This is a genomic window from Nocardia sp. NPDC050630 (assembly GCF_044457245.1).
Classification (GTDB): domain Bacteria; phylum Actinomycetota; class Actinomycetes; order Mycobacteriales; family Mycobacteriaceae; genus Nocardia.
This window is the reverse complement of record NZ_JBITGN010000030.1, coordinates 7,437-63,845: the sequence shown is the minus strand read 5'-3', so window position 1 is coordinate 63,845 and position 56,409 is coordinate 7,437. Positions and strand designations below refer to the sequence as shown.

General features: G+C 65.6%; 52 protein-coding genes. 24 read left to right on the top strand and 28 right to left on the bottom strand.

Going from position 1 to position 56,409, the window contains the following annotated elements; genetic code table 11:
• Nucleotides 1-307: 307 nt before the first annotated feature.
• Nucleotides 308-853 (top strand): DUF2231 domain-containing protein, encoded by a 546-nt coding sequence (locus ACIBG0_RS38730; RefSeq protein ID WP_397040049.1) that lies wholly within the window; start codon nt 308-310, stop codon nt 851-853.
• A 449-nt stretch (nt 854-1,302) separates the two neighbouring features.
• Entirely contained in the window at nt 1,303-2,199 is an 897-nt protein-coding gene (locus ACIBG0_RS38725; protein ID WP_397040048.1) for a DMT family transporter, read from the top strand.
• A 230-nt stretch (nt 2,200-2,429) separates the two neighbouring features.
• On the opposite strand, the gene ACIBG0_RS38720 is transcribed toward ACIBG0_RS38725, so the two are convergent.
• Complete coding sequence (locus tag ACIBG0_RS38720; protein WP_397040047.1) at nt 2,430-3,272, bottom strand: polysaccharide deacetylase family protein; 843 nt, start codon at nt 3,270-3,272, stop codon at nt 2,430-2,432.
• Between the two features lie 56 nt (nt 3,273-3,328).
• Between ACIBG0_RS38720 and ACIBG0_RS38715 the strand changes: the two genes are divergently transcribed.
• The 3 genes from ACIBG0_RS38715 (at nt 3,329) to ACIBG0_RS38705 (ending at nt 6,012) form a co-directional block, all read left to right on the top strand.
• Nucleotides 3,329-3,697 (top strand): MerR family transcriptional regulator, encoded by a 369-nt coding sequence (locus ACIBG0_RS38715; protein ID WP_397040045.1) that lies wholly within the window; start codon nt 3,329-3,331, stop codon nt 3,695-3,697.
• Between the two features lie 56 nt (nt 3,698-3,753).
• The gene (locus tag ACIBG0_RS38710) at nt 3,754-4,521 is read left to right on the top strand and encodes an SDR family NAD(P)-dependent oxidoreductase (protein ID WP_397040043.1); all 768 of its coding nucleotides are present in this window, start codon (nt 3,754-3,756) and stop codon (nt 4,519-4,521) included.
• Nucleotides 4,522-4,596: 75 nt separating this feature from the next.
• Nucleotides 4,597-6,012 (top strand): hypothetical protein, encoded by a 1,416-nt coding sequence (locus ACIBG0_RS38705; protein WP_397040041.1) that lies wholly within the window; start codon nt 4,597-4,599, stop codon nt 6,010-6,012.
• Here ACIBG0_RS38705 and ACIBG0_RS38700 read toward each other — a convergent pair.
• The gene (locus ACIBG0_RS38700; RefSeq protein WP_397040039.1) at nt 5,987-6,190 is read right to left on the bottom strand and encodes a hypothetical protein; all 204 of its coding nucleotides are present in this window, start codon (nt 6,188-6,190) and stop codon (nt 5,987-5,989) included. The two genes, ACIBG0_RS38705 and ACIBG0_RS38700, sit on opposite strands and share 26 nt — an antisense overlap.
• Between ACIBG0_RS38700 and ACIBG0_RS38695 the strand changes: the two genes are divergently transcribed.
• Nucleotides 6,175-6,651 (top strand): hypothetical protein, encoded by a 477-nt coding sequence (locus ACIBG0_RS38695; protein WP_397040037.1) that lies wholly within the window; start codon nt 6,175-6,177, stop codon nt 6,649-6,651. The genes ACIBG0_RS38700 and ACIBG0_RS38695 overlap by 16 nt on opposite strands.
• Before the next feature lie 583 nt (nt 6,652-7,234).
• Here ACIBG0_RS38695 and ACIBG0_RS38690 read toward each other — a convergent pair.
• Nucleotides 7,235-8,266: a stage II sporulation protein M gene (locus ACIBG0_RS38690; RefSeq protein WP_397040035.1), complete on the bottom strand. Its 1,032-nt coding sequence runs from the start codon at nt 8,264-8,266 to the stop codon at nt 7,235-7,237.
• Nucleotides 8,267-8,307: 41 nt separating this feature from the next.
• Between ACIBG0_RS38690 and ACIBG0_RS38685 the strand changes: the two genes are divergently transcribed.
• Nucleotides 8,308-9,114 (top strand): RDD family protein, encoded by an 807-nt coding sequence (locus ACIBG0_RS38685; RefSeq protein WP_397040034.1) that lies wholly within the window; start codon nt 8,308-8,310, stop codon nt 9,112-9,114.
• A 306-nt stretch (nt 9,115-9,420) separates the two neighbouring features.
• Here ACIBG0_RS38685 and ACIBG0_RS38680 read toward each other — a convergent pair whose 3' ends face one another.
• The 6 genes from ACIBG0_RS38680 to ACIBG0_RS38655 all read right to left on the bottom strand — a co-directional run bounded on the left by ACIBG0_RS38680 (nt 9,421) and on the right by ACIBG0_RS38655 (nt 17,911).
• A complete protein-coding gene (locus tag ACIBG0_RS38680) occupies nt 9,421-10,716 on the bottom strand; it encodes a DUF58 domain-containing protein (protein WP_397040032.1) in 1,296 nt (431 codons plus the stop codon).
• A gap of 3 nt (nt 10,717-10,719) precedes the next feature.
• Nucleotides 10,720-11,703 (bottom strand): AAA family ATPase, encoded by a 984-nt coding sequence (locus ACIBG0_RS38675; RefSeq protein WP_397040031.1) that lies wholly within the window; start codon nt 11,701-11,703, stop codon nt 10,720-10,722.
• Nucleotides 11,700-12,746: a DUF4129 domain-containing protein gene (locus ACIBG0_RS38670; protein WP_397040030.1), complete on the bottom strand. Its 1,047-nt coding sequence runs from the start codon at nt 12,744-12,746 to the stop codon at nt 11,700-11,702. The genes ACIBG0_RS38675 and ACIBG0_RS38670 overlap by 4 nt, the downstream gene beginning before the upstream one ends.
• Nucleotides 12,743-13,564 carry a hypothetical protein gene (locus tag ACIBG0_RS38665; protein ID WP_397040028.1) on the bottom strand — a complete coding sequence of 274 codons (822 nt, stop codon included), beginning with the start codon at nt 13,562-13,564 and terminating at the stop codon, nt 12,743-12,745. Before ACIBG0_RS38665 ends, ACIBG0_RS38670 begins: the two co-directional genes overlap by 4 nt.
• A gap of 526 nt (nt 13,565-14,090) precedes the next feature.
• Nucleotides 14,091-15,656 (bottom strand): adenylate/guanylate cyclase domain-containing protein, encoded by a 1,566-nt coding sequence (locus ACIBG0_RS38660; protein WP_397040026.1) that lies wholly within the window; start codon nt 15,654-15,656, stop codon nt 14,091-14,093.
• A gap of 494 nt (nt 15,657-16,150) precedes the next feature.
• Nucleotides 16,151-17,911 carry a DUF4407 domain-containing protein gene (locus ACIBG0_RS38655; RefSeq protein WP_397040024.1) on the bottom strand — a complete coding sequence of 587 codons (1,761 nt, stop codon included), beginning with the start codon at nt 17,909-17,911 and terminating at the stop codon, nt 16,151-16,153.
• A gap of 285 nt (nt 17,912-18,196) precedes the next feature.
• Between ACIBG0_RS38655 and aroQ the strand changes: the two genes are divergently transcribed.
• The 4 genes from aroQ (at nt 18,197) to ACIBG0_RS38635 (ending at nt 26,915) form a co-directional block, all read left to right on the top strand.
• Nucleotides 18,197-18,751 carry a gamma subclass chorismate mutase AroQ gene (aroQ, locus tag ACIBG0_RS38650; protein ID WP_397040022.1) on the top strand — a complete coding sequence of 185 codons (555 nt, stop codon included), beginning with the start codon at nt 18,197-18,199 and terminating at the stop codon, nt 18,749-18,751.
• 766 nt (nt 18,752-19,517) lie between these two features.
• Nucleotides 19,518-24,170: a glutamate synthase large subunit gene (gene gltB, locus ACIBG0_RS38645; RefSeq protein ID WP_397040020.1), complete on the top strand. Its 4,653-nt coding sequence runs from the start codon at nt 19,518-19,520 to the stop codon at nt 24,168-24,170.
• The gene (locus tag ACIBG0_RS38640; protein WP_397040018.1) at nt 24,163-25,632 is read left to right on the top strand and encodes a glutamate synthase subunit beta; all 1,470 of its coding nucleotides are present in this window, start codon (nt 24,163-24,165) and stop codon (nt 25,630-25,632) included. Before gltB ends, ACIBG0_RS38640 begins: the two co-directional genes overlap by 8 nt.
• A 383-nt stretch (nt 25,633-26,015) precedes the next feature.
• Nucleotides 26,016-26,915: a cutinase family protein gene (locus tag ACIBG0_RS38635; RefSeq protein ID WP_397040016.1), complete on the top strand. Its 900-nt coding sequence runs from the start codon at nt 26,016-26,018 to the stop codon at nt 26,913-26,915.
• Nucleotides 26,916-27,005: 90 nt separating this feature from the next.
• On the opposite strand, the gene ACIBG0_RS38630 is transcribed toward ACIBG0_RS38635, so the two are convergent.
• Together ACIBG0_RS38630 and ACIBG0_RS38625 are read right to left on the bottom strand one after the other, a co-directional pair.
• Complete coding sequence (locus ACIBG0_RS38630; protein WP_397040014.1) at nt 27,006-27,356, bottom strand: hypothetical protein; 351 nt, start codon at nt 27,354-27,356, stop codon at nt 27,006-27,008.
• A gap of 129 nt (nt 27,357-27,485) precedes the next feature.
• Entirely contained in the window at nt 27,486-28,103 is a 618-nt protein-coding gene (locus ACIBG0_RS38625; protein WP_397040058.1) for a histidine phosphatase family protein, read from the bottom strand.
• Between the two features lie 79 nt (nt 28,104-28,182).
• Between ACIBG0_RS38625 and ACIBG0_RS38620 the strand changes: the two genes are divergently transcribed.
• Entirely contained in the window at nt 28,183-28,761 is a 579-nt protein-coding gene (locus ACIBG0_RS38620) for a Uma2 family endonuclease (protein WP_397040012.1), read from the top strand.
• Nucleotides 28,762-28,800: 39 nt separating this feature from the next.
• Here the strand turns inward: ACIBG0_RS38620 and ACIBG0_RS38615 are convergent, their stop codons facing one another.
• Nucleotides 28,801-29,502: a winged helix-turn-helix transcriptional regulator gene (locus tag ACIBG0_RS38615; RefSeq protein WP_397040011.1), complete on the bottom strand. Its 702-nt coding sequence runs from the start codon at nt 29,500-29,502 to the stop codon at nt 28,801-28,803.
• Nucleotides 29,503-29,610: 108 nt separating this feature from the next.
• Here ACIBG0_RS38615 and ACIBG0_RS38610 point away from each other — a divergent pair, with 108 nt between their 5' ends.
• Complete coding sequence (locus ACIBG0_RS38610) at nt 29,611-31,125, top strand: MFS transporter (RefSeq protein ID WP_397040009.1); 1,515 nt, start codon at nt 29,611-29,613, stop codon at nt 31,123-31,125.
• Between the two features lie 56 nt (nt 31,126-31,181).
• Here ACIBG0_RS38610 and ACIBG0_RS38605 read toward each other — a convergent pair whose 3' ends face one another.
• Nucleotides 31,182-31,409 (bottom strand): hypothetical protein, encoded by a 228-nt coding sequence (locus ACIBG0_RS38605; RefSeq protein WP_397040008.1) that lies wholly within the window; start codon nt 31,407-31,409, stop codon nt 31,182-31,184.
• 130 nt (nt 31,410-31,539) lie between these two features.
• Nucleotides 31,540-34,854 (bottom strand): bifunctional lysylphosphatidylglycerol synthetase/lysine--tRNA ligase LysX, encoded by a 3,315-nt coding sequence (gene lysX / locus ACIBG0_RS38600; protein WP_397040056.1) that lies wholly within the window; start codon nt 34,852-34,854, stop codon nt 31,540-31,542.
• 217 nt (nt 34,855-35,071) lie between these two features.
• Here lysX and ACIBG0_RS38595 point away from each other — a divergent pair, with 217 nt between their 5' ends.
• Entirely contained in the window at nt 35,072-35,293 is a 222-nt protein-coding gene (locus ACIBG0_RS38595) for an RNA-binding S4 domain-containing protein (RefSeq protein ID WP_397040006.1), read from the top strand.
• Between the two features lie 4 nt (nt 35,294-35,297).
• Here the strand turns inward: ACIBG0_RS38595 and rraA are convergent, their stop codons facing one another.
• From rraA to ACIBG0_RS38550, 9 genes are all read right to left on the bottom strand, one after another.
• Nucleotides 35,298-35,786: a ribonuclease E activity regulator RraA gene (gene rraA / locus ACIBG0_RS38590; protein WP_397040004.1), complete on the bottom strand. Its 489-nt coding sequence runs from the start codon at nt 35,784-35,786 to the stop codon at nt 35,298-35,300.
• A gap of 117 nt (nt 35,787-35,903) precedes the next feature.
• Nucleotides 35,904-36,269 (bottom strand): DUF5313 family protein, encoded by a 366-nt coding sequence (locus ACIBG0_RS38585; RefSeq protein ID WP_397040002.1) that lies wholly within the window; start codon nt 36,267-36,269, stop codon nt 35,904-35,906.
• Nucleotides 36,270-36,332: 63 nt separating this feature from the next.
• Complete coding sequence (locus ACIBG0_RS38580) at nt 36,333-36,713, bottom strand: DUF5313 family protein (protein WP_397040001.1); 381 nt, start codon at nt 36,711-36,713, stop codon at nt 36,333-36,335.
• 44 nt (nt 36,714-36,757) lie between these two features.
• On the bottom strand, nt 36,758-37,216 hold the full coding sequence (locus tag ACIBG0_RS38575; RefSeq protein ID WP_397039999.1) for an SRPBCC family protein: 459 nt from the start codon (nt 37,214-37,216) through the stop codon (nt 36,758-36,760).
• Nucleotides 37,217-37,263: 47 nt separating this feature from the next.
• Entirely contained in the window at nt 37,264-38,193 is a 930-nt protein-coding gene (locus ACIBG0_RS38570; RefSeq protein ID WP_397040054.1) for a CopD family protein, read from the bottom strand.
• Between the two features lie 22 nt (nt 38,194-38,215).
• A complete protein-coding gene (locus ACIBG0_RS38565; RefSeq protein WP_397039998.1) occupies nt 38,216-38,770 on the bottom strand; it encodes a copper resistance protein CopC in 555 nt (184 codons plus the stop codon).
• Nucleotides 38,767-39,426 carry a YcnI family protein gene (locus ACIBG0_RS38560; RefSeq protein ID WP_397039997.1) on the bottom strand — a complete coding sequence of 220 codons (660 nt, stop codon included), beginning with the start codon at nt 39,424-39,426 and terminating at the stop codon, nt 38,767-38,769. The genes ACIBG0_RS38565 and ACIBG0_RS38560 overlap by 4 nt, the downstream gene beginning before the upstream one ends.
• 41 nt (nt 39,427-39,467) lie before the next feature.
• Complete coding sequence (locus ACIBG0_RS38555; RefSeq protein ID WP_397039995.1) at nt 39,468-40,007, bottom strand: hypothetical protein; 540 nt, start codon at nt 40,005-40,007, stop codon at nt 39,468-39,470.
• A gap of 8 nt (nt 40,008-40,015) precedes the next feature.
• Nucleotides 40,016-40,666 carry a DUF6474 family protein gene (locus ACIBG0_RS38550; protein ID WP_397039994.1) on the bottom strand — a complete coding sequence of 217 codons (651 nt, stop codon included), beginning with the start codon at nt 40,664-40,666 and terminating at the stop codon, nt 40,016-40,018.
• 400 nt (nt 40,667-41,066) lie between these two features.
• Between ACIBG0_RS38550 and ACIBG0_RS38545 the strand changes: the two genes are divergently transcribed.
• The 4 genes from ACIBG0_RS38545 to ACIBG0_RS38530 all read left to right on the top strand — a co-directional run bounded on the left by ACIBG0_RS38545 (nt 41,067) and on the right by ACIBG0_RS38530 (nt 46,270).
• Nucleotides 41,067-42,740, top strand: coding sequence for a TM0106 family RecB-like putative nuclease (locus tag ACIBG0_RS38545; RefSeq protein WP_397040053.1), 1,674 nt, complete (start codon nt 41,067-41,069; stop codon nt 42,738-42,740).
• Between the two features lie 21 nt (nt 42,741-42,761).
• Nucleotides 42,762-44,717 (top strand): molecular chaperone HtpG, encoded by a 1,956-nt coding sequence (htpG, locus tag ACIBG0_RS38540; RefSeq protein WP_397039992.1) that lies wholly within the window; start codon nt 42,762-42,764, stop codon nt 44,715-44,717.
• Nucleotides 44,718-44,877: 160 nt separating this feature from the next.
• Nucleotides 44,878-45,360 carry a GNAT family N-acetyltransferase gene (locus ACIBG0_RS38535; RefSeq protein ID WP_397039991.1) on the top strand — a complete coding sequence of 161 codons (483 nt, stop codon included), beginning with the start codon at nt 44,878-44,880 and terminating at the stop codon, nt 45,358-45,360.
• A 91-nt stretch (nt 45,361-45,451) separates the two neighbouring features.
• Nucleotides 45,452-46,270 (top strand): class I SAM-dependent methyltransferase, encoded by an 819-nt coding sequence (locus ACIBG0_RS38530; protein ID WP_397039989.1) that lies wholly within the window; start codon nt 45,452-45,454, stop codon nt 46,268-46,270.
• 50 nt (nt 46,271-46,320) lie between these two features.
• Here ACIBG0_RS38530 and ACIBG0_RS38525 read toward each other — a convergent pair whose 3' ends face one another.
• The gene (locus ACIBG0_RS38525; RefSeq protein WP_397039987.1) at nt 46,321-47,088 is read right to left on the bottom strand and encodes an SDR family NAD(P)-dependent oxidoreductase; all 768 of its coding nucleotides are present in this window, start codon (nt 47,086-47,088) and stop codon (nt 46,321-46,323) included.
• 217 nt (nt 47,089-47,305) lie between these two features.
• Here ACIBG0_RS38525 and ACIBG0_RS38520 point away from each other — a divergent pair, with 217 nt between their 5' ends.
• Together ACIBG0_RS38520 and ACIBG0_RS38515 are read left to right on the top strand one after the other, a co-directional pair.
• Nucleotides 47,306-48,193: an SDR family NAD(P)-dependent oxidoreductase gene (locus ACIBG0_RS38520; protein ID WP_397039985.1), complete on the top strand. Its 888-nt coding sequence runs from the start codon at nt 47,306-47,308 to the stop codon at nt 48,191-48,193.
• A gap of 35 nt (nt 48,194-48,228) precedes the next feature.
• Nucleotides 48,229-48,900 (top strand): TetR/AcrR family transcriptional regulator, encoded by a 672-nt coding sequence (locus tag ACIBG0_RS38515; RefSeq protein WP_397039983.1) that lies wholly within the window; start codon nt 48,229-48,231, stop codon nt 48,898-48,900.
• 69 nt (nt 48,901-48,969) lie between these two features.
• Here ACIBG0_RS38515 and ACIBG0_RS38510 read toward each other — a convergent pair whose 3' ends face one another.
• From ACIBG0_RS38510 to ACIBG0_RS38500, 3 genes are all read right to left on the bottom strand, one after another.
• Nucleotides 48,970-49,686 carry a TMEM165/GDT1 family protein gene (locus ACIBG0_RS38510; protein WP_397039981.1) on the bottom strand — a complete coding sequence of 239 codons (717 nt, stop codon included), beginning with the start codon at nt 49,684-49,686 and terminating at the stop codon, nt 48,970-48,972.
• Between the two features lie 546 nt (nt 49,687-50,232).
• Nucleotides 50,233-50,760, bottom strand: coding sequence for a peptidase (locus tag ACIBG0_RS38505; RefSeq protein ID WP_397039979.1), 528 nt, complete (start codon nt 50,758-50,760; stop codon nt 50,233-50,235).
• Nucleotides 50,761-50,931: 171 nt separating this feature from the next.
• The gene (locus tag ACIBG0_RS38500; protein WP_040685719.1) at nt 50,932-51,555 is read right to left on the bottom strand and encodes a superoxide dismutase; all 624 of its coding nucleotides are present in this window, start codon (nt 51,553-51,555) and stop codon (nt 50,932-50,934) included.
• A gap of 282 nt (nt 51,556-51,837) precedes the next feature.
• On the opposite strand from ACIBG0_RS38500, the gene msrA reads away from it, so the two are divergent.
• Complete coding sequence (gene msrA, locus ACIBG0_RS38495; protein ID WP_397040051.1) at nt 51,838-52,545, top strand: peptide-methionine (S)-S-oxide reductase MsrA; 708 nt, start codon at nt 51,838-51,840, stop codon at nt 52,543-52,545.
• A gap of 43 nt (nt 52,546-52,588) precedes the next feature.
• Here msrA and ACIBG0_RS38490 read toward each other — a convergent pair whose 3' ends face one another.
• Nucleotides 52,589-53,200 (bottom strand): hypothetical protein, encoded by a 612-nt coding sequence (locus tag ACIBG0_RS38490; protein ID WP_397039977.1) that lies wholly within the window; start codon nt 53,198-53,200, stop codon nt 52,589-52,591.
• Nucleotides 53,201-53,727: 527 nt separating this feature from the next.
• Here ACIBG0_RS38490 and ACIBG0_RS38485 point away from each other — a divergent pair.
• The 3 genes from ACIBG0_RS38485 (at nt 53,728) to ACIBG0_RS38475 (ending at nt 55,986) form a co-directional block, all read left to right on the top strand.
• Entirely contained in the window at nt 53,728-54,099 is a 372-nt protein-coding gene (locus ACIBG0_RS38485; protein ID WP_397039975.1) for a rhodanese-like domain-containing protein, read from the top strand.
• 94 nt (nt 54,100-54,193) lie between these two features.
• Nucleotides 54,194-55,219, top strand: a complete 1,026-nt coding sequence (locus tag ACIBG0_RS38480) for a DUF4328 domain-containing protein (RefSeq protein ID WP_397039973.1) — start codon at nt 54,194-54,196, stop codon at nt 55,217-55,219.
• A complete protein-coding gene (locus ACIBG0_RS38475; RefSeq protein ID WP_397039972.1) occupies nt 55,219-55,986 on the top strand; it encodes a glycerophosphodiester phosphodiesterase in 768 nt (255 codons plus the stop codon). Before ACIBG0_RS38480 ends, ACIBG0_RS38475 begins: the two co-directional genes overlap by 1 nt.
• Nucleotides 55,987-56,409 lie beyond the last annotated feature (423 nt).

Below are 56,409 nucleotides of genomic sequence, written 5' to 3'. Positions count from 1 at the left end.
CAATCCCGGTGAATCCCGATCAATCCCGATGAATCCCCAGGTCGCGTGCCGTGAGTTGGGGCGATATGGCGGTTCAAGTCCCCCTTCGCCCACAAATATGCGGAAAGCCGCAGATCGAGGATTCTTCCTCGGTCTGCGGCTTTTTTATGTCTGTATGTATTTCCTTGTGGAACAGCGGTTTTGACGTATCACTCCGAATCGGCGGACGGTCCTGACCTCGCTGTCGGCGTGTTGGTCGAAACCGAGTGGGTATGCGACCGGTGTGGCCGAGTGGCCCCATTCGGCCGAGTCGCGCAAGGAGGTTGTCGTGACCAGTGATATGCAACATGCCAAGCGCCCGGTCAGCGCGATGCTGGCCGGTCCGTATGGACATCCGTTCCACCCGATCCTGGTCACCGTGCCGATCGGGGCATGGGTGGCGAGCCTGGTATTCGATATCGCGTCGCATGTGGCGGGTGACCCGCAGGCGCTGGCCCGCGGCTCGGCATGGCTGCTCGCGGTCGGTGTGCTCGGCGCACTGGTCGCGGCCGTGATCGGTTTGCTGGATCTGCTCGCCATCCCGACCGGCACCACGGCGTTTCGCACCGGCCTTGTCCACATGAGCCTGAATTTGATAGTGACTGTCGCCTTCGCCATCGACTTCTGGTGGCGCCAGTCCGGTCGCGGACCGGATGGCGCCGTGCCGATCGGCCAGTTGGTGTTGTCGATCATTGCCCTCGCCGTGCTCGGCGTCTCGGGTTTCCTCGGTGGCAAGCTCGCTTATCACTACGGCGTCCGGGTGGCCGACGAAGCCACTCAGGCCGCTGGCTACCGACACTCGGTTCCGACCACCGGCGTCGACTCGCTCGAATAACTGGTCCCAGATCGCAAAGCCGTAAGTTTGCCGGGATCGTCTCGGCGGTGCATTTCCCGAATCCCGGCAGGGTGCGTATGTGGTGTGCCCGGATGCCACGGTACAGCCGTTTTCGCCACTGTCGAAGGCGCGATAGGGCTGGTAGCTGGCACAGCAGTCGTATCAGGCGTACCGGTTGCCCTCGCGATGTACATCGAGCTGGACGGCCGCGTCCACCTCGATTTGCTGGCGCGGCGGAAACGCCGAACCAACGATGTCCGTGGTCCGCTTCGACCGCGGCAGAAAATCGAATGACAGCTCGTTCCGGCGATCTTTAGTATCGGGCGGGTGTACCGAGGGTTCGTAATTACTCCGCCGCCGCGCTCCTGAGCGAGGTGTAGGACCGCGCGTCCCATCCGGTTGTGCACCTCGCTTCCGCGACCCCAACCGTTTCTGTCGCAGGAGCGCGAATGTCCACATCTCTATCCACGGTCAACCGATTCGGGTTGGTCTGTCTTGTCGGCGCCGGGCTGTCGGCGGGGACCGGTGGTTTGGTCGGCACCCTGCTGCATCGTGCGACCGGTCTTTCGCCGGTGTCCGTCGCCGCCTGTCGGCTCGCCGTCGGCGGGCTGTTGCTGATCGCTCTGCTGACCGTGACGCGACGGCCGTTGCCGCGAAATACCTCGGCTTGGCGCAGGATCGGTGCGGTCGCGGTTCTGGTCGCGATCATTCAGGCGAGCTACTTCGGTGCGGTCGCGGCCTCGTCGGTGAGCCTTGCGACGCTGATCACCCTCGGTATGTCACCGGTGGTCGTTTCGCTGGTGGAATATCTGACCGGCAGGCGGGTTCTGGATCGTCGGCATGCGGCGACGATCGGAATCGCGGTGTTCGGGGTGATCCTGTTGGTCGGCGCGCCCGCCGATTACGCGGCAGCGGGTGCGATATTCGCCGGTGCGGCAATGGCATTGGTCTCCGCTGGCGCCTTCGCGACGGTCACCTTGATAAGTGCTCGTCCGGTGCCGGGCCTCGACGCGATCACCACAACAGGTTTCGCCGTCACCGGCGGCGCCGTGCTGCTGACGCCACTCGCCGCGATATCCGGACTCACCTTCGACCCGACCGCACACAGCGTCGCCCTGGTAATCGTGTTCGGCCTGATCTCCACCGCAATGGCATACACGCTGTACTTCCGCGGTCTGGCCGACGTCGGTCCGGGCACAGCCGCGGTGCTCGCCCTCCTCGAACCCCTGACCGGTGCGATATTGGCCGCCGCAATCCTCGGCGAACGGTTGTCACCGGCCGGCCTGCTGGGCGCGGTACTACTGACCGCCGCACTCGTCCACACCGGCGTTCAGCCGGTGCGATAGGTGACCCCATGGCCGCTAGTTCGATGTCGACGAGATGATTCCGGCGCAGCATCATGTGCGACATAGTCGGTGGTCTCGCGCCGGGCCCTGAGTTCGATGCGCTGTAGGCAAGGACGGTGGCGAGTTGACGCCAACGGCGGTGACGATGGCGGAACATCAGAGGGACGAAGATGCGGGTTGCGGCGCCGTGCAGGCCGGACTCGATTTCGAGTTCGTCGGTGTCGCTGGCTTCACACAGCCATGGCATCGGCGATCTCGTCACTGGTGGCGAGCCATACGCCCGGATGGTTCGCCACATAATCCAGGGCCTGCTCCAGATATTTGATGCGGAAGGCCTGGCCGATGACGAAGGGGTGCAGCGCAAGGGCCATGACGCGGCCGGACTCTTCGTAGAGCCGGTCCAGCTGGTCCTTGACGATCTGCACGAAATCCGCACCGCGCAAACCGGTTCCGAGGAACAGGCTGTTGTCATTGAGTTCGACCGAATATGGAACGCTGAGCAGCCCTGGCACATTGAGCCGATACGGCTGATCGTCATTGGTCCAGTCCAGGACGTAATCGAGGCCGAGTTCGGCGAGCAGTTGCGGGGTGTGGAAGGTCTCGGTGAGCGCGGGGCCCATCCAGCCGCGCGGGCGGCGGCCGGTCGCGCGCTCGATGGTTTCGACGATATCGGTGAGGTAGGCGCGCTCGTCGTCGATGGACATATCGGCCTGGAAGATCGAGTTGTTCTTGCCATGCGCCAACCAGGTCCAGTTGCGCTGCCGACCGGCGGCGATGATCTGCGGATTATGGTGTGCGACATCGGAGTTGAGCAGCGCGCTGGCGCGGATGTCGTACTTGTCCAGCGCCTGCATCACCCGCCAGATGCCGACCCGCGGACCGTAATCGCGCCAGCCGTAGTTCAGCGGATCCGGGGTGAGGGTGGCCGTGCCGGGAAAGATGCTGGTCGAGGGCCGGTCCACCTGGTAGTGCTCGATATTCAGCCCGACATAGAACGCGACCCGAGCATCGTTGGGCCAGCGAATCGGTGCGCGGTCGACGATCGGGCTGTAGTCGAAGAGTGCGTTGTCCATGCCGCCTATGCTTTAACCATCACATACATGTGAAGGTCAAATGCGAGGTGGGAAATATGCGGATCGGAGAACTGTCGGAGCGCACCGGCACCTCGCGGCGGCTGCTGCGCTACTACGAGGAGCAGGGCCTCATCGTCGCCGACCGCTGCGCCAATGGCTATCGCACCTACGACGACCGCTTCGTGGACCGAGTTCTGCAGATCCGCGGCCTACTCGACGCTGGCCTGCCGACTCGGATCATCAAACAGATCCTGCCCTGTCTGGACAAGCCGCGCACCATCTACTTCCCGGACGCGACCCCCGAAATGCTGGCCACCCTGGAACGCGAACGTGACCGCATGTCCGACCGCATCCGCTGCCTGTCCCGCAATCGCGACGCCATCGCCGAATACCTCGAGGCGGTCCGTGGGAAAGCCGCCTCATGACACCGGTTCCGCCAGAACCTGTTGACTCCTAATGAGAACCTGTTCTAATTTTTGGCATGCGTAGATTTGACGGCCGCCGCGTATTGGTCACCGGAGCAGGATCGGGTATAGGGCAGGGGATCGCCCTGCGGCTGCTCGATGAGGGGGCGACGCTGGTTGCCGCCGATATCGATGCGGCGGGTCTGGAGAGCACCTCGGCGAAGGCGGGTGACGCCGCTGAGCGGCTGCGCACCGTGCAGGTGAATATCGCCGATATCGAGTCGGTGCGCACCGCTACGGGCGAGGCGGTCGAATTCCTCGGCGGCCTGGATGTGCTGGTGAACGCGGCGGGCATTCTGCGGCCAGCGCGCACCGAGGAGATGCCGCTCGAGGTGTGGAATCAGGTGATCGGGGTCAATCTGACCGGGACCTTCCTGATGACCCAGAGTGCGTTGCCCGCGCTGTTGGAGTCCGGCCACGGTGTCGTGGTGAACCTCTCCTCGACCGCCGCCTTCAGTGCTGCGCCTTATCTGGCGTCGTATGCGGCGTCGAAGGGCGGGGTGAACGCCTTCACGCACGCGATCGCGCTGGAATACGCCAAGCAGGGATTGCGTGCGGTGAATATCGTGCCCGCGGGCATCACCAGCGGTATCACCACCAAGTCCATCCTCGATCAGCCGGAGGGCTTCGATCCGAAGCTGTTCTCCCGCATGACCGGTTGGCTCAACGGCGGTGCGCTGGGCACTCCAGAGGATATCGCCGGTGTGGTCGCCATGGTCGCCTCCGATGACGGCCGCTATATGACCGGCACCGAGATCCGCGTAGACGGCGGCGCCCTGATGTAGTCAGGTGGACGAAGACCTGTCCCTATCGCCTCGGATCGGATTCGATCGAAGGCCGTCAACCCGAAAGCTGACCTGATGCGATCACCGCTGGCACTTCTTGCCGCCACCGTCCTGGCGCTCGCACCGATCGGTACCGCCGAGGCAGCCGGGTCGTGGGGGCCGCTGGCACCACCCAATCCGTATCTCGGGCCGCTCGGTACCGCGACCATGCACGGCGATGCCGGATCGTCGGATGCGACGCCGCTGGCCGGGCCTGGTAGCAGCGGGATTTCGGTGACCGGATACCCGTTGGCATCGGCCTGTCCGACTCTGCTGGAGGCATCGGACAATCTGGTCGTCGCGCTGTGCACACCCGTCATCGGCCAGACCCCGACCATCCATCTGCTCGATCCGACCTTCGCCGGTCCGGTCGGCGCGTCGCTGGCTTCGCTGGAGATCGCCAAGGGCAGTCTGCTCGGCGGTGTCTACGCCTATCTCGACAACGCCGACCGCCTGGTGATCGTGGACGGTAACCGCACCCTGCTGCGCGTAGGCCATTCGCACGACGCGGCGGGCAAATGGCGGCTGTCGATCGATTCGTCCACCGATCTCAGTTCGGTAATCCCGGTGGGCGACAACGTGACCGGGTTGGTGCCGGACTGGTCCGGCAATGTCTGGTTCGCCACCGGTAAAAGTGTGGTCGGGCTGGTGACGCCTGCGGGCGCGGCGGCCACCGTCGCGCTGCCAGCGGGTGAGTCGGTGGCCAACAGCATCTCGTCGGCATCGAGCGGTCGGGTCGCGGTCGCCACGACATACGCGCTGTACGAGTTGCGCGCCGATGCCACCGGGCGGCCGGAGGTGCTGTGGCGCGCGGCCTACGATCGCGGATCGGCACGCAAGCCGGGCCAACTCAGCTGGGGTACCGGCTCCACCCCGACCTACTTCGGGCCTAGTTCCGGAGCGGAATATCTGACCATCGTCGACAATGCGGACGGACAGGTCCACGCGCTGGTCTTCCGTTCCGGCACTGGACAATTGGTGTGCTCGCAGCCGGTGCTTACCCGCGGCGGTGCGGGCAGCGAGAATTCGCCGATCGGCATCGGTCGGTCCCTGTTCGTCGCCAGCACTTACGGATACCCGTACCCGACGGTTCCCGAGGGCGCGGGACCGGCTGTTCCGGCTTCCGCACCGTTCGTCGGCGGCATGACCAGGGTCGATGTCGACGACACCGGCTGCAACACGGTGTGGGAGAACACCGTCCGCAGTGCGGCGGTTCCGCATCTGTCCACCGCCGACGGATCCATCTACACCGTGACCCGCGTCGGACTCGACATCACGACCCCGCTCGACGGTTACGCCTTCACCGTCGTGAACCCCGATACCGGCGCGGTGGTTTCGAATAGGCCGCTGGCTGGCACCGTCGTCGACGATCCACTGCAGATGTCACCGTTGATCACACCTGATCGCAAGATCCTGCAGGGCACGATTACCGGAATCCTGCGCGTGAGCTGAAGTCGCGGGCGTTCGGTCCGGTGGCAAGACCACGCTCGACGTTCGTGAGCGCTCGGTGAATCGCCCTATCCCTGGCCGCGTCATCGAGGTCGTCGAGTACGCCATCGACGATCAGCGAGGCCATACCCTGCACCGTCGACCAGGCGGTGTACTCGGCATCCAGTGCAGTTCGGCACATCCGACGATCGGGTGCTGCCGACGAGTACCGAGGTGCGTCAGGTCGGTGACGCGATGCGCGACGATTTCGGCGGCGGCGATGTCAATGCGCTCGCGGTGATCACCGAAACCGGCGTCGCCGCGTCGCCGCTCGCGGACTACGCGCGCGATCTTTCCCGGGTCGAGCACGTCACCCAGGTCGATTCGAGTGCGGGCACCTTCCTGCACGGCGAGCTGACGGCCAGCACCCCCGCCGATGCCCGATTCGCGCGGCCGGATGCGCAGCGCCTGACCGTGCTCGCCGATCTGGACCGCAATTCCTCCGCCGCCCGCGATCTGGTCGACCGGGTGCGTGACGTACCCGGTCCGGGGTGCGGGGCCGCGTTCGCCTGTCGCACTGCCGTTTTCGCCCGATTCGACGAGGTTGGGCGAGGAAGGTGGCAGAGATCACAGAGCCGATTATGGTTGCGGCCGTGGTGCTGACCCCGGTGCGATCCGATACTCCGACGACCGCATTTCCGCAACTGGTTAATCATGATCTTGACCGGATGTAAGTCCACCTCGAGGCGTTACGGCTAGGTGTACATCACGTTTATAACGCGGTAAACCAACCTGAAGTCTCTTTTGCCTCATCCAACTATCAGCAACATCAATTAGGAAGTGGTGAATGCGCAGGTACTAATAGCATTTTGGAACCATTGAGAGCTCTATGTTTGCAAAGCAGCTAATCGCTCGAAGAATGTTCGTGGATTACCCGTGGTTTCTCGATCGTGATCTGGGATTGGTTGCCGAAGGCCGATTGCGAGGGCTTGTATAGCCCGTCAAAAGGTCGCCAAACGTTTGCTGAATGACAGCAAAACGATGTGCTCACCTGGGTTTGCTGGAGTGCTGCTTTATACGCCTGACCTCGGCGGGGAGGGTTGCGTAGGGATAACGATTGTGTAGAGTTGACGGTAACGCTGGCCGCAGCTGAGCTGGACTCGCTGCGGCCAGCGGAACTCAATTGGGGGACTTCGAAACTCATCCGCAACAGCGCGTTGCTACCGGTTCCCCGGACCCATTTCACTCACCGTGTGCTCGGCGTTGTCTGCCAGCGCTTCGCGGAATCCTCCTCAGCGCCACCGAATCCCGCTGCCGCCGCGGCTCGGGCGTCCTGCTCGAGTGCGGCCCGGCGACCCACCACGAACACGTAGCCGAGAAATAGTGCCTCTGCGATGAATCCGATGCCGACCTTCACCGGTACCGGCAGCGAACTCGGTGTCACGAAGCCCTCCAGCAGTCCGCAGACCAGCAGCACCGCGACCAGACCGAGCGCTACCGTCGCGGTGGCCCGACCCTGGCGCGCCACCGCCTCCAGCCGACTCGACCGTCCCGGATCGATCAGCGTCCAGCCCAGCTTCAGGCCGACCCCGCCCGCCACGAAGATCGCGGTCAGCTCGAGCGTGCCGTGCGGCAGGATGAATCCGAAGAACGAATCGATCCGACCGGCATCGGCCATCAACCCGCCGGTCACCGCCGTATTGAGCGCGTTCCCGAACAACAGGTACACAGCGGGCAGGATCAGGACCCCGGTGAACAGCACCATCGCGGTCACCCAGGCGTTATTGGTCCACACCTGCGCGGCGAACGCGTCGTGCGGATGTTCGGAGTAGTAGGTCTCGAATTCGCCGCCGGGCGCGGTGAGCCAGTCGTTCTGATCGGAGATGCCGAACAGATCGCGGGCCGAACCGGATCCGGAAATCCAGACCGCCAGACCGGTGGAGACGATGATGAAGACCGCCGCCACCCCGACCCACCATGGCCACGCCCGATACAGCGTCGCGGGGAAGCGATGGGTGAAGAACCGGCCGACTTGGCTCCACGCATCGCCCTTGGTGCCGAGCACTCGGCCGCGCGCCTTGGTCAGCAGCGCGCTGAGTCCGGCGATGAGTTCCGGATCCGGACTATGCGATTGCAGGCGCGCCAACTGCTGCGAGGTGCGCCGGTACAGCGCGACGAGTTCATCTGCCTCCGCGCCGCTGAGCTTGCGCCGGCCGACCAGATAGGCCAGTCGATCCCATGCCCCCCGCTGTGCGTAGCTGTACGCATCTACGTCCATTGGTTGCCTCCCATACCGCCGGTCGCAAGAATGCTATCGACATGGCTGAATTCACCACCGGCGAAGCGGTCGCACTCGAGCTGCCGATCGCGCGGATCCCGACCAGGGCCACCGCGTTCCTCCTGGACGTGCTGGTGCAATTCGTGCTGGGCAGCATGCTGATGCTCGGACTGAGCGCGGCACTGCTCTACTTCGGCGCCGACTCCGCGTGGTACAGCACGGCGGCGATCACCACCATCGTCGCGACGCTGGTCGGCTATCCGGTGGTCTGCGAAACCCTCCTGCACGGACGGACCGTCGGCAAGCTCGCGCTCGGGCTGCGGGTCGTGCGCGGCGACGGCGGTCCCATTGATTTCCGCCATGCCCTGACCCGCGGTCTTGCGGGCGTGATCGTCGACTTCTGGATGTTGGGCGCATTCGGTGCGGTCGGGGTGATCACCTCGATGTGCTCGCCGAATGCGCGCCGGGTCGGCGATGTACTCGCGGGCACCGTTGTCGTGCACGGTCGGCGCAGCGTGCCCTACCCGCTGCTCGCCGTCGCACCGCCTTGGCTCATCGCCTGGTCAGGACAGTTGGACCTGTCCGGGATCACCGAGGATCTCGCACTCGCGGTGCGTCAGTACCTGTCCCGCGTCAACTCCCTGACCCCCGCCGCGCAGGCCAACCTCGGCCACACCCTGCTCCTCGCGGTCTGTGACCGCATGCAGATCCCGGTCCCCGCCGGATATCCACCCGTACAGATCCTCGGCGCGGTCATCGCCGAACGCCAACGCCGTACCCTCGCCCCGATCATCACACCGATGGTGATGGCGGGTCCGCGGCCGATGCCGATCGCCCACACGAGCTGAGCCTGGTCGAAACTCTCCCCGGCAACGGTCATCGGCCATGAGCTGAGCTAGCGCAGGACCGCCGTGCTGGGGTACGTGTTGGCCGCTGCGGAGCGTGGTTCGCGGGTTCTTCTCGGCGCTGCACCTGGCTTGTGACCATTCTGGCTCTGACCGACCTCCGTGCCCCGCGCGTGGCCATAGTGCTTCTCACCAGCGTCTGCCCGCCCCGGACAAGGAGATCACGATCCGTATTCGGATGAGGCCGTGGCCCCGGAATCGACATCGATGCCAAGGCGGCATCGTGCCCGCCATTGGGCGACCGTGGAGTCACATAGTGCCGGACTGTTTCAGCTCGAGATATTCGTCGGCCAAGGCTTCGGGGAGGCGTTCCGGGGAGGCAGCGACGACGGCAATGCCCATGCGGCGCAGGGATTCCTGCACCAGGGCGCGTTCGGCGATCAGGGATTCGGCGGCGGCAGCTGAGTAGAGGTCTGCGAGGGTGTCGCGTTTGGTGGCGGCCGCGGCGACGTCGGGATCGGTGACCGAGACGATCAGGACGCGATGGCGTTGGGCGAGGGTCGGCAGGACCGGCAGCAGGTTCTCTTCGACGGCCGCCCCATCCAGACTGGTGAACCAGACGACCAGGCTGCGACGGCGAGCACGTTGGATGGCGGCGCGCACCAGGCCCGCGCTGTCGGTATCGACCAGCGCCGGGGTGACGCCCGCCATAGCGTGCATGAGCTTCAGTTGCAGGCGGCGTCCGCCGACACCGCGGACCTCGGTGCGGACCTGGCGATCGTAGGCGAGTAGATCCACCGAATCCCCTGCGGCGGCGGCCAATCCGCCCAGCAGCAGCGCGGCCTCGATACTCGCGTCCAGACGGGTGCCCGTGCCGACGCGGCCCGCGCTGATGCGGCCGGTATCCAACACCATCAGCATGTGCCGGTTGCGTTCCGGACGCCAGGTCCGTACCAGCACATCGGTGGCGCGGGCGGTCGCGCGCCAGTCGATGGCCCGCACATCGTCACCAGCGACATACTCGCGGAAGGAATCGAATTCTGTGCCCTGACCGCGCATATTCGCGACATTGCGGCCCTCGAGATGCTGCAGCCGTTTAACTTTCGAGCGCAGCAACCGTTCGCTGCGGAATTCGGGCAACGCGCGGATCCGGGCGGGCACGGTGTGGCGACTCTGCCATCCGGCCATGCCGAGCAGGCCGAACAATCGGACTGTCACCGGACCGGCGACCCGATCGCCACGGTAGGTCGGTGTCAACGTGGTTTGCACTCGCATGCGGGTATTCGGCGGCAGATCCAGTCGGTGCGTGCGGGTTTCGGGGCGGGCACTGCCGGGCCAGTCGTCCCACAGCCGCCCGCGCACCGTTCTCGTTCCGTTGTTCACCACGCCCAGTTCCACTTCGGCGCTGCGTCCGAGCCGGATCACGGTCAACGCTTCCCTGGTCAGCGTGAGGTCGCGCGCTCGCGCCACCGTGCCGAGATCGAAAAGTACCAGGGCGGCAAGCACACTCGTCATCAGAACGACACCGAGCCACGAGGGCATGACGAAGCAGACGAACAGCGCGAGCACCGCCGCCGTCAGGGCGAGCCGACCGGTAACGACCACGAGCTACACCGGGACCGGAACCGAAAGCAGCAGCGACGACATGACACCCTCGGTCGTCACGCCGTCCAACTCCGCCTCGGGCCGTAGCTGCAGCCGATGCCGAAGTACCGCGACCGCAACCGATTTCACATCGTCCGGAGTCACGAACCCACGACCGTTCAACCAGGCGAAGGCCCGTGAGGCCGCCATCAACGCGGTCGCACCACGGGTGGACGCACCATGCTGGACCGCCGGAGAGTTGCGGGTGGCCCGGCAGATATCCACGGTGTAGGCGAGCACCTCAGGACTGATGCTCACCTGGGTGATCGCCGCCCGCGCCGCGGCGATATGCGCCGGACCAGCGACCGGACGCAACCCGGCCGCGGTCAGATCGCGCGGATCGAAGCCGCCCGCATGCCGCTGCAGAATGCGGAATTCGTCATCGCGGCCGGGCAATTGGATATCGACCTTGAACAGGAAGCGGTCCAGCTGCGCCTCCGGCAGCGGATAGGTGCCTTCCTGCTCGATCGGATTCTGGGTGGCGACCACGACGAATGGGTCCGGCAGCGGCTGCGGCTTACCGTCCACCGAAACCTGACGCTCCTCCATCGATTCCAGCAGCGCGGATTGGGTTTTCGGGGGTGTGCGGTTGATCTCGTCGGCGAGCAGCAGATTGGTGAAGACCGGGCCGTGTCGGAAGGTGAATTCGGTGGTGTGCGGGTCGTAGATCTGCGAACCGGTCACATCGCCCGGCATCAGGTCCGGGGTGAACTGGACCCTGGCGTGTTCGAGATCCAAGGCCGTCGCCAGTGCACGGACCAACAGCGTCTTCGCCACGCCGGGAACGCCTTCCAGCAGCACATGGCCGCGGCAGAGCAGGGCGAGCACCAGGTACATGATCGCGCTGTCGTTGCCGATCACCGCCTTGCCGATCTCGGCACGCAGCGCGGCGAATGCGGCGCCCGCCTCATCGGCGGTCGGGGTGTGGTTGGTGTCCGTGCTGGTCATCCGACCTCTGCCTCTATCCATTCGAGTTGTGTGGCAACGAGTTGCATGGTGCTCACGTCGGGCACCGGTCCGTACAGTGCGGCGCCGACCATCGCCGGATCGGCCCTGGTACGCGCCGCGACGGTCGCGACAATTCGGTCCGGTGTGACCTCGGTGCCGACGCCGAGCATCGGCCGGATGCGGCGCAGCGTCGCGGCGCGCAACCGGGCGGCCACATGTTCGTAGTCCTTCGATCGGCGATAGAGCGCCGCCTGACCGCCGAGCAGTTCGTTCGCGGCCACCTCCACCGGTCGCGGTTCACCGACCAGCGCGCCCCGACGTCGCGCCCGCCACCACACCAGCACCGCTGCGGCGATGAGGAATTGCAGGCCACCGAAGGCGACCGGAGCGGGCAGCCTGCCGAAAATGGAGTCCTGGCCCGCGCCGAAGCCGGAATCGTCGCGGTTGGCATCCGGCGGGTGGTCGGGCGGTTCGGATGGCGGCATATCCGGCGGTGTCGGCTTATGCGGCGCGGGCGCCGCACACGAATTCAGCACCGCGTACAACAGCACCACCAGTGCGACGACGGCGAGCAGCGCGGCCCAGAATTTCGGGTTACGCAGCAGATCCGGCAGCGGCGGAAGTTGTCTGCGGGTCCTGGTTTTCTCGGTGATCGTCGCCTCTACCGGTTCCGGTGCGGGCGGCGGGGCGCTGCGCGAGTAGCGGTCGGCGTATTCGAGGCGGCGGTATTCGTCCTCGGTGGCGCGGCGGCCGCCGTAGACGACCTCGTCGAAACTGTGTGCGGCCGGTTGTAATTCGCTCGCATCCTCGAGCGGCAGTGCGGTGCTCGCGTCGTCGGCGGTTTCCCGAGCGGTCCGCGAGCGGCGGACCTCCAGCATGCCGCGCTGTTCGAGGCCGCGCAGTACCGCGCGGAACCGTTCGCGTAGCGCGGTATCGAAATCCCGGCGCAGTGCGGCATTTTCGGCGGCGTCGCGGTGGGCGTCGGCGGGGCCGAGTCGTGGTGGTGGCGGGGCCGCGGGCTGATTCGATGTGGGTTCTGTCATCGTGTATCCGTCCCAGGCACCCGGATATCGAGCCCTTCGCGACGACACCGGCGATCCACATACGAGACCACCCGCGTGGCCGATTCGACCACCTCGCCGAAGGCGATGATCAACAATGCGGATACCGACAGCAGGACGATGACCTGCCAGCGGTGGGTGCCGGTGAAATCCGAGAGGTACCACGGAATGCCGAGCAGCGGCACGGCGACGAGGGCGACCAGTGCCCGGCAGGCGAACCACAATCCGGTTATCGACGACTGAGCGCCCTGGACGAGCAGTTTCGAGCGCGCGACCGCACCGGCGTGCGTGGTCCGTTCGACGAAGATCACCGGCACCGCGACGAACCGTCCGGCGCGCAGATAGCCGAGCCAGATCAGCGCGAACGGATAGGTGATGATCAGCAGGCTGCCGACGATCAGCACGCCGATGCCGACCAGTGTGAACAGCAGGTGGAACGCTATTAGCGGACCGGCGACCGCACCCACCCGGCCCAGCGCTGTGCGCCAGCCGATCGGCGATTTGGCGACCGTCGCAAGTCCGAGCGCGACCGTCATCCCGCGCAGCAGAAACCGGAGCAGCCATGCGGCGGCGCCCGTCGTCAGGATGGCCGCCCATGCGGTGCCCGCGTCGGAGCCATCGGTCAGATAGGAGATCCCGCCGGTGACGGCGACGACAAGCAGTTCGGCGAGGACGAGCCCGAGCGCGGTGGTGCACGCCAGCACGACGACATTCGCCTGGATCAGCGCGAACGGCTCGTCGAGCAGTTCGCGGAAGCTCAGTGGGCGGATCGGCACCGTCGTTCCAGGGGAGGTTGGCACCGGATCGTTCCCCGCCCCGACGGCACCGGCCGGCTCGGCGGCTGGTAACACTCGGCCGAGTCTAGCCGTCGGCGACCGACCAGGCTGGACACAACATACGGCGATCAATGGGCGGGCAGTCGGTCCACGACTTTTGGGTATCGCGTCGGTCTGCCCGGTAATGCTGGTGCTGCTCGCGGTGGGCCGTCAGCCGCCGGAATCGGTGGCGGTCGGCTTCCTGACCTCGGTGGCACGAGGTACGCCCGAGGGGCCTACGAGGAGTACGCCGACACCAAGGTTGGACTCGAGACCCGCGCCCAAATGCAGCGCAACTGGCTCGAACACGGCGTCCGCAATGCTCGAGGTAAGGCGCGCGACCCCCGCAAGCTCGTCTCCGACTGCCCTTCGTGTCGGGTGTCCGCGTCGCCGCAATCGGCACGGCCGTCGCGTTGCTGATCACTGCCGGGGTGGCGTTGCGATTGGGATGGCCGATGCGTACCACTCGCAGCCCAGGAGCGGCGGGGCGTTGTCATACGTGGCGACCGTCCTACCGGGGCCTGCCGAGTTGGGTCTGTGTGACGCGGCCGCGGAGGGTGACGGATTCGCCGAGCTGCCAGTACATTGCCTCGGATGGATCGGCGGCGGCGACGGTGGATGCCGAGGTGAGCAGGCGGTTGGGGTCGGTTTTGGCGAGTTCGCACAGGCGCGCGGCCTCGTTGACGGCATCGCCGATAACGGTGAATTCGTAGCGTTGGTGCGCGCCGACATTGCCCGCGACGACACGGCCCGCGGCGACGCCGATGGCGGCGGTGAAATCGGAGGCCTCGGCGGTTAAACGGTTTCGGATAGCGCGGGCACAGCTCAGGGCCGCGCCCGCCGCGTCGTCGAGCGGTGCTGGCGTGCCGAAGACGGCGAGTGCGGCGTCGCCCTCGAATTTGTTGAGCAGGCCGCCGCATCCTTCGACCTCGTCGACCACGATCTCGAAGAAGCTGTTCAGGATGGCGACGATTTCGGTGGCGGGACGGGTGGCGGTCATGGTCGTCGAGCCGATGATGTCGATGAACAGCACGGCCGCCTCGCGCTCCACACCGCCGAGGTTCGGCTCGCCTTCGAGCGCCGCCTCGGCCACCTCGTGGCCGACATGTCTGCCGAACAAGTCCCTGATCTGCTCGCGCTCACGCAGTCCCGCCACCATGCGATTGAATCCGCTTTGCAGCTCACCCAGTTCGGTGCCGTCGTACACCGTGACCGCGACATCGAGATCGCCGTCCTCCACCCGACGCAGCGCGCGCCGCACACCTCGAATGGGTGCGACCGTCGCCGAAAGCGTCTGTGCCATCAGCAATAGACCGAAACAGAGGCCCGCACCGCCGAGCGCGAGCATGCACACCGCCAGTCGCGCCGTGCTGATGTTGTCCATGGCCAGCGCCATGATGGCGAGCACCATGGAGCCCGCGACCGGTACCGCTGAGCCGAGTGTCCATGCCAGAATCGAGCGGCCGAAGACGCCGATTCCGCGCCGCTGTCGGGAGGCCGCGGCTTCGAGGATTCTGGCGGTCGCGGGTCGCAGTGCGAACTCGATGATCAGGTAACTATTGGCGGACACCACGATTGCGCTGATCCCGATGCCGAAGACGATTTTCGGAATCAGTGCCGGTTCGGCGAGTCCGTACAGCGTGGTCAGCAGCGCCATCCCGCCCAACCACAGCACCGCCTGGCATCCGACGAGCAGCATCGGCACCCGCGTCGCCGCGACCTGTTCCGCCTCGTTCGGCACCTGATCCGGGTCGATGGCCCAGCGCAACGCCCGCAGCCCGCGTGTCGTGCCCCACCACATCCCGATCAGCAGCGCCAACACCCCATACAGCGGCGTCGCGACAAAATTGAGCAGCACCAGCCGCCTGGTGAACACCGTCGGCCCGGGCAAAACGAACCCGATCAATGCGATCGAGACAGTGATCCCGGTGACATTCGCAATCAACAACGGCACCGTCAACAACAACTGAACCCGAATCCGCCGCTTTCCAGCCGACTCCGTCGCCGACCCGAGCAGCCGCGACCCCCAAGGGGCAGCCCCAGCATCCGGCACGGTCCGCAAGTCACTGTCGGGCATGCGTTGCAGACTATGCGCCCCACCGGCAGCCAGCGCCACCCCGCATCGCCCCGAGGATGTCCGGTACCTGACGCCGAGCGACGCCGCGATGCACCAGGTACGGCTACGTGCGGCCCAAATCGTGCGGCCGCCGGTCGGTTGGCGGACGGCAGGCCCGGCCGCGCAGTGGCCTCTTCCAGCAGGGCACCACACCGAACGTCGCAATGCCGGGTGAACCAGATGTTGCTAGAGCGGCCGATCGAACGTCTTTGCGCCTCGGATGGCGCCATGCGTCTGGCCGCACCAAATGGCCGCTGGACCGTGCCGTCAGTTGGCGGGCGGCAGTTCCCGTGGGCGGGGGTGACTGCGCCCGGCAGTGTGCACCGCATCGTGCGCGTCGAAGAACGCTGCGGTGCACCAGCCGTGGGGCCACGGCGGCTGATCCGAGGGCGTCGCGCCGTGGCTGGTGCAATCCGTCAGGCCGTGCGAATCGGCCCGCTGGATGCTGCGGTCGGCTAGTTGGCGGGTGGGAGTTCGCGTGGGCCGCGGTGGCTGGGGAGTTCGTTGCGGTGGTGAGCCGAGAGTTCGTCGCGCTGCCCAGCTTGGGGCAGGCCGTAGCTTTGGGGTGCGGTGGCCGAGGGGAGGGCCGAGTAGCGGGGGTCCTGGGTGTAGTCCGCGTCGACGACGGTGGCTGCGACGCGCTGGGCATGCCAGGAGTCGGCGGTGCCGGGCAATTGGTAGCCGGGGTGCGGAGGCTGGGGCATCGCCTGGGCGTGTGCGTCCTGGGAGTCCACGGTCACCTTGCGGGTGCGGCGCAGGGTGAAGGTGATTTCCTCGACCTCTTCGAAGGCCTGGCGGGCGGTGCGCAGGGGGTGGGTGGCGGTGTCGATCGCATTGGCGACGAACGCGGGTACCAGCGGGCGGATGAAGCGGGCCGCGGTATCGGAGAACGGCACGGTGCCGATCAGCGGAAGTTCCAGGCCGCCGCCCTTGGGTGCGGTGGAGGCGGTATGTGGCACCACCGCGCCTGCACTACCGGTCGGTGCGAGCGCACCCGCAGTCACGGTGGCCGGAAGATGGGGGGTCACCTCATGAGACACGGAGCTGTCCTCTCGATCGCCAGCCATACCGACTGGAAGTTCAGGTCGACCCGGGTCCGTGATGCCGATTTCCAACCCGCCGATAGCGGCGATGATCCGGGTGCGCTGACGCTCCCGATCGATGGCGGTATCGGCCTCGACGGCCAGTCGGGCAGCGGTCAATTGTTGTTCCGCGCGCAGATTTTCTGCCTCGGTCCGCACCTCGGCGCGTTTCATCGCGATGGCGGCATCGGCGCTGCGTTCGGCGCGGTCCTGCACGGTGTGGAAGGCCAGTCGCCGATCCAGTGAGGTCTCACCGCGCCACCACCGCAGGATCAGCGGCAGCAGCGCGAGCACGACGAAAGCGCCGATGGTCAGCACCCGCAGCAGGAATGCGCCCGCGCTGCCGGCGGTGTAGTCGTTCATGGCCAGCCAGCGCGCGCCGAGGCCGCGATCGGCTGCGGCGAAGGCGGCGGAACCGGCGGTGTCGAGAGCCTTCTGGTCCTCGGTGATCCGCTGATCCAGTCCGCCCACCCGATCCTGCGCCGTGGCCAACTGCTTGCGCGCGTCATCGAGCATCGCATTGGCGGTCTGCGATTCGGGGCCACGACCGGGCACACCGGTGATCCTGGTCTGCGGGCACTCCGGCGTCGGGTTGTATTCACAGCGCGCGATCACCAGCGCGTGGTCGATATCGGCCTGAGCCTTGGTGATCGACTGATCCAGTGCGGCACGATCGGCCTTCGCACGCTCCAGCTCGGCTCGCGCGGTCACCACAGCGGGTGCGGATTCGGCCGCACGCTGGGCCTTTTCATCGAGCAGCCGATCGATGGTGCCGCCGAAGAGCACCGTCGAAGCGAGTTCGGCGACCAGAACCCCGGCCACCACCGCGACGGCGACGCGTCCGATGACACCGCGACGATCCGGCCCACCGGCAGGTCGTGCGGTCGCCAAGGCGCGTGCCACCGCACCGGCCAGCAGTGCGACGACCACCGCGACGAACACGACCGCGAACAACGGCATGGCATCGGCCGCGGCAAGTGCGACCGCGCCGACGACCCCGGCCACCGCCGCGAACAGCAGAACAACGGCGCCGCTCACGGCATAATCCGCCCGCTCGTGCGGGTAGTAGAGTTCGGTCCCCTGCGCGCGCCCGAGACCTCCGCCGAGCCAGGTGAACAAGCCGGTGATTGTCATGGGATCCCACATCCTCTACATCCCAAGTCAAAGTGGCTGGCCGCTAGCGACTGCTTGCAGGTCGCTGGACTAGAACCTGCCGAAACTGTCACAGATTCGTTGTCACAGCGTGACAGGCGCGGCCGCGACACACCGAGCACGGAGCCGGGGATGTGGTCAGGCTCACAGAGCCCGCCAATGCCGCCTGACCTGTGCCCCCGCTCACCCATAATCTGGCATGGATGACCGGACCGGAACGAGGTGTCGCGAATGCTTTTCCGAGGCTCGGCAAGGGTTTTGATGTGTATGGCCGCGACTTTGTTGATGGCCGCCCCCGGTAGCCGTGCGCAAACGCTCGACGAAGATCCCGCCTTGGACCGCATCGTCTCGCTGGTGGCCGAACGCCTGGATACCGCGGACGCCGTAGCCGCGGCCAAATGGGCGAGCGCCACACAGAACGGCGGCGAGCCAGCTATCGACGATCCGGTCCGCGAAGCGCAGGTCTATGCGGCGATGGCACGTCTCGGCGCCGACCGCGGGCTCCCGGAGAGCTGGATCCACCAGGTGTTCTACGGTCAGATCGAGGCCAACAAAATCGTGCAGCGCGGCCTGGTCACCCGCTGGCGCTTCGACCCGGCTGCGATGCCGAGCACGCCACCCGATCTGGCGTCCGTGCGCCCGGTGATCGACCGGGTGAACATCGAAATTGTCGACCAACTCGCATTGCGGCGTGTCGAGCTCACTGGAGCGAACTGTGCCGAGCGCCTGGTACCGCCGGTTTTCGGCGTGCTCTCCGCTGGCCGTGATGCGCTGCATCAGGCGGCGCTGGTCCGCGCGGCCGCTGCGTTATGCGGTTCCTAGATCCGTGTGCCGCGGGCCGCAAGCCCCGGGCACCGCGTGTCTCGCGATGTAAATGTGTCGTAAACCACTCCGGTTCGATTGCTGGAAATGTGCTGAATCCCACATCGGGCAAAAGAGTCCGGACGGTCGGATCGGGTTGTGTGCTTGTCACACCCCTGTAGGAAATCTCTCATCCAGCCCGCTGGGCAGTTAGCCACGGCGAATCGGGTTTGCCTCGACCGAAGCAGGGGAAATCCACTTCGATGCAGGTGAGCGCCGGTTCTCGGGGTGCGGCGTGCGGCGTGGTACGGGTCCTGGGCGCCCGTTCTCGCTGGTTGGCACCCGGTGCCAAGGGGATCGATCGCACCGCGTTCGCTGCTTTACACTGGACAACGCGCACACGTGGAGGACCAATTGAAGAAGCCCAGCTAGACCCGGTTATTAGCCTGGCCTGAGTTGGTTGGGCCCAGGACCTGACTTATCGTTTGCTCTTAATGCCGAACACAACAATGTTCGGCAATAGCGCCCGCTCGGGCTCGGAAATCCGGTGCCCAAGCGTAGCGGGCGCGCACCCGCGCGGAGGTAAGGAACACGTAAGCGTTCCGTTACCGACGAGCACCCCTACGTCATCGCAGCGGGTGGACAACTGGAGACGTGACTGCACGAAGAAGACCATCAGCGCGGCTGGTTTCGCAACGTACAGGCGCAGTCTTGACGGAGGCAATCGACGAAAGGCCCCTTTCCCATAGGCCGATTCATCGAGGCCGACTTTCTTGAAGGCAGAGGCATGACGCAACTTCCTGGCCACAGGTCCCCCGGACCCATCGGGCTCTATGACCCGGCGAACGAGCACGACGCCTGCGGTGTCGCATTCGTCGTCGACATGCACGGCCGCCGCAGCCGCGACATCGTCGATAAGGCTATTACGGCTCTGTTGAATCTGGAGCACCGTGGTGCCGCAGGTGCCGAACCCAATAGTGGTGACGGCGCCGGCATCCTGATCCAGATTCCGGACCGGTTCTTCCGTGCCGTGGTCGATTTCGAGTTGCCGCCGGAGGGCTCCTACGCCACCGGTATCGCCTTCCTGCCGCAGGCCCGCCGCGAGGCGACCAAGGCTGCCTACGGCTTGGAGCGCATCGTCGAATCCGAAGGCTTGGTCGTGTACGGCTGGCGCGATGTGCCCACCGACGAGTCCACCCTGGGTGCGCTGGCCCGCGACGCCATGCCGACCTTCCGCCAGATCTTCATCGGCTCGCCGAAGGGTTCGGCCGAACTGCTCTCGGGCATGGATCTGGAGCGACGGGCCTACGTCGTGCGCAAGCGCGTCGAACACGAACTGGGCAAGGCCGGTGCCGGTGAGGGCGCGGTCGGCAAGGAGTCGGTGTACTTCCCGAGCCTGTCCGGTCAGACCTTCGTCTACAAGGGCATGTTCACCACGCCGCAGCTTCGCGCGTTCTACCTGGACCTACAGGACGGCCGGATGGAGTCCGCGCTCGGTATCGTGCACTCCCGTTTCTCCACCAATACCTTCCCGTCGTGGCCGCTGGCGCATCCGTTCCGCCGGGTCGCGCACAACGGTGAGATCAACACCGTCACCGGTAACGAGAACTGGATGCGCGCCCGCGAGGCGCTGCTGCGCTCGGACGTCTTCGGCGTCGACGAGGCCGGCAACAACCGGCTGCAGAAGATCTTCCCTGTCTGTACCCCGGGGGCGAGCGATACCGCGCGCTTCGACGAGGTGCTGGAACTGCTGCATCTCGGCGGCCGCAGCTTGCCCCACGCGGTGCTGATGATGATTCCCGAGGCCTGGGAACGCAACGAGAACATGGACCCGCAGCGGCGGGCGTTCTACCGCTACCACTCGATGCTGATGGAGCCGTGGGACGGCCCGGCATCGGTGTGCTTCTCCGACGGCACCGTGGTCGGTGCCGTGCTCGACCGCAACGGTTTGCGGCCCAGCCGCATCTGGGTCACCGATGACGGTCTGGTCGTCATGGCCTCCGAGGTCGGTGTGCTCGATATCGATCCGGCCAAGGTGGTCCAGAAGGTCCGGCTGCAGCCGGGGCGCATGTTCCTGGTCGATACCTCACAGGGCCGCATCGTCGGCGACGAGGAGCTCAAGAGCCAGTTGGCCGCCGAGCACCCGTACCAGGAATGGCTCGACGCCGGTGTCACCAAGCTGGCCGATCTGCCCGACCGCCCGCATGTGCACATGTCGCACGATCGTGTGCTGATCCGCCAGCAGATCTTCGGATACACCAATGAAGAGCTGAACCTGCTGATCTCGCCGATGGCCAAGACCGGTGGTGAGGCGCTCGGCTCGATGGGCACCGACACCCCGATCGCGGTGCTGTCCTCGCGCCCCCGGCTGCTCTTCGACTACTTCTCCCAGCTCTTCGCGCAGGTGACCAACCCGCCGCTGGACGCCATCCGCGAAGAAGTGGTGACCAGCCTGCGTCGGGCTCTCGGCCCGGAGGCCGATTTGCTGCATCCGGGACCGGAGTCCTGCCACCAGATCACCATCCCGCAGCCGATCCTGGACAACGATGAGCTGGCCAAGCTCATCCACATCAACGACGACGGCTCGCATCCGGAGCTGCGTTCGGTGGTCGTGCACGGTCTGTACCCGGTGAAGAAGGGTGGCAAGGGCCTGCGCAAGGCGCTCGAGGCCATCAACACCCAGGTCTCGGCCGCCATCGAGGGTGGCGCGCGGATCATCGTGCTGTCCGATCGCGAGTCCAATGAGAAGTTGGCCCCGATTCCGTCGCTGCTACTGACCTCGTCGGTGCACCACCACCTGGTGCGCGAGCGCACCCGCACCATGGTCGGCTTGGTCGTCGAGGCCGGTGACGCCCGCGAGGTGCATCACATGGCCATGCTGGTCGGCTTCGGCGCGGCCGCGATCAACCCGTACATGGCCTTCGAGACCATCGAGGATCTGCTCGAGCGCGGCGGACTGCAGATGCCCGGCAGCACCGGCGATCTGGCCGCCGATTACCGCAAGGCGGTCGCGAACTACAACAAGGCCGCGAGCAAGGGTGTGCTGAAGGTGATGTCCAAGATGGGCATCTCCACCATCGCCTCCTACACCGGCGCGCAGCTGTTCCAGGTCATCGGTCTGTCGCAGGAGTTGGTGGACGAGTACTTCACCGGCCTGCGTTCGCATCTGGACGGCATCGGTCTGGACGAGATCGCCGCCGATGTGGCGGCCCGGCACACCGTGGCGTTCCTGGAGAACCGCAACGAGCGTGCGCACCGCGAACTCGAGGTGGGCGGTGAATACCAGTGGCGGCGCGAGGGTGAATACCACCTGTTCAACCCGGACACCGTGTTCAAACTGCAGCACGCGACCCGCAGCGGTCAGTACTCGATCTTCAAGGAGTACACCAAGCTGGTCGACGATCAGTCCGAGCGGCTGGCCTCGCTGCGCGGTCTGTTCAAGTTCAAGACCGGGGAGCGCAAGCCGATTTCGATCGATGAGGTCGAACCGGCCAGCGCCATCGTCAAACGTTTCTCCACCGGTGCGATGAGCTACGGCTCCATCTCCGCCGAGGCACACGAGACCCTCGCGATCGCGATGAACCGCCTCGGCGGTCGCTCGAATTCCGGTGAGGGCGGCGAACATCCGGCCCGCTTCGAGGTCGAGGAGAACGGTGACTGGCGGCGTTCGGCGATCAAGCAGGTCGCCTCGGGTCGCTTCGGTGTCACCGCGCACTACCTGACCAACTGCACCGATATCCAGATCAAGATGGCCCAGGGCGCCAAGCCCGGTGAGGGCGGGCAGCTGCCCGCGCACAAGGTGTACCCGTGGGTCGCCGAGGTGCGTCACTCGACGCCGGGCGTCGGCCTGATCTCGCCGCCGCCGCACCACGACATCTATTCGATCGAGGATCTGGCGCAGCTGATCCACGACCTGAAGAACGCGAACCCGCAGGCGCGGATTCACGTGAAACTTGTCGCGGAGCCCGGTGTCGGCACTGTTGCCGCCGGTGTGTCGAAGGCGCATGCGGACGTGGTGCTCATCTCCGGCCACGACGGTGGTACCGGTGCCTCGCCGCTGACCTCGCTGAAGCACGCGGGTGGTCCCTGGGAGCTCGGCCTGGCCGAAACCCAGCAAACCCTGCTGCTCAACGGACTTCGCGATCGCATCGTCGTGCAGGTCGACGGCCAGATGAAGACCGGGCGCGACGTGATGATCGCCGCACTGCTCGGCGCCGAGGAATTCGGTTTCGCCACCGCGCCGCTGGTCGTCTCGGGCTGCATCATGATGCGGGTCTGCCACCTCGACACCTGCCCCGTCGGTGTCGCGACGCAGAACCCGGTGCTGCGCGAACGCTTCACCGGCAAGCCGGAATTCGTCGAGAACTTCATGCTGTTCATCGCCGAAGAGGTCCGGGAATTGCTGGCGGAGTTGGGCTTCCGCACCTTGGACGAGGCCATCGGACGGGTCGATATGCTCGACACCTCCAAGGCCAAGCAGCATTGGAAGGCCAGCAAGCTGGACCTGTCGCCGATCCTCGATGATGTCGAGACGGCCTTCATGCGCCAGGACCGGTACCGCACCAAGACCCAGGACCACGGCCTGGACCGGGCGTTGGACGTGCAGTTGATCGCGCAGAGCGCCGATGCACTCGAGCGCGGTCAGGCGGTGAAGTTCGAAACCAAGATCACGAACGTGAACCGCACCGTCGGCACCATGCTCGGCCACGAGGTGACCAAGCTCTACGGTGGTGCGGGCCTGCCCGACGACACCATCGACATCACCTTCACCGGTTCGGCGGGCAACAGCTTCGGCGCATTCGTGCCCGCGGGCATCACGCTGCGGGTGCAGGGCGACGCGAACGACTATGTGGGCAAGGGGCTTTCCGGCGGCCACATCATCGTGCGTCCGTCGCTGAACGCACCGGCCGAATTCGTCGCCGAGCAGAACATCATCGCGGGCAACGTGATCCTGTTCGGCGCCACCAGCGGCCAAGCCTTCATCAACGGTGTGGTCGGCGAGCGGTTCGCCGTGCGCAACTCGGGCGCTATCGCGGTGGTCGAGGGCGTCGGTGACCACGGCTGTGAGTACATGACCGGTGGCCGGGTGGTCATCCTCGGTGAGGCAGGCCGCAACTTCGGCGCCGGTATGTCCGGTGGTGTCGCGTTCGTCTACAACCCGAACGGCACCTTCGAGGCAAAGCTCAACCCGGAGCAGGCCGATGCGGTCGAGCAGCTCGCCGGTGACGACTTCACCTGGCTGCGCGACATCATCACCCAGCACCGCGATCAGACGGGTTCGGCTGTAGCCGAACGCATTCTGAGCGACTGGTCCCAACAGGTGAACCACTTCGTGAAGGTTATGCCGCGCGAATACAAGAAGGTCTTGCTCGCGATTTCCGAGGCCGAAAAGAACGGCACCGATGTCGACGAGGCGATTATGGAGGCGGCACGTGGCTGACCCGCAAGGATTTCTGAAGCACACCAAACGGGAACTGCCGACGCGTCGTCCTGTTCCGCTGCGCCTGATGGACTGGAAAGAGGTCTACGAGGGGAATTTCCCCCACCAGACCCTGCAGACCCAGGCCAGCCGGTGTATGGACTGCGGTATCCCGTTCTGTCACAACGGCTGTCCGCTGGGCAACCTCATCCCGGAGTGGAACGACCTGGTCCATAGGGGCCAGTGGCGTGAGGGCATCGACCGGCTGCACGCGACCAACAACTTCCCGGAATTCACCGGGCGGCTGTGCCCGGCGCCGTGCGAGGCGTCCTGTGTCCTCGGCATCAACCAGGATCCGGTGACGATCAAGCAGGTCGAGGTCGAGCTCATCGAGAACGCCTTCGACGAGGGCTGGGTTACTCCGGTCTATCCGACGCGCCTCACCGGCAAGAAGGTCGCCGTGGTCGGCTCCGGTCCGGCCGGTCTGGCCGCCGCACAGCAGCTGACCAGGGCCGGTCATACCGTGACCGTCTTCGAGCGCGCCGACCGCATCGGTGGCCTGCTGCGCTACGGCATTCCGGAATTCAAAATGGAGAAGCGCTTCATCGACCGCCGGCTCGCGCAGATGGAGGCCGAAGGCACCATCTTCAAGACCGGAGTGAACGTCGGTGTCGACATCACCGCCGCGCAGCTGCGCGAGCGGTTCGACGCGATCGTGCTGGCCGGTGGCGCCACCCTGGCACGCGACCTGCCGATCCCGGGCCGGGATCTGGACGGCATCCACCAGGCGATGGAATTCCTGCCGTGGGCCAACCGGGTGCAGCTCGGCGACGATGTCACCGACGAGAACGGTCTGCCGCCGATCCACGCGAAGGACAAGAAGGTCGTCATCATCGGTGGCGGTGACACCGGTGCGGACTGCCTCGGCACCTCGCACCGCCAGGGCGCGGCCAGCATCCACCAGTTCGAGATCATGCCGCGGCCGCCGGAGGAGCGCGCGTCCTCCACGCCTTGGCCGACCTACCCGCTCATGTACCGGGTCTCCTCGGCGCACGAGGAGGGCGGCGAACGTGTGTTCTCGGTGAACACCGAGCGTTTCGTCGGCAAGGACGGCAAGGTCAGCGCGCTCGAGGCGCACGAGGTCAAGATGGTCAACGGCCGTTTCGAGAAGGTCGAGGGCACCGACTTCACCCTCGAGGCAGATCTGGTGCTGCTCGCCATGGGCTTCACCGGGCCCGAGAAGCGGGGCCTGCTCGAAGGTCTGGGCGTCGGCTACGACCAGCGCGGCAATGTCCAGCGCGATAAGAACTGGTCGACCAATATCCCCGGCGTTTTCGTCGCTGGTGATATGGGCCGCGGCCAGTCGCTGATCGTCTGGGCCATCGCCGAGGGCCGCGCCGCCGCGTCGGCGGTCGACAAGTTCCTCGAGGGCGAGACCGCGCTGCCCGCGCCGATCCCGCCGACGGCGGTCGCGCAACGTTAGAAACCTCTCTTACCGGAGCGGAAAGGGCGCCTGTGGATTCGATCCACAGGCGCCCTTTATTCATTCGTCGGCACCGCCGGGCATTTGCCTCGCGTATGTATTCGATCTCGGCGCGTCGCACGGAACATTGCCGAGCGGAACCGATTTCGGTGTACGCGGTGACGGAAATCGGACACGGTCACGGGTTCGAATGGCGTTGATAGTGGTGTTGCCTTATTGTGATCTGCGGCGTGGTGCGTGATCTTGGGATGTGGGCCGCGACGTGCATGTTCTACCGGTGGGTGAGCCGGTGTGCACTGGACCGACATCCGCCGAGGTCAGCACGGTTACAACAACTGTCGGTGCTTGCTCTCGCAAGGGGCGATGTTTTGAACTGGAGCAGTATGCGGTTGAAGAAGGTTGCCGCCGCCATTGGTGCGTGCGCGGCTGTTGCATCCGGCGTAGTCCTTGGTAGCGGTTCGGTAACGGCCGATCCGGGCTGCCCGAGCCTCTATGTGGTCGCGATTCCGGGTACTTGGGAGACCGGAAAGGACAAGACGCCGCAGCCCGGCATGCTGTCCGGTGTCACCAATAATCTGCCCCGATCGGTGGACGTCGATTACGTGACCTATGCCGCGACGGCCTTCCCGTGGGAAGGCGATGTCTACGGCGCGTCCAAGAAGGAAGCGACCGATCGCGCCCGCGGCCTGGCCACCGAGATGGCGCAGAGCTGTGGCGGCACCAAGATCGCGATCGTCGGCTACAGCCAGGGCGCGGATGCGGCGGGCGATCTCGCCGCCGAAATCGGCACCGGCCTGAGCCCGATTCCGGCGGACCGGATCGCGGGTGTCGGCCTGATCTCCGATCCGCGCCGTTCGCCCACCGACATCCAGGTCGGACCGGTCGCGCCCGGCGCGGGCGCCGGTGGTGCTCGGGTCGGCGGCTTCGGCTGGCTCAGCGACCGCACTCGCACCATCTGCGCGCTCGACGACCTCTACTGCGCCACCGCCCCCGACGATTTCGTGACCCGGTTCGCCGGCTTCCTCGCGCAGACCTCCGAGGCGAATCCGGCCAACCTCTGGCGCTACCAGCTCGAGGCGGGCACGATCGTGAACGACCTGATGAACCTCGGCGGCATCCCGACGCTGCAGTCGCAGCTCACAGAATCCGCTAACCAGCAGCGCGCGAAGGATCTGGAGCGCTTCTACGACTCGCACGCGCATACGCTCTACGGCAGCTACCCGGTAGGTGGCGGGCAGACCGCTATCTCCTGGATGCACAACTGGATCGCGGGCATGGCCTGATCCCTGGACGGTAGTTCCCGAAGCAAAAGCGAAGGCCACCCTTCCGGTCTGGAGGGGTGGCCTTCGCTTTGTCCAACGGTTCTGGGCCGACTAGCCAGCTGAACCGGTTGGCGGCAGGATCGGCGGCTGCCCGGGCTGCCAGGGGCCGTTGTTCTGCCAGGGGCCATCGTTTTGATTGTCGGGTCCATGGTGCCAATCGCCGGGGCCGCGGTCGTCATGGTCGCCGCGCTGTCCGTCCCAGTCACCGTGGTGGTGGCGGTCGATATCTGCGCCTTGCAACGGAATCTGATCCGATGCTGCCTGAACCGTCGGCACGGTCGAATCGGCCGTCGCCGCGGATGCGGTGACCGCGAGCGCGCTGAGCGGAACCGCGGCCAGCGCGCCTGCGATCGCAATGCGAGCGAAGCCCCGCCTGAAGGAGGTCGATGTCTTGGAGAGCAAAACGGATTCCTTTCCTCGGACTGTGAGTCGCTGCGGCGGCTCACCGGACCAATACAAGGCTCCGTCACTGGGATTGGGGTGGGATCTGTCTGGCAGTCGGCTGTGAACGCCGGTGTCTGTGAATAGCCGTCAGGATTGCTGTGAGATGTTGCGCGGCAACAGATCCCACACGTGGCCGTTCTCGTTGATGGTCGCCGCTGTGCGGCGGCCGCTGCGGGAGAACAGGACCCGGGTGATCGAGCAATAGTCGATCGGGAAGGTCAGCGGCCGGGCCAGGCCGAGCACATCTTGCAGCAGCACATTGATCACCCCGCCGTGTGCGAAGACGACCACCGTATCGGCCGGATCGGTATGCGCGGCGATCGAGGTGACGGCGTCCCGCACCCGGGTGGTGAAGGCCGGCCCATCGATATGCTCGGGCAGATGTCCGGATTTGATCCGTTCGTAGACGGCCGAGAATTCGACCTTGGCATCCTCGATCGGAATGTATGCGGGCAGGTCGCGATCGTATTCTGCGAGATCATCGATCACATCCACCGGCAGCCCGAGCTTCGCCGCGGTCGGCTCGGCCGTTTCCCGCGCCCGCCGCTGCGGACTGCTCACAATCCGGCTGATCCGATGCTGACCCACTGCCGCAGGCACCCGTTCGGCCTGCTCGAGGCCGACCGGCGCCAACCCGGGATCGGCTCGTCCATCGGAGGCTTGCACCCGCAGTGGCTGCGCATGACGAACGAATATCAACTGCACCTCGCCCACTCTGCCGTACGATCTGGTGTTCATTCGCACTAGGGGGAGTAAGCGACGTATGGGTGCCATACTCGAAGCCATGACCGTCGAACCGTTTCCGCAGTGGCTGCGCCCGCCGCCGGGCGGTTTTGTCGCCGAGGACCTGGACCGCCTGCCCGACCTACCCCCGCATACCGAGTTGATCGACGGGAGTCTTGTCTTCGTGAGCCCGCAGGCGGAGTTTCACATGCTGGTCATTTCGTTGCTGGAGAACACGCTTCGCCGTTTTGCGCCGGAGGGCATGCGGGTGCGTCGCGAGATGACGGTTACGCTCGGCCGTAACCAGCGCCCGGAGCCGGACGTGTTGGTACTACGCGCGAACGCCACCAGCGATCCTTCGGCGACCAGTTATAACGCCGAGGACGTCGTATTGGCGATCGAGGTCGTGTCCGCGGAATCGCAGACACGTGATCGAGAGCGTAAGCCTCAGCTCTATGCCCAGGCAGGAATCCCGCATTTCTGGCGTGTCGAGAATTCCGATGGGCGACCGGTGGTCTACGTCTATGAAATCGACCCGGCCACATCCCTGTACGCACTCACCGGCATTCACCACGAGCGACTACAGCTGAGTACACCCTTCAAGATCGAGATAGACCTCAGCGACATCGATCGGCTCTAGCAACGACTCCGGCCCTGGAACCGGTTCGAGCAATCATGTTCATCGCTTCGTCGTGCACTCCGGGGGGAGTTCGAAGAAGTCGATGAATCGTGCCGCCGCTGCATAGTCGCCGCTGATCTTCGTGTCGCCGGTCCGCAAGGCCTCGGCCAGCGGACGCCCGTGAAATGCGACGGATATGAACGCCGGGACGGTGGTGTGGATGGCGACGGTTGCAGTACCCGTCGCGCCACGGCTGACGCTCAGGGCCTGGTCGGCGACGACTGCATGGAATTCGTCTGCGCCGGAATCGGATCCGGTGAAGTACAGGTCGTAGTCGGCGTGCACGCCTGCCGCCTGCTCGGGCTGGAAGAAGGTGCGCAGGGTGACCATCAGCGAATCGGTCGACATATCGGAGCAGCTGTAGCTGTTCGGGGTGCGGGAGCCCCAGCGGTTGAGCGCGACGATCACGTCATCGAGTTCGCGACCCCAATCGGTGAGGTCGTAGACGGCAGCGCCGACCGGCGGCGGCAGCTTGCGCTTGTGTACCACGCCGATCTGGACGAGTTCCTCGAGGCGCTGGGAGAGCACATTGGGACTGATGCCGGGGAGTCCGGCGCGCAGATCGGTGAAGCGTTTGGGGCCCAGGAGTAATTCGCGCACGACGAGCAGGGACCAGCGCTCGCCGACGAGGTCGAGCGCGCGGGCGGCACCGCAGGCGTCGTGGTAGCTGCGCTTGGCGCGCTGCTCCGGGGCAATAGTCATGGGCTACAGCATATCAGTCGATTCTTCAACTGAATTAATTAGTTGTATTTTAGGACTAGCCATTGCTAGCGTGCCACAGTAACGATCTTCGGGTGGAAGGCGTCTGTGGTGACGGAAGCAAAAGAACGACATAGACAGGTGGGGGACGCCCCGTCCGGTGCGGACAGTAAGCGCTGGCTCGCCCTCTATGTGTTGTGCGGCGGCATGCTGATGATCGTGCTCGATGCGACGATCGTGAATGTCGCGCTGGCGGATATCCAGACCGACCTCGGCTTCACCGCATCGGGTCTGGCCTGGGTGGTGAACGGATATTTGATCTCCTTCGGCGGTCTGCTCATGCTGGCCGGCCGACTCGGTGACCTCATCGGTCGCCGCACCATGTTCCTGTCCGGTCTGGTGGTCTTCACGCTGGCCTCGGCACTGTGTGGTGCGGCCGTCAACGAGGTGACTCTCATCGCGGCCCGCTTCCTGCAGGGCATCGGTGGCGCCATGACCTCGGCGGTCATTCTCGGCATGATCTTCGCGATGTTCCCGGATCCGCGCGAGCAGGCCAAGGCCATCGGTCGCTATGCCTTCGTCGCATCGGCCGGTGGTGCGATCGGTCTGCTGCTCGGCGGTTTCCTCACCGCGCTGGACTGGCGGCTGATTTTCTTGGTCAACCTGCCTATCGGCATTACGGTCGGTCTCGGCGCGCTGAAGATTCTGGACAAGGACAAGGGCGCCGGACTTAAGGACGGCGCGGATGTCCCCGGCGCCGTGCTGATCACGGCGGCGCTGATGCTCGGCGTCTACACGATCGTCAAGCCCGCCGCCGAATACGGCTGGACCGATCCGGTCACGCTCGGGCTCGGTGCGGCCGCGCTGGCGCTGCTGGCCGGATTCATCGCGCGGGAGGCGACGGCGGCCACCCCGCTGATGCCGCTGAAGATTTTCCGCTCGCGGAATCTGTCCGGCGCCAATGTGATCCAGGTGCTCACCGTGGCTGGCATGTTCGGCATGTTCTTCATGGGTTCGCTGTACCTGAAGCAGGTGCTCGGGTATTCGCCGATCCAACTCGGCACGGCCTTCTTCCCGGTCGCGGCGATCATGGGTCTGCTGTCGGTGCGCTACTCCGAACATCTGGTGATACGGTTCGGCGCCCGCAAGGTGCTGATTCCCGGTCTGCTGCTGATTCTCGTCGCGCTGCTCTGGCTGACCCAGGCGCCGGTGGACGGCAACTACTGGCTCAATATCTTCGGTCCGATGGCCCTGTTCGGCACCGGCGCGGGTCTGGCCTTCCCGTCGCTGATGAATCTGGCGATGACGGGGGTCGAGCCGCAGGAGGCCGGTCTGGCCTCGGGCCTGGCCAACACCACCATGCAGGTCGGCGGCGCGCTCGGTCTGGCGGTGCTCGCCACCCTGTCGGCGAGCAAGACCGAACATCAGCTGAAGGACGGTGTCGCGGCAAATGTGGCGCTCACCAACGGATTCCAGCTGGCGTTCTGGATCGGCGCCGCACTGGTGGTCGCCGCGCTGGTCGCGGCGGTTGTGGTGCTGAAGTCGGTCCCGACGCAGCCGCACGATCAACTCGATGACGAGCTGTTGCTCGAAGCCGAGGTGGCCTCCGAACGCACCGCCATCTAGTCCGGAAATGCCGAAAAAGGCCCGGTTCGCGATCGCGAACCGGGCCTTTCGTGGGCTTACTGCTGCTTCTTGCGCTGGGTCAGCAGGTAGATGCCGCCGACAATCAGTGCGACGACGACCAGGCAGCAGATGCCGCCGATGAGCAGCCCACTGCTGCTCTTCTTCTTTTTCTTGGCCGCGAATTCCACTGCGGATGCGACGGTGTCGGAGTTGGTCCAAGTGTCCGCGCTCGCCCACACCTGCGGGTCCAGCAAAGCGGTATTGGTCAGCAGATCAAGGTACATATGCATCCCATTGTCGAAGGTACCGGCCTCCTCCCGGGGCCGAGTTGTCAAGCGTAGTGGGCGAATACCGTCTGGGAAGCCTTTCCTATGTTTGGAAATCCTTCAGAGTGATGTTTTCGACATGGAGGTTTCAGCGCGGTTTTACCAATGGGAATGGCAGCGTTTCGCGAATGCTGCGTCCCGTGATCAACATGACGATGCGATCCACGCCCATTCCCAATCCGCCGGTCGGTGGCATCGCATGCTCGAGCGCTTGCAGGAAGTCCTCGTCGAGCTCCATGGCCTCTGGATCGCCGTTGGCCGCCAGCATCGACTGTTCGGTGAGCCTGCGGCGCTGTTCGATCGGATCGGTGAGTTCGCTGTAGGCCGTACCCAATTCGACGCCCCAGGCGACCAGATCCCAGCGCTCGGTCACGCCGGGAATGCTGCGGTGCGCGCGGGTCAGTGGGGAGACCGAGGTGGGGAAGTCGATGTAGAAAGTCGGCTTCTCGGTATGGGATTCGACCAGATGCTCATACATCTCCTGCACGACCTGTCCGGTATCCCAACCGTGCTGATAGGGCACTTGCGCCTGATCGCAGAGTTCGCGCAGTTCTTCGAGCGTGGTATGCGGAGTGATCTTGGTGCCGAGCGCCTCCGACACCGCGCCGTGCACGGTCTTCACCGTCCACTCCCCGGAGATGTCCACCTCTTCGAACGAGCCGTCCGGCTTGGGGCGCAGCGCCACCATCGAGCCGTTGGCCGCCTGTGCGGCATTCTGGATGAGCTGGCGCGCCAGCTGCATCATTCGCTCGTAATCGGCATGTGCCTCATAGGCTTCCAGGCTGGTGAACTCCGGATTGTGGCTGAAGTCCACACCCTCGTTGCGGAAATTGCGCCCGATTTCGAACACCCTTTCCATACCGCCGACGCACAGCCGCTTGAGATACAGCTCGGGCGCGATCCGCAGATACAGATCCAGATCGTAGGCATTGATATGGGTGAGGAACGGTGTCGCATTGGCGCCGCCGTGCACCTTCTGCAGGATCGGGGTCTCCACCTCGAGATATCCCCAGGCATTCAATGAATCCCGCAGCGAGCGCACCACCGCGGTGCGCTTACTCAGCACCTCGCGTACCTCGGGATTGATCGCCATATCGACGTAGCGCTGACGCACCCTGGCCTCGGGATCGGCCAGGCCCTTCCACTTGTCCGGCAGCGGATGCAGGCATTTGCCGATCATCCGCCAGTCCGCGGCCAGCAGCGAAAGCTCGCCGCGGCGGCTGTGCCCGATCTGACCGCTGACCTCGATGAGATCACCGAGGTCGAAGAATTCGCCGAATTCGCCGCTGCGTCCGGCGCCGACCCGATCGCGATCGATGACGAGCTGGATATCGTCGGTCCAGTCCCGCACCACCGCGAAGATCACACCGCCGTAATCGCGGATGCGCAGCAGTCGGCCGCAGACCCGCACGGTGGTGCCGCGCGGCGAACGCCGCGCCGCCGCGACGGTATGCGTCGGGGGATAGGCGACCGGATAGGCATCGACTCCGGCGGCCGTGAGCCGGTCGAGCTTGTCCATGCGCACCCGTACCTGCTCCGGGCGGCGCGGAAGTAGTTCCACCCCGACGTTATCCGGTAGGTCCGGCGGACTGCCGTCGGCGTGCAGTCCGGTGATGCCCGCTGGTACCGCACTGTGCAGACCGGTGTGGGTAATGGTTTCGGGTTCCTTGCCGAACCGCGGTAGGAAGCCCTCGGCGAGCGCACTGGCCATGGCCACCCGGGGTAGTTGCCTGCGCTCCTCGAACAGGAAGAACCGCGGCACCCAGTGCGGCTGGTACTTCACATTCGACCGGTACAGCGCCTCCAACTGCCACCAGCGCGAAAAGAACAGCAGCACACCGCGCCACAGCCGCAGCACCGGTCCGGCGCCGATGCGCCCGCCCTCCTCGAAGACCGAGCGGAACACCGCGAAGTTCAACGAAACCTTGGTTATCCCATGCTGTTCCGAGGCCAACGCGAGCTGGGAGATCATCAGCTCCGTGACACCGTTGGGGCCATGTGGATCTCGGCGCATCAGCTCGAGTGACGCGCCGGTGCGTCCCCATGGCACCAGTGAGAGCATGCCGAGCACCCGCTCCTGCGAATTCACCGCTTCGACGAGCAGACAGTCGCCGTCCAGCGGATCGCCGAGGCGTCCGAGCGCCATGGAGAAGCCGCGCTCGGTTTCGGTATCGCGCCAGGCATCCGCACGGGCGATCACCTGCCGGAACTCCGCGGCCGGAATATCGCGATGGCGGCGGATGCGCACGGTGATCCCGTGCTTGCGCAACCGATTCGCGGCCTGTCGGACCTGCTTCATCTCCGGGCCCGCGAGCGAGAAGGACCTGGTGTCCAGAATTGCCTCATCGCCGAGGCGCAGCGCTGAAAGTCCGGCCCGCCGATACGCCGTCGCACCGAGTTCGCTCGCGCCCATCACCGCCGGAGCCCAACCGAATTGGTCGGCAAGCTGCAGCCATGCATCGATCGCCTGCGGCCAAGCCTCGCGAATGCCGATCGGATCGCCACTGGCGAGGCAAACGCCCAATTCGACGCGATAAGTCAGTGCCGCCTTGCCACTCGGCGCGAAGACCACCGCCTTATCGCGCCGAGTCGCGAAGTAGCCGAGTGAATCCTCGACATCGGCGCGCTCCAGCAGACCGCGGATCGCGGATTCGTCGGTTCCGGTCATCGCATTGCCCGCCCGTTGCGAGCGCAGCAGGATGACCACCGCGGCCAACAGTGCGATGGCGCCAAAGAGGCCGAGCAGGAAGTTGACGAACGGGCGCGGATGACCGTCGAAATGTTCGTTGTCCACCAGCACCGCGGCCGTCACCCGATAGACCGACCACAGCGGCCGCTGCACGCCGCGCGGCAATGAACCGGGGAACAGTTCCACCAGACCCCAGCCGAGCAGACACCCGACCGCTAGGCCGCCGACCAATACGCCCAGCGCCTTCCAGCCCGCGCCTCGGCGCACCTTGGTGTAGAACTCCCGCCAGGACGCGAGCAGCACGGCGATCGCGGCGATCTGCACCGCTGCCGCCACGAGCGCGTGCATATTGGCCTCGTCGAGGAATTCGAGCACGTTCGCCAGGGCATAGAGCGCGATATAGCCGACCAGCAACCACCAGGCGATTCGCTTGCGACTGGCCGTCGCCCCCGCGAGCAGACCGACTACCAGTGCCCACACGAGGCTGGTATCGGGTGCGTCGAAGTAGTACAGGTCGATGTAGCGACGCGGTACATGGCTCAGATAGCGCAGTCCGGGCGAGAGACTCCACAGGAAGCAGAGCACGGCGAACACACCGAGGAGCAGACCCGCGATGTGCGGGACCTCGCGCAACCGTCCGTGCCCGCGATGCGGAACCGGTGGTGCCGATCTCTCCGGGGGAGCTTCGGTGTCGATGTGTTGCCCGGCGTGCATGGTTGTCACAGCACCAGTGTGTACGGTGCCGCGGTGGTGGTGCTCCAAGACCACCCGGGCATGTCGGTTATGGGCGCGTCATTCATGCGTTTCGGTCGCCTGTGTTCGATTCGCGGTGTTCACGGCTACGCTGCGCCACCGTCTCCGGGCCCGTCGTCCGCACCGCGGGTGGGGGCGGGATTTCCGGTTCGACGGCGACGGAGTAAGGATGTATCCCATGTCCGATGCAGTCGATGTGCCGATCGATGACGACGTCATTCGACTCGGTCAGTTCCTCAAGCTGGCCAATCTGATCGATTCCGGATCGGAGGCCAAGACCGTGATCGCCGCGGGTCTGGTACGGGTGAACGAGGAGGTGGAACTGCGTCGCGGCCGGCAATTGCATGTCGGCGACATTGTGGCCATCGCCGGTCACAAGGCCAGGGTAGCCGCGGTCTAGTCGCTCAGTCTTCGGCACGGACCACAATGCCGTCGTGGTCGCTGTAGAGCATTTCGCCTGGCACGAAGCTGACACCGCCGAATTCGACGGGGACATCGCGCTCGCCGCTGCCCGTCTGGGTGCTCTTGCGCGGGTTGGTGCCCAGCGCCTTGATGCCGATATCGAGCGTGCGCAGGATGGCCGAGTCGCGCACCGCACCGTTGACGATGACGCCGGACCAGCCGTTGGCCACACCACGTCCGGCGATAATGTCGCCGACCAGTGCGGTGTGCACGCTGGCGCCGCCGTCGACGACGAGCACGCCGCCGTTGCCCGGCTCGCTCAGCGTCTGCTTGACCAGCAGGTTGTCCTGGAAGCAGCGGATCGTTGTGATGCGCCCGGAGAACTCCGCGCGCCCGCCGAACTGGATGAACTGCGTATCGCAGCTACGGATTTCGGGGCCGATTTCGTCGGCGAGATCCGCGGTAGCAATGGTCTTTTGCGATTCGGTCACGGGTGCCAGCTTAGAGTTCGGGCCGCAGTCGACTCCGAACGGACCACCTGGTCTGCCGGGCTGCTGGATTTGTGGCGTCGGCGGGCTGATCCTTTCGAGCGACCTGCAAGCAGTTCGCTAGCGGTGCCCGTAATGCATCTCGTACTTGATTCGCTCGGTTTCGCGCATCTTGTTGTGGTCGATCCATTGCGGATCGAGGCCGTGCTGCCTCATCCGATAGCGGCGCCAGACATAGCTGCGCGCCACGGTGAACACGACCAGCGGCACGAGCATCATGATGATCACGCCGATCTTCAGCGCGATCGGCCCGGGGAACAGCAGCGGGACCAGCAAGAGTGGGATGAATGGAACGATGAACCGGACGAGATAGCGCACCTCGGCCCCGTGCCCGACGAGGTCGTGGATGACCCACTCGTGCAGCTCCTCGGGGAGCTCGCGGCCGAGATCGTAAGAGATCCGCTGGCCTATCGTGGGGCGTTTCATATGTTCAGGCTATGCCCGTGAGATGCGTCACCGCCAGGTTCGGCGAATATTCGGCAGCCGAAATCAGGCGCGACCGTGGCGGCGTTCGTAGGCCAGCCGCTCGGTTTCGGCGCGCTCGCTGGACGCGGAGTCGGCCAATGCCGGATCGAGGCCATGCTTGACCAGACGCGCCCTGCGATACACATACATCAGTGCCGCGGTGAAATAGATCAGTGGCAGATACAGCAGCGCCATCATTGCCAGCCCCATCCATTTCGGTCCCGGCACCAGCAGGAACAGACTCAGGACCGGAATCATCGGAATGAGGAAGCGCATCAGATAGCGCCGTGCCGCACCGGGGCCGGTGAGGTCCTCGAGTACCCACGCCGACATCGACCGCGGCAGCGTGCGTCCGCAGATGTAGGCGATGCGCTGCGGAAATGTCGGTGTTGTTCGGTCGGCCATGGTGCCAAGCATCCTCCGGCGGGACCGACCAGGACAAGTTCCGGCTAGCCCTTTCCGCTGGCGTGGAATTCGGCGATCTGGGTGGTCAGGTTGTGCGTGGAGTGCTTGACCGCGATCTTCACAAACGGCTCGATGGTCTTGCCGAGCACCTTGCCCGCGATTCCGCCGGGCACGCGATAGTCGACAATGGCGTCGACCGTGCAGCTATCGGTGCCCTTGGCGTGGAACAGGAAGGTTGATTCGATCTCGAAGCCCTTGATCGACTTCACCGCGATCGCGTAGTTCTGCTCCCACCGCACGACGCGCAGACGCGAATGCAACGAGGCGGGACCGAGTTTGATGGTGCCGTCGAAGGTCGCGCCGACGCCCTCGATCTGGTCGGTGATCGGCGTGAAGTCCTGGACCTCGGTGATGAAACGCGACAAATTCCGGTAGTCGTTGACATACGCGAAGGCTGTTTCGGCAGACGCCACACAGTCCTCGACGATCTTCACCTCGGTCATGGGCACAACTGTAACGGGTTCCCGGCGGGTGCTTGCATTTGCAAGCGTCAGGCTGTGACCGCCAGGGTGGCCGCCAGTCCGAAGGCCACCGCCATCACCGCTACCTCGATGACCGCGCGCCGCAGCGAGGATTCGGCAGACATGCGATGTCCCGTCGCCTGCGGTACCCAGCTCCGGCGCCACCACCAGCCCAGCGCCAGCAGCCCAACCAGCACAAGGGTTTTCGCGAGGAGAATGCGGCCGTATCCGGTCGTCCCGAACGCGGCGATCCCGCCGACCCGCACCAACCCGTTGACCACGCCGGTGACCGCGACAATCCCGACCAGTGGCAGCGCCACCGCTGAGTACCTGGGCAGCGCCACCGCCCACTCACCCCGGGTGCGCACCACCAGTACCAGCGCGACCAGCAGTCCGAACCAGGACGCCGCCGCCAGCGCGTGCACCGCCGCGAGCACCGAGCCGAAAGTCTGCTGCGACATATGCCCGGTGATCGGCCGCAACGCCAACGACACCGCGGTGAAGACCAGCACCAGATCCGCGGATGCGGTCTCCGGCCGCCGGAACGCCATCGCCGAATAGCAGGCGACCGCACCGCTGCCGATCAGCACCGCGATGCCGACCTGCCCGGCGCTGATCTCGACCAGGAAATTACCGAACTGCCCAGCACTGAGCTCGCCAATGGGCACGCCGACTACGGCGGCCGCCTCGAAGGCGAGCACCGTGAATTCGGTGACACACCAGATCCCGGCCAGTACCGCGAGCATTCGCCACGGCGGCCGCAGTCGATCGTGCAACCGGGGCAATGCGGCCAGCCCGAGCACCGTCGCCCCGGTGCAGTCCGCGAGCACCCGGATGACGCTCTCGGTCTGTGCGGGAGCCGGGACCGCCAGGATCAGCGCGAGCGCCACCCCGAGCAGCCCGGCCGGGACGACCAGCAGCAGAGCTTGCGCATTTCCGCCGCCGGTCGTCGGCTGCACCTTGTTCACCCGTGTGCCCTTCTCACCGTGGCGATTTGCGGCTCCTGCCGCCGAACAGGGCGAAGGCCAGGCCACCGCCGAACAGGACGACCGCGCCGATGATGAAGACCCACAGCGGAATTCCGTTGGAATCGTCACCACCCGCGGAGTTGTTCTTGGCGTCGGCCTTCGGGCCCGGGGTACCGTTGCCCGCCTTGGTCAGGGTGAAGGTCCGCTCGCCCTTGACCGGGTGGCCGTCGGCGGAGGTGACTCGGTAGCCGATCTTGTAGACGCCGGTCGGGCCGAGTTCGCCGACCGCGACACTCACGGTGGGACCATCCACCTTCGGATCGCCCTTGGACCACAGATTCCCGTCCGGCCCCACCACGGTGAGTGCCGGAAAGCTTTCCTGCAGTGGCTCGTTGAAGGTGATGCTCACACGCTCCGGACCGGTTTCGATGCTCGTGCCGTCGGCGGGCACGCTGCTGACCGGCGTGGAATGGGCCGCCGCCGTTCCGGCCGCGAGCGCGCCCATGCTCAGCAAGAGCAGGCCCGCGACCAGCCCGGCGACCATGCGACGCATGGCGGTGGCACTCATGCCCGGCGTCCGCGGATCACATTGCCGAGCCCGAGCGCGACGCCGAGCAGTCCGAGTGCGAGACCGATGCCGCCGAGCCAGCGCGCGGTGTTGTCGGTGTCCTTCGACTTCTCCTGGGCGGCAGCCGAACCGCCGACGTGGTGGCCGTCATGGCCGTCGCCGGTGGCCGCCGCGAGGGTGAGCGTCGGTGCCGGATGTTCGGGTTCGGAACCGTCCGCGCCCATGGGCTGATCCCACTTGACGACCTTGCCGTCGCTGTAGGTCTGGGTGGCCGGGAAGCTGACCTCGTCCTGGGTCGGAAGCGGCCCGACCGAGAGGACGAAGCGCTGGAACTGGCCGGGACGCACGCCGGGCATGCCGGGATCGACGGTCCAGGTGACCGAGGTCGCCTCGGCCTTGTCATTGCGGTCGACCTTGGAACTCCAACCCGGAATGGGTTCGGTGCGGGCGCTCTTGAGGTTGGGCAGGGCGACGGTGAGCGCGGTGGTGTTCGCGGTTTCCGATTCGGTCGGGACCTTGAAGGTGACCACCGAGTAGTCACCCTGTGTCGCGCCGGGTGCGTCGGCGGTGACATGTGCGGAGGCGGTGCCGCCCGCGAGGAGAACGAAACCGGCGGCGGCCACGGCCGTGCAGGCGCGCGTGATCTGCGTACGCATGATGAAGTGCTTTCTGTCCGAAGGAGTTTGGGTGTGGCGGGTCAGGCCGACACCGGTGGCGCGCGCGGACCGATCGCGCCGTTCGGATGAAAGCGGTAGCGCCGCGGAAGTGGATCGGACCAGCGAACCGGGCTGGCGAGCACGAGCGGTGATCCGTTGGCGAAAACCGCGCGAATGACGCTGGACGCCATCGCATAGAGCCGCTCGGCCAGCAGGATCAGTGCAACGCAGCCGAGCGTTGCGATCAGGTGCGCCGACAACATCCAGCCCGAGGGCAGATACGGCTCGAGTTGCGGTGCGCCGGTATGGGTGTGGGTGTGGTCGATCAACCCGGATAGCACCGCATGCCCAGCGAGCTGTCCGAGCGCGAGCGCACCGAGTACGGCCCACCGGCGGTCGCTGCGCTGCCGGAGCCGCCCCGCGGCCCAACCCGACAACGCCGAAACAAGCAGCAGCAGAGCGGATTCGGTCGAATCCGGAAATCCGCCACCGGCCGCACCGTGTGCGGCGATGGCGAGCGCACCGACCATGCCGCCGACCAGACAGCCACGCGGACTGCCAGAGGGCTGGCCGGAAGACATCGGGTGGATCAGCTGACGCCGAGGCGCGCCAAGACGTCTGCCTCGATCCCGGACAGCTCGCTCGAGATCGACGCGTGCACGGCGCGACGGCGCGGCGCCGGCATCTGCTCCGCGGTCCGAATCGCGGCGGTCAGATTGCCGAGTCGATCTTGGGTGGCTGCGACGAATTTCTGGGTCTCGCCCTTGCTCGCCTTGTCGTTGGACTGCGTGCCGATCTTGTCGAGGGCGGCTTCGGTATTGGAGATCCGCGCCTGCAGCCGACCGCCGTGACCACTGAAATCGCCGAGCTGTTCGACGCCGATGCCGAGCTGATGCGCCCGACGGGTGTCGATCTGCCCGCGGATGTAGGTCGCGGCGCGGTAGGCCAGCGGTGCGAGCACAGGCACCAGCACCCGGGCGACACCGAGGTACTTGCGGACCTGGCTCGCGGTGAACGGATCCCGCTCAGCCTTGGCGGCCACCTTGAGTGCGGCCTTCTCCTCGGCCTGCAATGCGGCGATCTGCGCCTTGGCGACCTTGCTCTGGGTGCGGGCCTCCGCGCGGCGGGCCTTGCGGTCGTTCTTGGCGCCGAGTTTCGCCTCCATGGCGGCCTTGTGCTTGAGAGCCTTCGCCTCGGCCCTGCGGCTCGGCCGCCGCTTGCGCTTCGTGAACAACCCCATCGAGGCCCTCCTATGTCTGATTTGCAGCGCCTGCGGCGCTGCGTGCTCGCGGCCCCTGGTGTCTCGCGTCCGAGCCGTCGAGACTCGCGCCTGCGGCGCATGCACTTCGACGACTCGAACGCGAGACGGGCCGCGAACGTCGCTCGTAAGACTCGCTCCGAACGGGTTGAGTGATATTGAATCATTCCGTTGCAGGACTACCAGTGCATAGGTCTATCACGCGGCCCGCACGTGTACCACGCGGCTTCAGGGTGTACTACGCGACGTCGCGTCATGCGATCACGGAGTTGTCAGGGGTCTGGACCATACTGCCTATGTGTATTCGGGCAGCGGTGACCGCGAGGGTCGCAATCACGAAGGCGTAGCCGACGAGCGGCAGACCGAGCCGAGCGCTGCGCCGATGCCCGCTGAGCCGACCGCGTTCGTCGATGCCAGAGCGTTGATCGGGTGTCGGCACCGCTTGCATTTGAACGCCGCCCATCCGGCCCTGCTGACCGGGGTGATCGAGGATGCCGGGGTCCGGCAGCGCCGGGAGGCCGCCTCCGCGCATCGAACCCGGGTGCGTGAGGCGCTGATCGCCGCGGATCCGGACAACTGGGTGGTGATCGATCCGACGCTGCGCGCGGGGGAGCGGGCCGCGGCCACTATGCGCGCGTGTGCCGAAGGCGCGCAACACATCTGGGGCGGACTGCTGCCGCAGGAACCGGATACCGGCCGCCGCGGCGGCTCGGAGATCCTGCTGCGCGATCACGATCGCGGCGGCTACATTCCGGTCATAGTGGTCAATCACAAGGTCACCGATCCGCGTCAGCCCGAACCGGCCGATTTCCACCCGACCACCTCGGATCCGTATCACTGGGATCCGCAACCGGATCCGCATCGCAAACTGCGCCCGCAGCCCCGCGATCAACAACGGCTCGCGCATCTGTACCGGATGCTGCAGCGGCACGGGTTGGCCAGTCCGGCGCTGGTCGGTGGCGTGATCGGCTACCACTTCGACCGCATTCTGGTGCACGATCTCGGCCCGCTGCTCGCCGATTACGACCGGCGCTACGCCGATCGAATCGCGGTGGTGCGCGGGGAATTGCCGACGGTTCCGTCGAAGGTGCCCGAATGCCGCCAGTGCCCGTGGTGGGCGCGCAAAGCGCCCGCCGACGAGGCGCGGGTCGCTGGTCAAAGCTGCGAGGGCTGGCTGATCGAACATCGGGACGTGAGCTTGGTCGCGCCCGGTTCCCGTGCCGAGGTGCTGCGCGGTCACGGTGTCGAGACCATCGACGATCTGGCCGCCTGGGTCGGCGACGATCCGGAGGACTGGCAGCACGGCCCCTTCGACGAGGCGGTGGTGACCGCACGCGCGTGGCTCGCGGGTGCACCACTGGTGCGCCGGGTCGAGCGGGTCTGGGTGCGTCGTGCCGATGTCGAGGTGGATGTCGATCTGGAGAGCTTTCAGGAGTACGGCGCATACCTCTGGGGCACGCTGCTCGACGGCGTGTACCGCCCGTTCGTCACCTGGGATCCGCTGCCCACCGAGGATGAGGGCCGCTCCTTCGGCGAATTCTGGACCTGGCTGATGACCGTCCGTGCCGAGGCCGTCGCCTCCGGGAAAACCTTCGCCGCGTACTGCTATTCGCGCACAGCAGAGGACAAGTGGCTCTACGAATCGGCGCGCCGGTTCGCGGGGCGGCCCGGGGTGCCGACGGTCGAGCAGGTCCGCGCCTTCGTCGACGGACCGCAGTGGGTCGATATGTTCCAGGCCGTCTCCGATCAGTTCATCTGCCCGAATGGCAAGGGGCTCAAGAAGATCGCGCCGGTGGCCGGATTCTCCTGGCGCGATCCGGAGGCGGGCGGCGAGGCGTCGATGAGCTGGTATCGGCTGGCCGTCGGCTACGAGGGCGAACCCGATCCGAGCCAGCGCACCCGGCTGCTGGAGTACAACGAGGACGATGTGCGGGCCACCATGGTCCTGCGCGAATGGATGCATCCACGGCCCACACGGGCCGATGATCCGCACCGTGCCGACATCGAAGTGCCCGGACTCGCCGACTTCGGGCAGATGTCGGCGGATGTCGGATAGGCGCAGCGGTACCATCGCGACGTGACAGAGCACGTCGAACAACTCGAGTTCCAGGCAGAAACCCATCAGCTGCTCGAGCTGATGATCCATTCGGTCTACTCCAACAAGGACACGTTCCTGCGGGAGCTGATCTCGAACGCCTCCGACGCGCTGGACAAGCTGCGGCTGGAGTCCTTCCGCGACAAGGATCTGCACGTCGACACCGCCGATCTGCATATCGAGCTGGCGGTCGACAAGGACAACCGGATCCTGACGGTCAGGGATAACGGCATTGGCATGTCCCGCGCCGAGGTGGTCGATCTGATCGGCACACTGGCCAAATCCGGCACCGCGGAGCTGCGCAAGAAGCTGAACGAGGCCAAATCCGAGGCAGCCGCCGAGGAGCTGATCGGCCAGTTCGGTATCGGCTTCTATTCGACCTTCATGGTCGCCGACAAGGTCACCCTGACCACGCGCAAGGCCGGCGAGACGGAGGGGACCCGTTGGGAGTCGGCCGCGGGCAGCTCGACCTACACCATCGAAACCCTCGACGAGGCCCCGCAGGGCACCGCCGTCTCACTGCACCTCAAGACCCCGGACGAGGACGACCACCTCTTCGACTACACCCTGGAGTGGAAGCTCCGCGAGATCGTCAAGAAGTACTCCGACTTCATCGCCTGGCCGATCCGCATGCAGGTCGAGCGGACCGTCACCGAGGGGGAGGGCGAGGAGAAGACCGAGAAGACAATTCTCGAGGAGCAGACGCTCAACTCCATGAAGGCGCTGTGGACCCGCCCCAAGAGCGAGGTCAGCGACGAGGAGTACAAGGAGTTCTACAAGCACGTCAGCCACGGCTGGGACGATCCGCTGGAGATCATCCCGATGAAGGCCGAGGGTACTTTCGAGTACCAAGCGCTGCTGTTCATTCCCTCGCACGCGCCGTTCGATCTGTTCACCCGTGAGCACAAGCGCGGCGTGCAGCTCTACGTCAAGCGGGTGTTCATCATGGACAACTGCGAAGAGCTGATGCCGGAATACCTGCGCTTCGTCAAGGGGGTGGTGGACGCGCAGGATCTTTCGCTCAATGTCTCCCGCGAGATTCTGCAACAGGACCGGCAGATCCAGATGATTCGCAAGCGCCTGGTGAAGAAGGTGCTCTCGACGGTCAAGGAACTGCAGGGTGCCGAAGATCAGGAGAAGTACCAGACGTTCTGGAAGGAGTTCGGGCGTGTCCTCAAGGAGGGCCTGCTCTCGGACTTCGACAACCGCGAGACGCTGCTGCAGGTGTCCTCGTTCGCCTCGACCAACTCCGAGGACGAGCTGACCTCCCTCGCGGCCTACGTCGAGCGGATGAAGGACGGCCAGGACGCCATCTACTACATGACCGGCGAGACCCGTCAGCAGGTGGAAAGCTCCCCGCACATGGAGGCCTTCAAGGCCAAGGGCCGCGAGGTGCTGATCCTGACCGATCCGGTCGACGAGATGTGGGTCGGTTCGGTCACCGAATTCGATGGCAAGCCCTTGCAGTCCATCGCCAAGGGCGAGGTCGATCTGGAGACCGAGGAAGAGAAGAAGGCCACCGAATCGCTGCGCGAACAGCAGGACAAGGACTTCGCCGAACTGCTCGGCTGGCTCGGCAAGACTCTGGAAAACGTCAAGGAGGTGCGCCTGACCAACCGGCTCACCACCTCGCCGGCCTGCCTCGTCGGTGATGTCTTCGACTTCACCCCGATGCTGGAGCGCATGTACCGCGCCTCCGGTCAGCTGGTCCCCGAGTCCAAGCGGATCCTCGAGCTCAATCCGACCCACCCGCTGGTCACCGGCCTGCGCGACGCCTACGACACCCGCAAGGACGACGCCGACGCGGGTAAGGTTCCCGAACTCACCGAGACCGCCGAATTGCTCTACGGCACTGCGGTTCTCGCCGAGGGCGGCGAACTCAAGGATCCGGCCCGCTTCGCCCAGATCCTCACCGAGCGCCTGACCCGCACGCTCTGAAGGTCGACCTGCGAAGAGTGGGGACACATAACCAGTGAGCGGCTCACATAGGTTCCAACCTGTGTGAGCCGCTCACCAGGTCTGCGACGACCCGCAACGCCAACGCGACTATCGTGGCACTTGATCTGGCTTGAATATGCGGGGAGGCGGGCTAGCTAACGTGCCGAATGCGAACGGACCGGTCATTCGGGCCGCACGTGCCGATGACTACGACGCCATCGCCACCGTTATCGATGATTGGTGGGGGCGCTCGGTGTTAACGCACCTGCCCAGGTTGTTCCTCGATCATTTCTATCGAACCAGCCTGGTCGCCGAGGTGCCCGGGGCCGGGCGGCGGGAACCGACCGACTGGCTGGCGGGCTTCCTGATCGGCTTCCTCTCGCCGTCGGAATCCGATGAGGCCTACATCCACTTCGTCGGCGTCGATCCGCAGTCCCGCAAGAGCGGCCTCGCGCGTGAGCTCTACGAGCGGTTCTTCGCGATAGCCAGGGCAAATGACCGCCATATCGTGAAGGCGATCACCTCGCCTGGCAATGACGAGTCGATCGGCTTCCACCGGCACCTCGGCTTCACGGTCGCCGGACCGGTGCGTGACTACAACGGACCCGGACATCACATGATCACCTTCGAACGCAAAATCTGATCTCCTTCGCGCACAACGTGTTCGGCCGGGGTCGATAGGTTCCGGAGGCATCGCCCGGTTAGCCTTGGACGGTCGAAAGGATCGTCAGCTGATGTCTGGTAACCCGCTTGCCGCCGCCGAACCGTGGGATCTAGTCGCCGACGGATATGCCGAATTCGGACCCGCGATCATGGCGCCCTTCTCCGCCCATGCCCTCGAACTCGCCGGTCTTTCGGCGCAATCACATGTGGTCGATGTGGCGGCGGGGCCGGGCACGCTGAGTCTGCCCGCCGCCGAACAGGTGGCGCGGGTATCGGCCATCGACTTCTCCGAGCCGATGATCCAGCGACTCACCGAGGATGCCCGCGCCGCCGGGCTGACCAATATCGACGCGCGGGTGGGGGACGGGCAGGCGCTGCCGTTCGACGACGCGAGCTTCGATGCCGGTTTCTCGATGTTCGGGCTGATGTTCTTCCCGGATCGGGCCAAGGGCTTCGCCGAATTGTTCCGGGTACTGCGTCCCGGTGCCGCCGCCGTGGTGTCGAGTTGGGCGCCGGTGGCCGAGTCGACGCTCATGCGACTGATGTTCGGCGCCTTCGCCGCCGCGGATCCGACCATCTCCGAACCCCAACCCAACTTCCTCACTTTGGAAAATCCGGAGGTCTTCGCGACCGAGATGCGCACCGCGGGCTTCGCCGGGGTGAGCATCCAACGCCATACCAGCACACTGAGTTTCGCCGATGTTGACGAGATGTGGGAGACCATGGCGCGCAGCAGTGCCCCACTGCTGCTCATGCGCCGCACCGTCGGCGAGGAGGTCTGGGCCGAACGCGTCGCCCTCATGCGCGCCTATCTCGCCGTCAACTACCGCCCGAACAAACCTCTGGCCACCACGGCATTCCTCGGCATCGGCCACAAACCGACCTCCTGAGCCAAGTCACAAAAACGCTGGGCTCCACAGGAGCCCAGCGTGACAAGTGATTAGCGGGGGGCCATGCGCAGGGCGCCGTCCATGCGGATGGTCTCGCCGTTGAGGTAGTCGTGCTCGACGATGTACTGCGACAGCTGCGCGTACTCGTCCGGACGGCCGAGGCGCGACGGGAACGGCACACCCGCCTCGAGGCCCTTGCGGTATTCGTCGGTGACACCGGCGAGCATCGGGGTGTCGATGATGCCGGGGGCGATGGTGTTCACGCGGATGCCGAACTGGGCAAGGTCACGCGCGGCCGGGACGGTCATCCCGTGCACGCCGCCCTTGGAGGCCGAGTACGCGATCTGACCGATCTGACCCTCGAATGCGGCGACCGAAGCGGTATTGATGATCACGCCGCGCTGGCCGTATTCGTCGACGGCGTCGGTCTTGGCGATCGCGTCGGCGGCCAGGCGCATCACATTGAAGGTGCCGAGCAGGTTGACAGTGATGACGGTGCGGAACAGTTCCAGATCGTGCGGGCCGTTCTTGGACAGGATGCGCCCGGCCCAGCCGACACCGGCGCAGTTGACCACGATGCGCAGCGGCGCACCGGATTCGACGACCTGCGCGACCGCGGCGGAAACCTCGTCGTTGCTGGTGACGTCGGCGGGGATCAGGGTGACGCCGTCGGGCACGTTGTCCCCGGCGCGCTCGATGGATTGAGGTACGTCGAGTCCGAAGACGGTCGCGCCCAGATCGGCGAAACGCTTGGCAGTGGCGGCGCCGAGGCCGGATGCGCCTCCGGTGATGATGGCGGCGGAACCCGAAATCTCCACGATGGTCCTCTCGTTCGTGACAGCCAGTTGGCCCTTCGTCAATTGCACCCTAACCGGTGGCGTGTGAGAGGCCCATCACGGCTCCCTCGCACCCGATATCCGCTGCATATAGCACGGCCCGATAAACGGAAAATTATTTGCGAACATATGTGTTCGCGGCTGGTATCGTCGCAGCTATGCAGCATCGCGGAGCGACTCGATCAGGGTTGGTAGCCAGGTGACTGGTCGGCAGCTGTTTTCCGCCGCGTCTGTCAGCGGGCGCCGGATTCTGATCACCGGCGCGGCGCGCGGCATCGGGGCCGCATTGGCGCGGCAGTTGCATGCGAAAGGGGCGAAGGTAGCCCTGCTCGGGCTGGAGGCGGACCTGCTCGCGGAGGTGGCGCGCGAATGCGGGGACGCACCGTGGCGTTACTGCGATATCGCCGATCACGGGCAGGTGGAGCGGGTGGTGAGCACGCTGGTCACCGAACTCGGTGGGCTGGATGTGGTGGTGGCCAATGCCGGGATCGCCAAACAATTGGCGCTGCTCGGCGGCGATCCGGCGGTCATCGAGGAGACGCTGGCGGTCAATGTGCTCGGCGTGTACTACACGCTGCGCGCCGCCGGACCGCACATCTGTCATCCGAATGGATACGCGCTGGTCATTTCGTCACTTGCGGCGGCGGTGAATCTGCCGTTGGCTGGGGCATACAGCGCCTCGAAGGCCGGAGTGGAGGCGCTCGGCAATACATTTCGGCACGAGGTCAGGCATACCGGTGCGAAGGTAGGTGTCGCGTATTTCGCCGAACTCGATACCGATATGACCACGCGCGGCTTCGGTACTGCCGCCGCGCGCGCCATTCTCGGCCGGTCCACGGTGTCCGGCGTCGCACCGCTCGGTCCCGCGATCGATGCGGTCGAGCGTGCCATCGCCCGGCGCAAACGTCAGGTGGTATCGCCATGGTGGGTAGCGGTGGCGTTGCCGTTCCGGCCGATCGCACAGCGCGTCATCGATATCGCGCTGCGCCGCGGGGTGGCGCGGGCGCTGGAGATCGCGCGGACCGAAGATGCGCCCTTCACCACAGACCAACCGGCCAGGCCCCGCAAAATGGAGCGACCGGCATAGCCGGATAACGCCCGCCCGACCTTCGGAGCCACTGAATGACCGAATCCGCCAGCAGCGCACGCCAACTCCCACGGGGGCGACACGGCCTGCCGAGGGAGGAGGTGATCGCCTCGCAGCGTGAGCGGATTTTGAGCGCGATGGCCGAGGCGATGGTCGAGAACGGATACGTCGGTACCTCGGTCGCGGCCATCCTGAAGCGGGCCGGTGTTTCCCGCGAGACCTTCTACGAGCAGTTCCGTTCCAAACAGGATTGTTTCGAGGCCGCCTACGAGCGGGCCGTCGACCTGCTGATCTCGAATATCTCGAATGCGATCAGCGGCGATGCGCGGGACTCGGCCAACCCGGCCGATCCGGACCGGATGGGTCGTATCCTCGAGGCCTACTTCGACGTGCTGATCGCCGAACCCGCATACGCCCGCCTCTACCTCGTCGAGGTCTACGCGGTGGGCTCGAAGGCGGTCGCCCGTCGCGCCCAACTGCAGGAATCCTTCGTCGCGATGATCGCGGACGTCCTCGACGCCCGCACCGACCAACAGCGCTTCGCCTGCCAGACCCTCGCCGCCGCCGTCAGCGCCATGGTCACCGCCCGCATAGCCGTCGACGACCTCCCCGGCCTGCGATCCCTTCGTGAACCCCTGATCGACCTGGTCCGCCGCAGCGGCGACCTCTACGGCGAGGCGATGCGTCAGGCGCGAGTACGTGCCTGAGCCGGCAACGGTCGTGTTCGAATACGGCGATCAATGCGGCGAGGCCATGCTGCGTACGGGCCGGAGCGATCAGCGCAGCTCTTCGACGGGTTCAGCTACCGCGACGGGTTCCGAATTGCGCCGAGTGCGGCGTGATCGAATCAGCAGGGCAATGCCTGCGGCGGCCGGTGCGAGGATGGCCAGTGCGCCGCCGGTGCCGATGCCGAGGTCGGGGAGCGTGGCGGCGAGCAGGCTCGCGGTACCGAAGTAGAGGAACAGCAGACCGGAGCCGATGCCGATGACATGTTCCGGGAGATGTTTGCCGACCAGGATGCCCGCGGCGATGGCGAGGGCATCGGCGGCGACCATGCCGATGGTGGAGCCGACCCAAACGCCCACCCAACTGTTATCGGTGGCCAGGGCAGCAGTGGCGAACATGGTCCGGTCGCCGAGTTCGGCGAGCAGGAAGGCGGACAGGACCACGAGGAACGGCGCGGTCGTAGCGCGTGGCGGCTTGGGTTCAGCCGCTTCATCATCGCTGCCGAAATGTTCGCGCAGCGTCCACAAGCCGACGGCCAGGAAGGTCAGTGCGGCGACCAGGGCGATGGCTCGGGTGGGCAGCGCGGCACCGAGGAAATAGCCGACGCCGACCGAGATCAGATGCACCGCCGCACTCGCGGTGGCAATGCCGCCGAGCACCACCCACCAGCGATAGCGCAACGCGAACGTCAGCGCCATCAGCTGGGACTTATCGCCCAGTTCGGCGAGAAAGACGATTCCGACGCTCAGCAATATCGTCGCGATCATGTGGTGTGTACTCCCGGGCTCCGGCCTGTCGGCCGGGAGATCGGATACGCCTCCGGCCGACAACGAAATGGTTGTCTCGGCCGAAGGTCTCGCCCACCGGATCTGCGCCGGTTCACGCGGCCGGGTCCGCGCCCTCGTGAGGCGGCGGGCCAGTATGTCGACAGCGCGATTGCGGGCTACTCCCCTTCGCTGCCATCGACTGTACCCCGCAGGCGCACGCACGCCAAGCCGCTGTAATCGAAATCGCAATGCGCACAATAAGTTTGGCGGCCCAACCCCGGATTTTCGGGTGCCCTGACAGGTCTGGCAGCCCACTCTTATCCAGAAGTGAGCTAGTCCTCGGCAATCAGCACGGTTGGGCGCACGCCGGTCGGCATTCCGTGGGCTGCCACAGAGAACCGGTGCGCGACCAGGGCGACGATCAAGGCGATCGCAAGTGGCAAGGTCAATGCCAGTCCCACTAGATCGGCCCCATCACATGCCGTGGCACGAGCCAGGCCCCTTTCCGAACTGTGCGGTCATCACTGGCCGTGCGCGGCTGCGAGATCAGGCCGCCAGCAGCATGGCCAGTACTGCGGTATCGGGGTCACTGATCGGGTCCAGACCAACTCGGCTCACCAAAGAGGTGACCGTGCCGTCGGATTCGGCCTCGGCCCACGCCGCCCGATGCTCCAACCCCAGATGCGGTACGCCGGGCAGCAGCACACAACCCGATGCCACACCCACACATTCCGGCAGCGACGGCCGGGTCTCCGAGGGCGGATGCAGCATCAACAGCGCCGGTGGCACATGATCGGCGAACCGGCCGGGTTCGAGCGCCTCATCACCGAGCACCGGCCCCTCGGCGAGGACCAGCCCGACGGTGCCGGGCGCAGGATCATCCGGTAGCTCCTCGCGCACACCGAAGACGGTCGAGGTGGTCAGCAGCCCCGGATATGAGGCGACCCGCACCGCGAGCACCAATACCTGTGCCCATTCCCTGGTGGTGTCGGGCCAACGTCCGGAGATGACGAACCCCCGCAGCGATCCGCGGGCCTGGAACGGCGTGATGCCGATGGGTCCGTTCGTATTCATGATGCCTCCCGTGAGCTAACCGGGGGCGGCTTTGCCCGTCCTCGAACTGTGGATTCTCGAGGATGCGCCAAAACTCAGTTGGCACACAAGTACCAAAGAGTGCTAATCGGACACGATAAAGCAACGAGCCCGCGAACCGTGTCGGTTCGCGGGCTCGGAGGCGGGAAGTGCTCAGCCGAAGATCAGGCCCTTGGCCTGGCCGACGGCGCGCGCGAAGCGCTCCTGCACGTCCTCCCAGTTGACCACGTTCCAGAACGCGGTCACGTAGTCCGCCTTGACGTTCTTGTACTGCAGGTAGAAGGCGTGCTCCCACATGTCGACCTGCAGCAGCGGGATGATGCCGAGCGGCACATTGGCCTGCTGGTCGTAGAGCTGGAAGGTCAGCAGCTTCTGGCCGAGGGTGTCATAGCCGAGCACCGCCCAGCCGGAGCCCTGCAGGCCGTTGGCCGCGGCGGTGAATTGGGCACGGAACTTGTCGAACGAACCGAACTGGTCGTCGATCGCGGCGGCCAACTCGCCGACCGGCTTGTCTCCGCCGTTGGGGGAGAGGTTCTTCCACCAGATGGAGTGGTTGACGTGACCGCCCAGGTGGAAGGCCAGGTTCTTCTCGTTCAAGAAGATGGCGCCGTGGTCGCCCGCCTCGCGTGCGGCCTCGAGCTTCTCCAGTGCGGTGTTGACGCCGGCGACATAGGCAGCATGGTGCTTGGAATGATGAATCTCGTTGATCTGCCCAGAGATATGGGGCTCCAGGGCGCTGTAGTCGTAATCCAGATCTGGCAACGTGTACTCAGCCACGATGTCCCTTCCTAATGTCGGGCCGTGTGTGCTCGCCGTCTCGAACACACCCAACCATCATTCGTACACCCGCTCGTTGGCAACCGCGCTTCTTGCCCCCACATTCCGCTGGGGACTTGCGCGGTGCGCTGGACAACTGACGGTACGACTGATTTCGTGAGTACATGGGTAACTCGCCCGGTGCGCCCGAAAGTCGGCCAGGCTTCCTACGCAGCACCTGAGACCGGGCCGTGCGGCACTCGACTCGGATGGCCTGAAGACGGCGGAGAGACGGTGAGCATCATGTCCTGGTACGACGAACTAGTTGGACGAATTCGTCTTCCCGAGCCACTGATGGTGCAGCCGGAGCAAGCGTTGCCCGGTCGTCTCGACCCGCTGCTGGTATCGGATACCCATCATGTGCACGGTCGGCCGATCCATCCGCCGTTTCCGGACGGTCTGCAGATCGCGGTGTTGGCCATGGGTTGCTTCTGGGGTGCCGAGAAGGAGTTCTGGCAACTCGACGGTGTCTTCACCACGGCGGTGGGGTACATCGGGGGTTACACCCGGAACCCGACTTATGAAGAGGTCTGTAGCGGGCGCACCGGCCATGCCGAAGCCGTGCTGATCGTCTTCGATCCCAACGTCATCGACTACGCCGGTGTGCTGCGCCAATTCTGGGAGAACCACGATCCGACCCAGGGCATGCGCCAGGGCAACGATCGCGGCACCCAGTACCGTTCGGCGATCTTCACCGTCGACGCGACGCAGAAGCAGCTCGCCCACAGCACCGCGCAGGCCTTCGGCGAACGGCTGGCCGCCGCGGGCTACGGCGAGATCACCACGGGGATCAACGAACTGCCGGGTCAGGGCGGCACGGATCCGTTGCGGGCGCTGCCCGAGTTCTTCTACGCCGAGAGCTATCACCAGCAGTATCTGGCCAAGAATCCCGACGGCTACTGCCCGGTGCACGCCACCGGCGTCAGCTGCCCGGTCGGATTGGGCGCCTGAACACGACCCGCACACCCGGTGACCGGGCGTGCGGGTCGCGTGACTACAGCTGCGGCACGATTCCGGCGCGCATAGTCCGCGGATCGCCCTCGTCATGCGCCTTCCACCAGCGCACCCCGCCCGCGATGAATTCCTTCAGCGGGATCTCGGCGCCGTTGGCGTCGTGAATAGTGATGTCGTCGAACCACACTCGCACGTCGAGTTCGCGCGGGTCGATGCCCTCCTCCTGGGAGAACTCCAGTACGTGCGTGGCGGCGTGCGAGTCGATCTGGGTGTCGAAGCTGAGTAGTTCACCCCAGTGCACCCAGCCACTGTCGTCCACATCGATGAACTCCCAGCCGTGCAGTCGACCGCCGCCGAAGCTACGGATGGCCGCGTCCAGATTGTCCAGCTGTAGCGGCAGCACCCTGGCCGCCACATCGTCCCACTCCTGAATGCGCAGCGATGCCGCGACTCGACTGACACCGGTGAAGGTCAACTTCACGCGGTAGTCCTCGGGCGCGGGTCCCTCGGCCGGAAGCGTCAATACCTCCAGGTCGAGGCTCAGTCGCGCATTCGCGGTATCGACCGCCACGCCTAGGCATGTGGCCTCCGAGAGTGCTGTGTTGAGTGCTGTCGTATCCATTCCGTCGAGTAGCCCCCTGCTCACGTCCATGCGCCCAGGCTACCGACAGCACCCGCCCGAACCCGGTATTTCAGTTATTCGCTGGTGTTCTCGAATTTTTTTGGAACCGATCGGCGATGGGCGGCGTCCAAGTAGATATCGGGACTGCACAGCCTCAGATCCCGAAGCAGCGGCGAATGACCGCTCCGGGATGGCAAGGAGGGGAGTCCCGGATCGGTCGTTCGTACCGCGACTCCTCCAGCAATCTCCTGGGATTGCCTACCTGATTCCGGACTTAGTGCATCATCCCATGTAGATCGGCATCTGCTGGATATCTGATGCTCATGAGCAGTGTGCTGCTTGATAGCTGCGCCCTGTGGATCAACTTGTGGATTATGTGGATAACTTCGACCGAGGTATGCACAAGCGGCCCCGGAGCGGGGCATCGGACAGGAACCAGAAGCACAGAACATACCCGAGGTAACGTGCCGATGTCGAGGCCGTGAAGTGCCCGTGGTGCACCGGCGTAGCGGGGCCGGAACTCCCCCGCGCTGCGCCACCCATGGCAGGATCGAAGCGTGACGAGCCCCGAAGTGTCGTCGGTGCCGGTGGAAGCCGTCCCGGACGAATTCGATAAGACCGAGCGTGTCGCCGCGGACGCTCCGGCGGCGATTCTGCTCGACGTGCGCGAGGACGACGAATGGCAGCTCGGACACGCGCCGGGCGCGATCCACATTCCGATGGCCGACGTGCCGGCACGGGTCGACGAGCTCGATTACGACGCCCAGCTGTATGTGGTCTGCCGCCAGGGTGGCCGCTCGATCGAGGTGGTCAAGTACCTGGCGCACATCGGATACGACGCGGTCAATGTCAGCGGTGGCATGGTGGCGTGGCAGCGGGCCGGTCGACCATTGGTCGCCGACGGCGATCACCAGGCGAAGATCTACTGAGGCAAGAGAGCGAGGCACGCGGCATGAACGTCAGGCCCGGAGGCGGCAGCCTGCGTAACCACGAAGGGCCCTGGCATGCCGCAAAGGAGACACCGTGAGTACGGTGGTGCAACCTTGTGCGCGCTGTGGCGCGCGCTGGGCCGTGCAGACGACCCCCATGCACTGGTGCCCGCGCTGCCGTGGCGTGCTGTTGTCACCGGCGCCCATAGATGCCCCCGCCGAGCGGCGCAATTACCGATGGGTGGCGCGCCGCCCCGATCAGCGCAGCCGCAAACTGAGTTCATCTCGACCGCGGCCACCCGTGGAAGCACCGCGCTACCGGGAGATTCCACGTTGGGGCCTGCTGGATCCGCCGGTCGAGTCTGCGTCTGCGCCACAACGTCGGCTGGATCGGCTGACCAATCGGGCCGGTGTGCTGCTCATCGCGACCGCGACGGTTTTCGCGGTCGCCGCCTGCGCCGAACTCGGGCGCTATCTGATCCTGCTGCGCAACCGCACCCGACTGATTCCGTCGTGGCTGCTGCACATCTCCGATGCCATGGTGTGGCTTTCTGCATTGGTCGGCCTGGCACTCGGGTTGATCACCGCGATCGCGATGCTCGGCTGGTTGATCGAAACGCGTCGGGCCGCCTTCGCCGCGGTCGGCCGCCGCGACCCGCGGTTGGTCCGGACGCTCGCGCTCGGTTGTCTGATACCGGTGGTGAATCTGTTGTGGCCCGGTGTTTTTCTCACTGAGGCGGTAGCCGTGCGGCCGGATCCGCGGACGTTGCGGGCCGTGCGCATCTGGTGGGTGGGCTGGGTGCTCGGCGCGGGCTGTACGGTGGCGACCTTGCTGTGGCGGACCGCGGATACGCTGCAGGCCAAGGCGGACGGTGTGCTGTTCACCGCGTTCACCGATCTGGTCGCGGCCGGGGTCGCGGTGCTGACTCTCTGGGTACATCGATCGATGACTGGTCGTGATCTGTTCGGCCGCACCAGGATCGCGCGCCGGTGGGTGATCGCCGTCGATCCCGCAGTGCCCGTCATCGAACCGGTGCAGCCGGGTGGCGGCGCGTCGAAGCAGCCCGTCGCGCTTGAAACAAGTACACCGCACCGTGAGCATGAGGAGGTTTCGGCCTAGTGAGCCAGGGCAGTCGCGCACCATTCGTCGTCGCGCACCGGGGAGCGTCGGCGGCGCGCCCAGAACATACGCTCGCCGCGTATGAGCTAGCGCTGCAAGAGGGCGCCGATGGCGTGGAGTGTGATGTCCGGCTGACCAGGGACGGCCATCTGGTCTGCGTGCACGACCGCACCGTCGATCGGACCTCCTCGGGCACCGGACTGGTCAGCGAAATGACCCTGGACGAGCTCAAGGAACTCGATTTCGGTGCCGATGGCAAACCCGCCGCGGTACTCACCCTCAGCGAACTGATCGAGCTGGTACTCGATTGGCGTAGCAGGCCGACCAAGCTCTTCATCGAGACCAAACATCCGGTGCGCTACGGCGCGCTGGTGGAGAACAAGCTACTCGCCGAACTCCAGCGCTTCGGCATCGCCACCCCGGCCTCCGCCGATCACTCCCGCGCCGTCGTCATGTCTTTCGCGGCCACCGCGGTCTGGCGCATCCGACGTTCGGCACCGCTGCTGCCGACGGTCCTGCTCGGCGAATCATCGCGCTACCTGGGCGGCAGCGCCGCGACCACGGTCGGCGCGACCGCCGTCGGTCCCTCGGTGAAAACTCTGCGCGACCATCCGGACCTCGTAGACAAGGCTGCCGCCGCTGGCCGCGCCACCTACTGCTGGACGGTTGAAGATCCCGACGATGTGCGCCTGTGCGCCGACCTGGGCGTCAGCTGGGTCGCGACCAACCACCCGGCCCGCACGAAGGCCCTGCTCGCGCCCGCCTGAGTCGAATCGGTTCCACCACTGGGCGAGCGAGGCCGAACAACCTGCTGGGGCGACCACGACGCAGCGCGGGTTACGAGCGAGGAGTTCGCGGCCCGTCTCGCGTCCGAACGATCGAAGCGCATGCGACGAAGTCAGAGTCTCCACCATCCAGCACCTGCGCACTAGGTGCCGAACGCCCCGCTATCACCGATCCCAACGGTGCGATTCTTACGAATGATTCGTTCGCGGTCCGCCCGGATCCGAGTCGTCCAAACGCATGCGCAGTCGCGGGGCTCGCCCTTGCTGCGCGTCTGCATCAGGTGCTGAACGTCCCCGCCATCATCAGCCACAACGGAGCGAGTCTTACGAGCGAGGAGTTCGCGGCCCGTCTCGCGTCCGAGCCGTCGAAGCGCATGCGACGAAGTCGCGAGTCTCGACGGCTCG

Bases quoted from the DNA above. Each gene is read 5' to 3' on its own strand.
- ACIBG0_RS38635 (WP_397040016.1), top strand. From the start codon at position 26,016: ATGCGGTTGAAGAAGGTTGCCGCCGCCATTGGTGCGTGCGCGGCTGTT.
- ACIBG0_RS38560 (WP_397039997.1), bottom strand. From the start codon at position 39,426: ATGCGTACGCAGATCACGCGCGCCTGCACGGCCGTGGCCGCCGCCGGT.
- ACIBG0_RS38660 (WP_397040026.1), bottom strand. From the start codon at position 15,656: ATGCCCGACAGTGACTTGCGGACCGTGCCGGATGCTGGGGCTGCCCCT.
- ACIBG0_RS38530 (WP_397039989.1), top strand. From the start codon at position 45,452: ATGTCTGGTAACCCGCTTGCCGCCGCCGAACCGTGGGATCTAGTCGCC.
- ACIBG0_RS38490 (WP_397039977.1), bottom strand. From the start codon at position 53,200: ATGGACGTGAGCAGGGGGCTACTCGACGGAATGGATACGACAGCACTC.
- ACIBG0_RS38705 (WP_397040041.1), top strand. From the start codon at position 4,597: ATGCGATCACCGCTGGCACTTCTTGCCGCCACCGTCCTGGCGCTCGCA.
- msrA (WP_397040051.1), top strand. From the start codon at position 51,838: ATGTCCTGGTACGACGAACTAGTTGGACGAATTCGTCTTCCCGAGCCA.
- ACIBG0_RS38585 (WP_397040002.1), bottom strand. From the start codon at position 36,269: ATGAAACGCCCCACGATAGGCCAGCGGATCTCTTACGATCTCGGCCGC.
- gltB (WP_397040020.1), top strand. From the start codon at position 19,518: ATGACGCAACTTCCTGGCCACAGGTCCCCCGGACCCATCGGGCTCTAT.
- ACIBG0_RS38545 (WP_397040053.1), top strand. From the start codon at position 41,067: ATGCCCGCTGAGCCGACCGCGTTCGTCGATGCCAGAGCGTTGATCGGG.
- ACIBG0_RS38510 (WP_397039981.1), bottom strand. From the start codon at position 49,686: ATGATCGCGACGATATTGCTGAGCGTCGGAATCGTCTTTCTCGCCGAA.
- ACIBG0_RS38715 (WP_397040045.1), top strand. From the start codon at position 3,329: ATGCGGATCGGAGAACTGTCGGAGCGCACCGGCACCTCGCGGCGGCTG.
- ACIBG0_RS38675 (WP_397040031.1), bottom strand. From the start codon at position 11,703: ATGACCAGCACGGACACCAACCACACCCCGACCGCCGATGAGGCGGGC.
- ACIBG0_RS38575 (WP_397039999.1), bottom strand. From the start codon at position 37,216: ATGACCGAGGTGAAGATCGTCGAGGACTGTGTGGCGTCTGCCGAAACA.
- ACIBG0_RS38720 (WP_397040047.1), bottom strand. From the start codon at position 3,272: ATGGACAACGCACTCTTCGACTACAGCCCGATCGTCGACCGCGCACCG.
- ACIBG0_RS38710 (WP_397040043.1), top strand. From the start codon at position 3,754: ATGCGTAGATTTGACGGCCGCCGCGTATTGGTCACCGGAGCAGGATCG.
- lysX (WP_397040056.1), bottom strand. From the start codon at position 34,854: ATGCACGCCGGGCAACACATCGACACCGAAGCTCCCCCGGAGAGATCG.
- ACIBG0_RS38605 (WP_397040008.1), bottom strand. From the start codon at position 31,409: ATGTACCTTGATCTGCTGACCAATACCGCTTTGCTGGACCCGCAGGTG.
- ACIBG0_RS38580 (WP_397040001.1), bottom strand. From the start codon at position 36,713: ATGGCCGACCGAACAACACCGACATTTCCGCAGCGCATCGCCTACATC.
- ACIBG0_RS38595 (WP_397040006.1), top strand. From the start codon at position 35,072: ATGTCCGATGCAGTCGATGTGCCGATCGATGACGACGTCATTCGACTC.
- ACIBG0_RS38555 (WP_397039995.1), bottom strand. From the start codon at position 40,007: ATGTCTTCCGGCCAGCCCTCTGGCAGTCCGCGTGGCTGTCTGGTCGGC.
- ACIBG0_RS38505 (WP_397039979.1), bottom strand. From the start codon at position 50,760: ATGAATACGAACGGACCCATCGGCATCACGCCGTTCCAGGCCCGCGGA.
- ACIBG0_RS38565 (WP_397039998.1), bottom strand. From the start codon at position 38,770: ATGAGTGCCACCGCCATGCGTCGCATGGTCGCCGGGCTGGTCGCGGGC.
- ACIBG0_RS38655 (WP_397040024.1), bottom strand. From the start codon at position 17,911: ATGACAATCACCGGCTTGTTCACCTGGCTCGGCGGAGGTCTCGGGCGC.
- ACIBG0_RS38690 (WP_397040035.1), bottom strand. From the start codon at position 8,266: ATGGACGTAGATGCGTACAGCTACGCACAGCGGGGGGCATGGGATCGA.
- ACIBG0_RS38725 (WP_397040048.1), top strand. From the start codon at position 1,303: ATGTCCACATCTCTATCCACGGTCAACCGATTCGGGTTGGTCTGTCTT.
- ACIBG0_RS38700 (WP_397040039.1), bottom strand. From the start codon at position 6,190: ATGTGCCGAACTGCACTGGATGCCGAGTACACCGCCTGGTCGACGGTG.
- ACIBG0_RS38670 (WP_397040030.1), bottom strand. From the start codon at position 12,746: ATGACAGAACCCACATCGAATCAGCCCGCGGCCCCGCCACCACCACGA.
- ACIBG0_RS38685 (WP_397040034.1), top strand. From the start codon at position 8,308: ATGGCTGAATTCACCACCGGCGAAGCGGTCGCACTCGAGCTGCCGATC.
- aroQ (WP_397040022.1), top strand. From the start codon at position 18,197: ATGGCCGCGACTTTGTTGATGGCCGCCCCCGGTAGCCGTGCGCAAACG.
- ACIBG0_RS38615 (WP_397040011.1), bottom strand. From the start codon at position 29,502: ATGACTATTGCCCCGGAGCAGCGCGCCAAGCGCAGCTACCACGACGCC.
- ACIBG0_RS38620 (WP_397040012.1), top strand. From the start codon at position 28,183: ATGACCGTCGAACCGTTTCCGCAGTGGCTGCGCCCGCCGCCGGGCGGT.
- ACIBG0_RS38550 (WP_397039994.1), bottom strand. From the start codon at position 40,666: ATGGGGTTGTTCACGAAGCGCAAGCGGCGGCCGAGCCGCAGGGCCGAG.
- ACIBG0_RS38515 (WP_397039983.1), top strand. From the start codon at position 48,229: ATGACCGAATCCGCCAGCAGCGCACGCCAACTCCCACGGGGGCGACAC.